The sequence below is a fragment of the Sphingorhabdus sp. genome, assembly GCF_044374345.1.
GTDB lineage: Bacteria > Pseudomonadota > Alphaproteobacteria > Sphingomonadales > Sphingomonadaceae > Sphingorhabdus_B.
In genome coordinates this window covers 1-52123 of record NZ_JBILOS010000003.1, presented here as the reverse complement: position 1 = coordinate 52123, position 52123 = coordinate 1, and the positions used below count along the sequence as shown (strand labels likewise).

General features: G+C 56.9%; 49 protein-coding genes and 1 pseudogene. 19 read left to right on the top strand and 31 right to left on the bottom strand.

The annotated features are described in order from the left end of the window. The 7 genes and pseudogenes from ACIQ5B_RS00790 to msrA all read left to right on the top strand — a co-directional run. Positions 1-119 (top strand): annotated as a pseudogene (locus ACIQ5B_RS00790) (S-(hydroxymethyl)glutathione dehydrogenase); the annotation flags it as partial. A 17-nt stretch (positions 120-136) separates the two neighbouring features. Beyond that, complete coding sequence (locus ACIQ5B_RS00785) at positions 137-517, top strand: VOC family protein (protein WP_397597347.1); 381 nt, start codon at positions 137-139, stop codon at positions 515-517. A 13-nt stretch (positions 518-530) separates the two neighbouring features. After that, a complete protein-coding gene (locus tag ACIQ5B_RS00780; protein ID WP_397597346.1) occupies positions 531-1037 on the top strand; it encodes a prolyl-tRNA synthetase associated domain-containing protein in 507 nt (168 codons plus the stop codon). Next, entirely contained in the window at positions 1034-1879 is an 846-nt protein-coding gene (gene fghA / locus ACIQ5B_RS00775) for an S-formylglutathione hydrolase (protein ID WP_397597345.1), read from the top strand. The genes ACIQ5B_RS00780 and fghA overlap by 4 nt, the downstream gene beginning before the upstream one ends. A gap of 31 nt (positions 1880-1910) precedes the next feature. Further along, positions 1911-3665, top strand: a complete 1755-nt coding sequence (gene pabB, locus ACIQ5B_RS00770; protein ID WP_397597344.1) for an aminodeoxychorismate synthase component I — start codon at positions 1911-1913, stop codon at positions 3663-3665. Between the two features lie 68 nt (positions 3666-3733). After that, on the top strand, positions 3734-4936 hold the full coding sequence (locus tag ACIQ5B_RS00765) for a pyridoxal phosphate-dependent aminotransferase (protein WP_397577321.1): 1203 nt from the start codon (positions 3734-3736) through the stop codon (positions 4934-4936). Positions 4937-5218: 282 nt separating this feature from the next. After that, complete coding sequence (msrA, locus tag ACIQ5B_RS00760) at positions 5219-5920, top strand: peptide-methionine (S)-S-oxide reductase MsrA (protein ID WP_397597343.1); 702 nt, start codon at positions 5219-5221, stop codon at positions 5918-5920. On the opposite strand, the gene ACIQ5B_RS00755 is transcribed toward msrA, so the two are convergent. The 12 genes from ACIQ5B_RS00755 to ACIQ5B_RS00700 all read right to left on the bottom strand — a co-directional run bounded on the left by ACIQ5B_RS00755 (position 5921) and on the right by ACIQ5B_RS00700 (position 19734). Next, positions 5921-6514, bottom strand: coding sequence for a trimeric intracellular cation channel family protein (locus tag ACIQ5B_RS00755; protein WP_324479153.1), 594 nt, complete (start codon positions 6512-6514; stop codon positions 5921-5923). 32 nt (positions 6515-6546) lie between these two features. Then, a complete protein-coding gene (gene lpdA, locus ACIQ5B_RS00750; RefSeq protein ID WP_397597342.1) occupies positions 6547-7956 on the bottom strand; it encodes a dihydrolipoyl dehydrogenase in 1410 nt (469 codons plus the stop codon). 11 nt (positions 7957-7967) lie between these two features. Then, positions 7968-9194 carry a 2-oxoglutarate dehydrogenase complex dihydrolipoyllysine-residue succinyltransferase gene (gene odhB / locus ACIQ5B_RS00745; protein WP_397597341.1) on the bottom strand — a complete coding sequence of 409 codons (1227 nt, stop codon included), beginning with the start codon at positions 9192-9194 and terminating at the stop codon, positions 7968-7970. 10 nt (positions 9195-9204) lie between these two features. Then, the gene (locus ACIQ5B_RS00740) at positions 9205-12036 is read right to left on the bottom strand and encodes a 2-oxoglutarate dehydrogenase E1 component (RefSeq protein ID WP_397597340.1); all 2832 of its coding nucleotides are present in this window, start codon (positions 12034-12036) and stop codon (positions 9205-9207) included. 40 nt (positions 12037-12076) lie between these two features. After that, on the bottom strand, positions 12077-12367 hold the full coding sequence (locus tag ACIQ5B_RS00735; RefSeq protein ID WP_397597339.1) for a GIY-YIG nuclease family protein: 291 nt from the start codon (positions 12365-12367) through the stop codon (positions 12077-12079). A gap of 158 nt (positions 12368-12525) precedes the next feature. Beyond that, entirely contained in the window at positions 12526-13410 is an 885-nt protein-coding gene (gene sucD, locus ACIQ5B_RS00730; protein ID WP_183942353.1) for a succinate--CoA ligase subunit alpha, read from the bottom strand. A 27-nt stretch (positions 13411-13437) separates the two neighbouring features. Continuing rightward, positions 13438-14400 (bottom strand): malate dehydrogenase, encoded by a 963-nt coding sequence (mdh, locus tag ACIQ5B_RS00725; protein ID WP_397597338.1) that lies wholly within the window; start codon positions 14398-14400, stop codon positions 13438-13440. 147 nt (positions 14401-14547) lie between these two features. Continuing rightward, positions 14548-15939: a M20/M25/M40 family metallo-hydrolase gene (locus ACIQ5B_RS00720; RefSeq protein WP_397597337.1), complete on the bottom strand. Its 1392-nt coding sequence runs from the start codon at positions 15937-15939 to the stop codon at positions 14548-14550. Between the two features lie 23 nt (positions 15940-15962). Then, positions 15963-17081, bottom strand: a complete 1119-nt coding sequence (gene zapE, locus ACIQ5B_RS00715; RefSeq protein WP_397597336.1) for a cell division protein ZapE — start codon at positions 17079-17081, stop codon at positions 15963-15965. After that, the gene (locus tag ACIQ5B_RS00710; RefSeq protein WP_397597335.1) at positions 17078-17530 is read right to left on the bottom strand and encodes a PaaI family thioesterase; all 453 of its coding nucleotides are present in this window, start codon (positions 17528-17530) and stop codon (positions 17078-17080) included. The genes zapE and ACIQ5B_RS00710 overlap by 4 nt, the downstream gene beginning before the upstream one ends. Before the next feature lie 15 nt (positions 17531-17545). After that, positions 17546-18325, bottom strand: coding sequence for a succinate dehydrogenase iron-sulfur subunit (locus ACIQ5B_RS00705; protein WP_324479136.1), 780 nt, complete (start codon positions 18323-18325; stop codon positions 17546-17548). Positions 18326-18396: 71 nt separating this feature from the next. Then, positions 18397-19734, bottom strand: a complete 1338-nt coding sequence (locus ACIQ5B_RS00700) for a hemolysin family protein (RefSeq protein ID WP_397597334.1) — start codon at positions 19732-19734, stop codon at positions 18397-18399. A 147-nt stretch (positions 19735-19881) separates the two neighbouring features. On the opposite strand from ACIQ5B_RS00700, the gene ACIQ5B_RS00695 reads away from it, so the two are divergent. After that, positions 19882-20550: an OmpA family protein gene (locus ACIQ5B_RS00695; protein WP_395629352.1), complete on the top strand. Its 669-nt coding sequence runs from the start codon at positions 19882-19884 to the stop codon at positions 20548-20550. A gap of 7 nt (positions 20551-20557) precedes the next feature. On the opposite strand, the gene ACIQ5B_RS00690 is transcribed toward ACIQ5B_RS00695, so the two are convergent. After that, positions 20558-21781, bottom strand: coding sequence for an FAD-dependent monooxygenase (locus tag ACIQ5B_RS00690; RefSeq protein ID WP_397597333.1), 1224 nt, complete (start codon positions 21779-21781; stop codon positions 20558-20560). 222 nt (positions 21782-22003) lie between these two features. Here ACIQ5B_RS00690 and ACIQ5B_RS00685 point away from each other — a divergent pair, with 222 nt between their 5' ends. From ACIQ5B_RS00685 to ribA, 4 genes are all read left to right on the top strand, one after another. Further along, complete coding sequence (locus tag ACIQ5B_RS00685) at positions 22004-24271, top strand: DNA translocase FtsK 4TM domain-containing protein (RefSeq protein ID WP_397597332.1); 2268 nt, start codon at positions 22004-22006, stop codon at positions 24269-24271. A gap of 64 nt (positions 24272-24335) precedes the next feature. Further along, positions 24336-24959: an outer membrane lipoprotein carrier protein LolA gene (locus ACIQ5B_RS00680; protein WP_397597331.1), complete on the top strand. Its 624-nt coding sequence runs from the start codon at positions 24336-24338 to the stop codon at positions 24957-24959. 286 nt (positions 24960-25245) lie between these two features. Beyond that, positions 25246-26052, top strand: a complete 807-nt coding sequence (gene xth / locus ACIQ5B_RS00675; protein ID WP_395635522.1) for an exodeoxyribonuclease III — start codon at positions 25246-25248, stop codon at positions 26050-26052. Then, positions 26049-27113 carry a GTP cyclohydrolase II gene (gene ribA, locus ACIQ5B_RS00670; protein WP_397597330.1) on the top strand — a complete coding sequence of 355 codons (1065 nt, stop codon included), beginning with the start codon at positions 26049-26051 and terminating at the stop codon, positions 27111-27113. The genes xth and ribA overlap by 4 nt, the downstream gene beginning before the upstream one ends. 56 nt (positions 27114-27169) lie before the next feature. Here ribA and ACIQ5B_RS00665 read toward each other — a convergent pair whose 3' ends face one another. From ACIQ5B_RS00665 to ACIQ5B_RS00640, 6 genes are all read right to left on the bottom strand, one after another. Next, complete coding sequence (locus ACIQ5B_RS00665; RefSeq protein WP_397597329.1) at positions 27170-29206, bottom strand: transglycosylase domain-containing protein; 2037 nt, start codon at positions 29204-29206, stop codon at positions 27170-27172. A 45-nt stretch (positions 29207-29251) separates the two neighbouring features. Further along, positions 29252-29644 (bottom strand): peptide-methionine (R)-S-oxide reductase MsrB, encoded by a 393-nt coding sequence (msrB, locus tag ACIQ5B_RS00660; protein ID WP_397597328.1) that lies wholly within the window; start codon positions 29642-29644, stop codon positions 29252-29254. Between the two features lie 102 nt (positions 29645-29746). Continuing rightward, positions 29747-30769, bottom strand: coding sequence for a DNA polymerase III subunit delta (gene holA / locus ACIQ5B_RS00655; protein ID WP_397597327.1), 1023 nt, complete (start codon positions 30767-30769; stop codon positions 29747-29749). Then, a complete protein-coding gene (gene lptE / locus ACIQ5B_RS00650; RefSeq protein ID WP_397597326.1) occupies positions 30766-31254 on the bottom strand; it encodes an LPS assembly lipoprotein LptE in 489 nt (162 codons plus the stop codon). Before lptE ends, holA begins: the two co-directional genes overlap by 4 nt. Next, positions 31251-33776: a leucine--tRNA ligase gene (gene leuS, locus ACIQ5B_RS00645; RefSeq protein WP_397597325.1), complete on the bottom strand. Its 2526-nt coding sequence runs from the start codon at positions 33774-33776 to the stop codon at positions 31251-31253. Before leuS ends, lptE begins: the two co-directional genes overlap by 4 nt. A 5-nt stretch (positions 33777-33781) precedes the next feature. After that, positions 33782-34225, bottom strand: a complete 444-nt coding sequence (locus ACIQ5B_RS00640) for a DUF3576 domain-containing protein (RefSeq protein ID WP_397597324.1) — start codon at positions 34223-34225, stop codon at positions 33782-33784. Positions 34226-34483: 258 nt separating this feature from the next. Here ACIQ5B_RS00640 and ACIQ5B_RS00635 point away from each other — a divergent pair, with 258 nt between their 5' ends. Next, the gene (locus ACIQ5B_RS00635; RefSeq protein ID WP_397597323.1) at positions 34484-35233 is read left to right on the top strand and encodes a hypothetical protein; all 750 of its coding nucleotides are present in this window, start codon (positions 34484-34486) and stop codon (positions 35231-35233) included. Here ACIQ5B_RS00635 and ACIQ5B_RS00630 read toward each other — a convergent pair. Further along, positions 35230-35742, bottom strand: coding sequence for a thiamine phosphate synthase (locus tag ACIQ5B_RS00630; protein ID WP_397597322.1), 513 nt, complete (start codon positions 35740-35742; stop codon positions 35230-35232). The genes ACIQ5B_RS00635 and ACIQ5B_RS00630 overlap by 4 nt on opposite strands. Positions 35743-35801: 59 nt before the next feature. Between ACIQ5B_RS00630 and ACIQ5B_RS00625 the strand changes: the two genes are divergently transcribed. Next, positions 35802-36488 (top strand): YggS family pyridoxal phosphate-dependent enzyme, encoded by a 687-nt coding sequence (locus tag ACIQ5B_RS00625; protein WP_397597321.1) that lies wholly within the window; start codon positions 35802-35804, stop codon positions 36486-36488. Here ACIQ5B_RS00625 and pdeM read toward each other — a convergent pair. Next, positions 36459-37154: a ligase-associated DNA damage response endonuclease PdeM gene (gene pdeM / locus ACIQ5B_RS00620; protein ID WP_397597320.1), complete on the bottom strand. Its 696-nt coding sequence runs from the start codon at positions 37152-37154 to the stop codon at positions 36459-36461. The genes ACIQ5B_RS00625 and pdeM overlap by 30 nt on opposite strands. A gap of 56 nt (positions 37155-37210) precedes the next feature. Continuing rightward, positions 37211-38176 (bottom strand): retroviral-like aspartic protease family protein, encoded by a 966-nt coding sequence (locus ACIQ5B_RS00615; RefSeq protein ID WP_397597319.1) that lies wholly within the window; start codon positions 38174-38176, stop codon positions 37211-37213. A 162-nt stretch (positions 38177-38338) separates the two neighbouring features. Here ACIQ5B_RS00615 and ACIQ5B_RS00610 point away from each other — a divergent pair, with 162 nt between their 5' ends. After that, positions 38339-40255 carry a prolyl oligopeptidase family serine peptidase gene (locus ACIQ5B_RS00610; protein WP_397597318.1) on the top strand — a complete coding sequence of 639 codons (1917 nt, stop codon included), beginning with the start codon at positions 38339-38341 and terminating at the stop codon, positions 40253-40255. 98 nt (positions 40256-40353) lie between these two features. On the opposite strand, the gene ACIQ5B_RS00605 is transcribed toward ACIQ5B_RS00610, so the two are convergent. From ACIQ5B_RS00605 to ACIQ5B_RS00590, 4 genes are read right to left on the bottom strand one after another with little or no spacing between them, the layout of a single operon-like run. Continuing rightward, positions 40354-42852, bottom strand: coding sequence for a ligase-associated DNA damage response DEXH box helicase (locus tag ACIQ5B_RS00605; protein ID WP_397597317.1), 2499 nt, complete (start codon positions 42850-42852; stop codon positions 40354-40356). Between the two features lie 6 nt (positions 42853-42858). Further along, positions 42859-44244, bottom strand: coding sequence for a phosphoglucomutase/phosphomannomutase PgmG (gene pgmG, locus ACIQ5B_RS00600; protein WP_397597316.1), 1386 nt, complete (start codon positions 44242-44244; stop codon positions 42859-42861). Positions 44245-44295: 51 nt separating this feature from the next. Then, entirely contained in the window at positions 44296-44709 is a 414-nt protein-coding gene (locus ACIQ5B_RS00595) for a hypothetical protein (protein ID WP_397597315.1), read from the bottom strand. After that, the gene (locus tag ACIQ5B_RS00590; RefSeq protein ID WP_397597314.1) at positions 44709-45491 is read right to left on the bottom strand and encodes a division plane positioning ATPase MipZ; all 783 of its coding nucleotides are present in this window, start codon (positions 45489-45491) and stop codon (positions 44709-44711) included. Before ACIQ5B_RS00590 ends, ACIQ5B_RS00595 begins: the two co-directional genes overlap by 1 nt. 112 nt (positions 45492-45603) lie before the next feature. Between ACIQ5B_RS00590 and panC the strand changes: the two genes are divergently transcribed. The 3 genes from panC to ACIQ5B_RS00575 all read left to right on the top strand — a co-directional run bounded on the left by panC (position 45604) and on the right by ACIQ5B_RS00575 (position 48009). Further along, positions 45604-46443 (top strand): pantoate--beta-alanine ligase, encoded by an 840-nt coding sequence (gene panC, locus ACIQ5B_RS00585; RefSeq protein ID WP_397597313.1) that lies wholly within the window; start codon positions 45604-45606, stop codon positions 46441-46443. 110 nt (positions 46444-46553) lie between these two features. Beyond that, complete coding sequence (locus tag ACIQ5B_RS00580) at positions 46554-46853, top strand: hypothetical protein (protein WP_397597312.1); 300 nt, start codon at positions 46554-46556, stop codon at positions 46851-46853. 172 nt (positions 46854-47025) lie between these two features. After that, on the top strand, positions 47026-48009 hold the full coding sequence (locus tag ACIQ5B_RS00575; RefSeq protein WP_397597311.1) for an NAD-dependent epimerase/dehydratase family protein: 984 nt from the start codon (positions 47026-47028) through the stop codon (positions 48007-48009). Here the strand turns inward: ACIQ5B_RS00575 and ACIQ5B_RS00570 are convergent. The 5 genes from ACIQ5B_RS00570 to rplU form a co-directional block, all read right to left on the bottom strand. Further along, positions 48006-48638 (bottom strand): TetR/AcrR family transcriptional regulator, encoded by a 633-nt coding sequence (locus ACIQ5B_RS00570; protein ID WP_397597310.1) that lies wholly within the window; start codon positions 48636-48638, stop codon positions 48006-48008. The genes ACIQ5B_RS00575 and ACIQ5B_RS00570 overlap by 4 nt on opposite strands. Before the next feature lie 160 nt (positions 48639-48798). Further along, on the bottom strand, positions 48799-49818 hold the full coding sequence (locus ACIQ5B_RS00565) for a mannose-1-phosphate guanylyltransferase (protein ID WP_397597309.1): 1020 nt from the start codon (positions 49816-49818) through the stop codon (positions 48799-48801). A 104-nt stretch (positions 49819-49922) separates the two neighbouring features. Next, positions 49923-50516: a GNAT family N-acetyltransferase gene (locus ACIQ5B_RS00560; protein WP_397597308.1), complete on the bottom strand. Its 594-nt coding sequence runs from the start codon at positions 50514-50516 to the stop codon at positions 49923-49925. 196 nt (positions 50517-50712) lie between these two features. Continuing rightward, positions 50713-50982, bottom strand: coding sequence for a 50S ribosomal protein L27 (gene rpmA, locus ACIQ5B_RS00555; protein WP_395634797.1), 270 nt, complete (start codon positions 50980-50982; stop codon positions 50713-50715). 31 nt (positions 50983-51013) lie between these two features. After that, positions 51014-51409 carry a 50S ribosomal protein L21 gene (gene rplU / locus ACIQ5B_RS00550; RefSeq protein ID WP_183942320.1) on the bottom strand — a complete coding sequence of 132 codons (396 nt, stop codon included), beginning with the start codon at positions 51407-51409 and terminating at the stop codon, positions 51014-51016. 206 nt (positions 51410-51615) lie between these two features. On the opposite strand from rplU, the gene ACIQ5B_RS00545 reads away from it, so the two are divergent. Further along, on the top strand, positions 51616-52122 hold the full coding sequence (locus ACIQ5B_RS00545) for a hypothetical protein (RefSeq protein WP_397597307.1): 507 nt from the start codon (positions 51616-51618) through the stop codon (positions 52120-52122). Position 52123 lies beyond the last annotated feature (1 nt).

Genomic DNA, 52123 nt, shown 5'->3' with positions numbered 1-52123 from the left:
TGACCGGCAAGATCGAAATCGACCCGATGATTACGCATGTCATGGGGCTTGAGGAAATCAACAAGGCATTTGAATTGATGCATGCGGGGACAAGCATCCGCAGCGTCGTGGTGTTTTAAAATAGGGAGAAGTAATAATGTATAGTCATATGATGGTGGGCAGCAATGATATTGCCCGTTCGAAAAAATTCTACGACGCGACCTTCGTTGCAATGGGCGGAAAACCCGGCGTGCAGGACCCCAAGGGTCGTTTGATCTATATGCACAATGGTTCGCTATTCCTTGTCACGCCGCCGATTGACGGCAACCCGGCCACGCACGGCAATGGCAGCACCATCGGTTTTGCGATGACCCCTGAGTTGGCAGATGCATGGCATAAGGCGGGCGTCGAAAATGGCGGCGAAGCGATTGAAGATGCACCCGGTATTCGCGAAGGCAATGGCATGAAAATGTATCTTGCCTATCTGCGTGATCCGGATGGTAACAAGCTGTGCGCCTTGCACCGTGTTACTGACTGATAGTGTTACCATCATGAACGATGCCGAAGCGCAGTTGTATAAAGATTTGGCGGCGCTCGGCATTGCTTATGAAAAGCACGAACATGCGCCGGTATTCACGGTGGCGGAGAGCGAAGCGCATAATCGCGAAATTGCAGGTGCGCATACCAAGAATCTGTTTTTGAAAGACAAAAACGGCGCATATTTTCTGGTCACTGTCCCTGCTGAAGCCCGCGTTGATTTAAAGGCGTTGCCATCGGCCATCGGTTGCGGCCGGATCAGCTTTGGTAAAGCCGAAGATATGGAACGGCTGCTCGGTATTACGCCGGGATCCGTCACCGCTTTGGCGGCCATCAATGATAAAGATTGTGCTGTCCAATTCGTGCTTGATGCTGCGTTGGCGCAAGCTGACATTATCAATTGCCACCCGCTGCGAAACAGCGCGACTGTAAGCATTGCGACCAGCGATCTTATCCGCGCGCAAACCTATTGGCAGCACCCACCCCAGATTATTTCCGTCCCGACATTGGAGCCCGCATGACTTTCGAAACCGTCTCTGAAAACACCGCCTTTGGTGGCGTGCAGGGTGTTTATAAGCACCATTCATCAGCCACCGGCACCGACATGACTTTTTCAGTCTATGTCCCGCCGCATGAAGAGGGGCAAGTTTTGCCAGTGGTGTGGTTTTTGTCGGGCCTGACCTGCACCCATGCAAATGTGACTGAGAAGGGCGAATTCCGCCGCGCATGTGCAGAGCTGGGTTTGATTTTCGTGGCGCCGGACACCAGCCCGCGTGGTGAAGACGTTCCCGACGATGCCGATGCCGCATATGACTTTGGTTTGGGTGCCGGATTTTACGTAAATGCGACCGCCTCGCCCTTTGATACGCATTACCGGATGCAAGATTATATCGAGCGTGAATTGCCTGATATCATCGCCGTGCATTTCCCTGCGGATATGCAGCGGCAAGCCATTATGGGGCATTCCATGGGCGGGCATGGCGCACTGACGATCAGTCTGCGTAACCCGGGCAAGTATAAGTCGACATCAGCGTTTTCGCCGATTGTTTCGCCGTTAAATTGTCCTTGGGGTGAAAAGGCTTTGGGTGGCTATCTTGGCGATGACCGTGCGCAATGGCGCGCCTATGACAGCGTTGCGTTGTTGGCAGATGGCGCACGCTTGCCTGACCTGTTGGTCGACCAAGGCCTGGCGGACAATTTCCTCGAGACACAGCTCAAGACGCACCTGCTCGTCGAACAATGTGCCGCGGTTGGTCAGCGTGCCGAAATTCGCATGCAGCCGGGCTATGATCACAGCTATTATTTCATCTCGACCTTCATGGCCGAACATCTCGCTTGGCATGCGGAACGGCTAAACGGCTAAAGCCTTGGGCATTGCCGATTCTGCTGCGCATATGAAGATCCCGACAGATCGCCCTTATGTGCTGCTCGACGATGCCCGCATGCACGGCGCGTCGCCGGCACGGCTATATACCGACCCGGTTGAAATATGGACCGCCAACAGCTTTGATGAAGTCGACGCTGTGCTTGGTGCCCTGCGTGATGCGCAGCGGTGCGGGCTTCATGCCGCGGGGTTCTTGGGCTATGAATGTGGGCAGCATTTCCTCCCCAATCTTGGGCAAGAACGCAGCGGACCACTGGCGTGGTTCGGCTTGTTTCCCAGCTACAGCACAATCTCGGCTGACGTCGTGCCGTCATATCTGCCCGATCCGGCGGGGGCATGGGTGTCGGAATTGCGCCCCGCGATTTCGCGTGCAGAATATGGCGATGCCTTTGCGGCGGTTCAGGATTTTATCCATGCCGGAGACATTTATCAGGCCAATCTGACCTTTCCGCTTTCTGCGGATTACGCGGGCGACCCGCTGGCCTTATATGCGGCGCTGCGCAGCCGCGCGAAGGCGGGCTATGGCGGTGTCATCTACACGGGGGATGCGCATTATCTGTCCTTTTCACCCGAGCTGTTTTTCGCACTTAAAGACCAGCGCGTGACGACAAAACCGATGAAGGGCACAGCACAAAGGCAAGCCGACCCGCAACGGGATAGCGATGTTGCGGAGCTCTTGCGCACCGACCCGAAACAACGGGCGGAAAATTTGATGATCGTCGATCTCCTCCGCAATGATCTATCCCGTGTGTGTGCCGCGGGCACTGTCGCCGTGCCTGAATTGTTTCATGTCGAAAGCTATCCCACGGTTCACCAGATGACCTCGACCGTTACCGGTGTGCTGAACGAGGGTGTGGATGCAGTTGACGTCATAACGGCGTTATTCCCATGCGGGTCGATTACCGGTGCGCCGAAAATCCGCGCAATGCAGGTCGTCGAAGACGTGGAGACCGCGCCACGCGGAATATATTGCGGCTCCATCGGTCGCATTGATGCCAATGGCGATGCCGCCTTCAACGTTGCCATTCGCACTTTTACCTTGTGCGATTCCACAAAGACGCTTTCACTTGGGCTAGGATCAGGCGTCGTTGCCGATTCCAACGAAGCAGATGAATGGGCAGAATGTTTGGCCAAGGGGGATTTTGCCAAGGTGGATGATACCGGATTTGATCTGATCGAAACCATGCGTTTTGAACCGATGGCCGGAATCCTTCGGCTGGAATTGCATCTGGAGCGCATGAAGGCCAGCGCAATGTTGTTCGGATTTGAATTTGACCGGCACGCATTGCGCAACCGGCTGCACGCCAGCATTTTCCATCTCGATCAGCTTTCGAAAATCCGGCTGATGGTTTCGCGGCATGGTGCCGTCGCGATTGAGATCAGCCCGCTGCAGGATGTGACCGACTGGCGCGTTGCGGTTGTGCCGCTTCCTGTCGCCGCAGAAGATTTCCGGCTTCGGCACAAGATGAGCGATCGGGCTTTTTACGACAACGCGCGAAAAGCGCGGACCGATTGTGACGAAGTTATCTTCGTTGGCACCGATGGCCGCTTAACCGAAGGTAGCATCACGGCCTTGTTTGTTGAACGGGATGGCGTTCTGCTGACGCCGCGGCTTGAGACCGGGCTGTTGCCGTCTGTGCTTCGCCGCGCGCTTATCGACGCTGGCGAAGCCCAAGAGGCGGATTTGATAACCGACGATTTGGCGGGTGGTTTTTTTGTCGGGAACAGCGCACGTGGATTAATAAGAGCGCATAGGGTTGCGTAACTTTTAGCGAGGCTTTAGGGGCAAAAGCGCAACTTCTGTTCAATTTTTGCCCGAAAGTTTTGATGATGATTGACCGTCTGTCGGCCGCGCTCGGCCGGATTGCCCCTTCAGCGACGCTTGCCATGTCCGGACGTGTGATTGACCTTAAATCACAGGGCATCGATGTCATTGGACTGTCGGCGGGTGAACCCGATTTTGATACGCCAGAATTCGTCAAAGACGCCGCCATTCAGGCCATTCGTGACGGCATGACGAAATATACTGCCGTGGACGGTATCGCGCCGCTCAAGCAGGCGATCATTGCAAAATTCAAGCGCGACAATGGCATTGAATATACGCCAAAGCAGATCACGGTAAACTCCGGTGGCAAGCACACATTGTTTAACGCGCTGGTCGCAACAATTGATACGGGCGATGAAGTCATCATCCCTGCGCCTTATTGGGTCAGCTATCCCGATATCGTTCAATTCGCCGGCGGAACGCCCGTGATCGTTATGGCGACTGCGGCGCAAAATTATAAAATCACGCCAGAGCAACTGGAGGCCGCAATTACGCCGAAGACGCGCTGGTTGATCCTGAATTCGCCGTCCAACCCAACCGGCGCAGCTTATGATGCGGATGAGTTAAAAGAATTGGGTGCAGTGCTGCTGCGCCACCCGCACGTCATGCTGCTGTCTGACGATATGTACGAACATATTTGGTATGCGCAGGCGCCCTTTGCGACGATGCTTCAGGTGTGCCCCGAACTCTATGATCGCACCCTCACCATGAACGGTGCGTCGAAGGCCTATGCCATGACCGGTTGGCGCATCGGCTATGCTGGTGGCCCGGCATGGTTGATTAAGGCGATGGCGGATTTGCAGTCGCAATCGACGAGCAATCCCTGCTCCATTTCACAATATGCCGTGTTGGCCGCGCTTAATGGACCACAGGATTTCTTGCGTGAACGCAATATCGCTTTCCGCGAACGCCGCGACCTTGTCGTCGCGATGCTGAACGACGCACCGGGGCTTAGCTGCCCAACGCCAGAGGGCGCATTTTATGTCTATCCCGACGCAACTGGCGTGATGGGCAAGACAACGCCCAAGGGCAAGAAGATTGAAACCGATGCGGACCTCATCGATTATTTCCTTGATGATTACCGCGTGGCTGCGGTGCATGGCGGGGCATTCGGTCTGTCGCCAGGCTTCCGGATTTCTTATGCAACATCGTCGGATATCCTCAAGGAAGCATGCACGCGTATCCAAGCAGCCTGCGCCGCACTCACATGACCGCAATATGTGCATCACGCTGAACGGCGTTCATGCACGTTTAATGTGTTTTCTGGTGAAACCATTTTAAGCCGACGCACATAGCTGTTTCGGCGCCAATCTGGGCACTATGTCAGAGATAAAATATGGACCGTCTTTATAACTTCGTGCGTTCGGATCTTTTCCTCAGTCTGGCCGGCGGATTTGCGCTAGGTTTGGCTGGGCTGGCCATCATCAAACCGGCTAGCGCAAATGATCAAAACGCAGAAGCCACGCGGTCTGTGTCCGTTGGAGGTCCATCATATGAAGCGGCTGCCCCGAACCCCTAAATGCGTTATCCGCGCGGTACATGTCGCGCTGCTGTTTGGTTTGGTGACAGGATGCGGTTCCGACTTTGGATCCGCTGTCGGCACTGCGCATGCCGAAGAGGGCATTCGGATTGCCGCGCCCTTTACGAAAACTATTGAACCAAAGGGCATACAGACGGCCGTTTTTGCCGGTGGTTGCTTCTGGGGTGTGGAGGCTGTGTTTGAACGCGTAAAAGGCGTGACGCGCGTGGAGTCGGGCTATTCCGGCGGGACGCGATCAACGGCTGACTATGATCTCGTCAGTTCGGGCGTCACGCGGCATGCCGAATCTGTTCGGATTCATTATAACCCTGCGGTGGTGAGCTATGGCGAGCTGCTGCACATATTCTTCTCGGTGGCGCATGATCCGACTCAATTGAACCGCCAGGGTCCGGACCGAGGCAAGCAATATCGATCCGCGATATTTCCCGCCAACGCAGCACAGCAAAAGATGGCGCGTGCTTATATGGCGCAATTGGACAAGGCTGGATATTGGAAGAAACCCATTGTGACGACGCTGGAGCCGATCAGTTTCTTTCCTGCCGAAAGCTATCATCAGGACTTTATGGCGAAGAACCCAAGGCACCCATATATCGTGCAATGGGACAAACCAAAAATTGCGAATTTGACGAGGCTTTTCCCGAGCCGCGTTAGGTAACTAACCCCGATAGGCGGGGATTGCCCAGCCTTTCCAAATCGCCATCGCCCGCAATGCAAAACCGGCGGTCGCGCTGAAAATCGCGGCGGGCAGAACGGGTATGCCGACAAATAATGATAGGCCAAAAAGGCCTGACGCCAGTGCCGCAGCTGTCACATAGATTTCGGGTTTAAGCAGGATTGACGGCTCACCCGCCAACACATCGCGAATGATGCCGCCAACGCAGGCGGTGATGACGCCCATCATCATGGCCGGTAACAATGGAACGCCAAGCGTAAGTGATTTCCACGTGCCGAACACCGCGTAAATGGCAATGCCCACCGCATCAAACCAGTCCAGCGCACGCGGTTTCCAAAGATGTTGCGGCGTTACCCACACCAGCCCCGCAGTCACAAGACAGGTCGCTGCAAAACGCCAATCCTGCACCCAGAAAACGGGTGCACCAATAAGCAGGTCGCGAACGGTGCCACCACCCGCGCCGGTAACCAGCGCAAAGAAGGAGAACGTCACGAGCGTCTGTTTGCGTTGCGCCGCGGCCAGAGCGCCCGATGCCGCAAATACAGCGATCCCAAATAGGTCCAACCATGAAATCATGGCCGGGGCTATTTGGGCCGCTTGGGTAATCATCACATGTGGATCGGTTTGCCGGTCACGGCCATGGCCGCTTCCTTTAAGGCTTCGGCATGGGTCGGGTGGGCATGGCAGGTGTATGCGATGTCTTCCGACGTTGCACCGAATTCTATAGCTACGGCTGCTTCGGCGATCATGCTTCCGGCGATGGATGCGATGATATGCACGCCAAGCACGCGGTCGGTTTTTGCATCGGCAATGACTTTGACGAAACCGTCCGTGGTGCGATTTGTTTTCGCACGGCTGTTTGCCATCATCGGGAATTTGCCAACCTTGATCTCGCTACCCGAAGCCGAAGCATGTTCCTTCGCCTCTTCCTCGGTCATGCCAACGCTGGCGATTTCAGGGTAGGTGTAGACCACACCCGGAATGACGTCATGGTTGACGATGCCCGTTAGGCCGGCGACAAATTCAGCCGCGGCAATGCCTTCGTCTTCCGCCTTATGCGCCAGCATCGGACCGGGGCAAACGTCGCCAATCGCGTAGATGCCGGGAACATTGGTCTGGAAATCATGTCCGATTTCAATCTGTCCGCGCGCATTGACCGCGAGACCCGCTTTTTCCAGTCCGAGGCCATCGGTGTTCGGACGGCGGCCAATCGCCACAAGTACGCAATCCGCTTCAATCGTCTCGCTGGCACCGCCTGCCGATGGTTCAACCGTCAGCGTGGCCACGCCGCCCTTTACCGTTGCGCCGGTAACCTTGGTACCCATGCGCAGGTTGAAGCCCTGTTTCTTGAAGATCTTGGCTGCTTCCTTGCGGACTTCGCCGTCCATGCCGGGCAGGATTTGGTCAAGATATTCGACCACAGTCACTTGCGCGCCAAGACGTAACCACACGCTTCCAAGCTCAAGTCCAATGACACCGCCGCCGATGACGACCATGTGCTTTGGCACCTTTGGCAATGCCAGCGCGCCTGTGGAATCGACGATAACCTTTTGGTCTATTTCGACACCGGGCAATGGCGTTACCGATGATCCTGTTGCGACCATGATGTTTTTCGCGGTGTAATTTTTGCCTGCCACATCAATGCTGTTGGCTGACGTGAACGCGGCGCGGCCCTTGAGCCAATCGACCTTGTTCTTTTTAAACAGAAACTCGATGCCGCCGGTCAATTCGGACACAGCCTTCGCTTTTTCGGCGTGCATTTGGTCGAGGTTGAGCGAGACGCCCTTAAAATCGATACCAAATTTCGCCAGCGAACCCGATTGTGCCTCATGGTACATTTCGGACGCATGCAGCAAAGCTTTCGACGGAATGCAGCCGACGTTGAGGCATGTGCCACCCAATGTCTCACGGCTTTCGACGCAGGCTGTTTTCAGGCCGAGTTGTGCGGCGCGGATGGCGGCAACATAACCGCCCGGACCTGCACCGATAACGATCAGGTCATAATCATGTTCTGCCATTGCTCAGCTCCTTAAAGGTCGATCAACAACCGGGTCGGGTCTTCAATCGCCTCTTTGACGATTTTCAGGAAAGTCACTGCCTCACGGCCGTCGATGAGGCGGTGGTCATAGCTTAGCGCCAAATACATCATCGGGCGAACAACAACCTGTCCGTCGCGAACCACGGGGCGGTCTTCGATCCGGTGAAGACCAAGCACAGCGGACTGTGGCGGGTTGATAATCGGGGTCGACATCAGGCTGCCGAACACGCCGCCGTTGGAAATGGTGAATGTTCCGCCCGACATATCTTCCATGGTGAGCGCACCGGCCTTGGCCTTTGCACCAAAATCACCAATCGCCTTTTCAATCTGGGCAAAGCTCATGGCGTCGGCGTTGCGCACGACGGGTACGACGAGGCCATTTGGCGCGCTAACCGCGACCGAGACGTCGAGATAATTGTGATAGACGATTTCGTCGCCATCAATCTGCGCATTAACGGCAGGAACGTCACGCGCTGCCAAAGCAACAGCCTTGGTAAAGAAGCCCATGAAGCCGAGGCGCACGCCATGCTTCTTTTCAAACAGGTCTTTGTAGGTCGCGCGCGCTTCAATTACGGCGGACATATCGACATCGTTAAAGGTCGTGAGCAGCGCCGCTGTGTCTTGTGCAGATTTCAAACGCTTTGCGATCGTCTGGCGCAGGCGCGTCATCTTCACGCGCTCTTCCTGACGCGCACCTGTTGGCGCAGACGCAGCTGGCGTTGCCGTTGATGCCGAAGTGGCTGCAGGTGCAGGCGCACCCTTTGCCGCCGCAATAACATCTTCCTTGGTCAGGCGGCCGTCCTTGCCGGTGCCTTTGATCTTGCTTGGGTCAATGCCGAGCTCAAGCACCAAGCGGCGGACCGCAGGCGACAAAGGCAGATCACTATTTTCCGAAGCAGCGACCGGCGCAGGCGCAGCGGTGCTCGTAACGGCGGGGGCTACAGCGGCAGCGGCTGCAGCAGGTGCTGCGGCAGCGCCGGTGCCAGCATCGATTGAAGCAATGACAGCGCCGACATTAACGGTCGCGCCTTCCTCAACGGCATAGGCACCCATGATACCGGCGACAGGCGACGGCACTTCGACCGCGACCTTGTCGGTTTCAAGGCTGGCTATCGGTTCATCGACCGCAACCGGCTCACCGGGTTTTTTCAGCCATTGGCCAAGGGTCGCTTCAGTAATGGACTCGCCCAATACGGGGACTTTAACTTCAGTGCTCATAATTCAATCCTCAGGAGGATGGAGGGGTAACCGGCTTGGCTCCCCCGGTGCGTTGACGGCGGATTTCTTCGCGGACATTGTGGCCCAATGCGTCTGCAACCAATGCGGCCTGTTCGGCTTGGTGGCGCTTGGCAAGACCCGTGGCTGTCGCGGCTGCGGCTTTGCGTCCGGCATAACGTGCGCGTGCTGGGCCGACATTGGCTTCTGCCAGGCATTCTTCCAAATAGGGGTCGACGAAGCTCCAGCTGCCGGCATTGCGCGGCTCTTCCTGGGCCCAAACGACCTCTTCCAAATTGGTCATACGCTTCAACCGGACAATCAATGGTTCGGCGGGGAAGGGATATAGCTGCTCGATGCGGACAATGGCGGTGTTCTTGTCGCCCGATGCATCGCGCGCTTCCATCAGGTCATAGGCAACCTTGCCCGAACATAGGACCAGTCGTTTGACATCCTTGTCCGCAGGCGCGTTGATATCCGACAGGATCCGCATGAAATGGCTTTCGCCTTGGAAATCCTCTGCCTTGGAAACCGCAAGCTTGTGCCGCAACAATGATTTTGGCGTCATGACGATAAGCGGCTTGCGGAACGGCCGTGCCATCTGCCTGCGCAGCAAATGGAAATAATTTGCAGGCGTGGTGCAGTTTGCGACCTGAATATTATCTTCGGCGCACAATTGCAGGAAGCGCTCAAGCCGCGCGGAGCTGTGTTCCGGACCTTGTCCTTCATAGCCATGCGGCAACAGCATCACGAGGCCATTGGCGCGCAACCATTTCGCTTCACCGGAGGCAATAAACTGGTCGATCATGGTTTGCGCACCATTCACGAAGTCGCCAAATTGCGCTTCCCAAAGCACCAATGTCTTTGGTTCGGCACCGGCATAGCCATATTCAAAACCCAGCACGCCGAATTCCGACAAAGGACTGTCGAGAATTTCAAAGCGGCCATGTGGCAATGTTGCCAGCGGGATATATTTTTCCTCTGTCGTCTGGTCGACCCAGACACCGTGGCGTTGGCTGAACGTACCGCGACCCGAATCTTGGCCCGATAAGCGCACGCCATAGCCTTCGGTAAGCAAAGATCCGAAAGCGAGCGCTTCGCCTGTTGCCCAGTCAAAGTTCTCACCGGTGCTGAACATGGCTTTTTTGGCATCGAGCACACGATTGAGCGTCGGGTGAATATTATGCCCTTCGGGCACAGTGGTCAGCGTGCGGCCCAGGCTATCGAACAGCTTTTTGGACACGCTGGTTTGCACATTCCGGCGCGCGGTTTCTGGGTCGGCTGGCTTGGACAGGCCAGACCAGCGTCCACCAAACCAGTCAGCGGCATTGGCTTTATAATCGGCGGCGCTGGCAAATTCCTGCTCGAGCGTCTGCACATAGCGCATGGCGTGCTCGTCCGCCCAATTCGCATCGATAACACCCTCGGCCTCAAGCCGCTTGGCGTACAAGCTGCTGACGGCGGGGTGGCCCTTGATGACTTTGTACATCAATGGCTGCGTGAAACCGGGTTCGTCGCCTTCATTGTGGCCAAAGCGGCGATAGCACCACATGTCGATGACGATGTCGCGGTGGAATGTCTGGCGGAATTCAATCGCAATTTTACAGGCGAAGGTCACCGCTTCGGGATCATCCCCATTGACGTGGAATATTGGCGCCTGAACGCCCTTGGCTACGTCGGATGGATAAGGCGAAGACCGCGCATATTGCGGGCTGGTTGTGAAACCAACCTGGTTGTTCACGATAAAGTGCAGGCAACCGCCGGTGTTGTACCCACGAATACCGGAAAAGCCGAGGCACTCCCAAACGATGCCCTGACCAGCAAAGGCGGCGTCACCATGCAACAGCACGGGCAGCACTTGTTCATGCTTGCCAAGGTCATCACGTGCGGTTTGGTTCGCGCGTACCTTGCCAAGCACCACTGGGTTCACCGCTTCAAGGTGCGAAGGGTTTGGCACAAGGCTCATATGCACCTTGATGCCGTCAAATTCGCGGTCAGTGCTGGTGCCGAGGTGATATTTCACATCGCCCGAACCGCCAACATCATCAGGGTTCGCGCTTCCGCCCGAAAATTCGTGGAAGATGATGCGGTATGGCTTTGCCATCACATTGGCCAAAACGTTGAGACGGCCGCGATGCGGCATGCCGTAAACGATTTCGCGCACGCCGAGCTGGCCACCATATTTGATGACGGCTTCGAGTGCGGGAATCATCGATTCGCCGCCATCAAGGCCGAACCGCTTCGTACCTACATATTTGCGACCAAGGAATTTTTCGTACTGCTCCGCCTCGATGACTTTACCGAGGATGGCTTTTTTGCCTTCGGGCGTAAATTGGATGGCGGCATCTTTGCCCTCCATCCGTTCTTGCAGGAACCGGCGCTCTTCGACGTCGGAAATGTGCATATATTCGAGGCCAACTGGACCACAATAATTGGCGCGCAGCGTATCGACGAGCTCACGAACCGTGGTCCATTCGAGGCCAAGCGTGCCGCCGACATAGACCCGCTTGTCGAGGTCTGCGCCAGTAAAGCCATGATATTCGGGGGTAAGGTCAGCGGGAATGTCCTGCTTGGAAAGTCCAAGCGGATCAAGGTTCGCTGCCAGATGTCCGCGCACACGATAGGTGCGCACCAGCATCATTGCGCGAATGGAATCGCTCGCAGCGGCAACAGCGTCGGCTTCTGCCATGGGCTTGCCAGCAGCCTTTGCCGCGGCCTTGACTTCGACAGCCATCTGCGTCGGATCAAGCGAAGCCGTCAGGTCATCGGTGATGGACAAAGGCCAGTTCGAACGTGCCCAGCTTGGACCTTGCTCAGTTTCAAAATCTTGGTTTTCTAAGCCCATAAAATACCTCGTGTGCCCAAGCGAACGCCGGGGTCCAACATCAAACTAATGTCTCGTACAGATCCGCCCAGTTGGGGTTCATCTGTTCGATCTCACGCAGCTTCCAAAGCCGCTTCCAACTTTTCATCTGCACTTCGCGCCGCCGCGCATCATGCAGATTTTCGAACCGCTGATACCAAACGAGAAGTTTGCACCCATATTGTTTGGTAAAGCCGTCAATCAAACCATTGCGATGCTGAAAGCACCGCTGCTGCAAGTTACTTGTCACTCCAAGATAGATCGTGCCGTTTCGTTTGTTGGCCATGATGTAAACATAACCCGGCTGATCCATCTTTTAGTTGACCAATGTGTTCCCCAGCGAAGGCTGGGGTCCAGAACCAAGACAATCGACGTTCCATTCACGGCTGGACCCCGGCCTGCGCCGGGGAACACAAAATTGTGTGTTCCAGCGACGGCTGGATTCCAACGCGTTTATGAAACGCCCAAACCTCAACCCTTCAGCACTTCGACCAATGTCTTGCCGAGCAATGATGGTGACGGCGATACGCGGATGCCGGCGGCTTCCATTGCTGCGATCTTGCTTTCTGCGTCACCCTTGCCGCCCGATACGATGGCGCCAGCATGGCCCATACGGCGTCCGGGAGGTGCGGTGCGTCCGGCGATGAAACCAGCCATTGGCTTTTTGCGGCCCTTCTTGGCTTCGTCGATCAGGAACTGTGCAGCTTCTTCTTCTGCGCTGCCGCCGATTTCACCGATCATGATGATGGACTTGGTCGCATCATCGGCAAGGAACAGTTCAAGGCAATCGATGAAGTTGGTGCCGTTGACGGGGTCACCGCCAATGCCAACCGCAGTGGTCTGGCCAAGGCCTTCAGCTGTGGTCTGGAACACGGCTTCATAGGTGAGCGTGCCAGAACGTGAAACCACGCCGACCGAACCTGCGGAGAAGATGCTGCCGGGCATGATGCCGATTTTGCATTCATTGGGTGTCAGAACGCCAGGGCAGTTTGGACCAATCAGGCGCGATTTCGAACCCGACAATGCGCGCTTCACCTTGACCATGTCGAGCACAGGAATGCCCTCAGTTATGCAAACGATCAACGGGATTTCCGCGTCAATGGCTTCAAGGATTGAATCAGCCGCAAAGGGTGGCGGCACATACACAACCGACGCATCCGCGCCCGTTGTTTGCTTGGCCTCAAGCACCGTGTCAAACATTGGCAGGCCGATATGCGTTGTTCCGCCCTTGCCGGGGGTAACCCCGCCAACCATCTGCGTGCCATAAGCAAGCGCCTGCTCGGTATGGAATGTGCCGGTGGCACCCGTCATACCTTGCGTGATGACCTTGGTGTTTTTGTTGATAAGGATGCTCACATACGTCTCCTAAATTCTGGGGTTCGCTTAGTTCAGCGAGGAATCAATTGCCTTACATGCGACAAGCAGTTCTTTGACCGCATCGACGCTAACCGCGAGGTTGCCCTTGGCTTCGTCATCAAGGGCGATTTCGACGACCTTTTCAACGCCGCCTGCGCCAATGACGACAGGTACACCGACATATAGATTGTCGACGCCATATTGGCCGGTCAGATGCACCGCGGCTGGAAGAACGCGCTTTTGGTCGTTCAAATAAGCTTCGGCCATCGCGATACCGCTTGTTGCCGGCGCGTAGAACGCAGAGCCCGTTTTAAGCAGACCAACGATTTCACCACCGCCGCTGCGCGTGCGCTGCACGATTGCGTCAATGCGCTCCTGAGTCGAAAAGCCCATTTTGATAAGGTCTGGAACCGGAATGCCCGATACGGTCGAATATTGAATGACGGGCACCATCGTGTCGCCATGACCGCCAAGCACGAAGCTTGTGACGTCTTTTACCGACACATTGAATTCGTCCGCAAGGAAGTGGCTGAAACGGGCCGAGTCGAGAACGCCTGCCATGCCGACAACCATGTGGTGCGGCAGGCCGGAGAATTCGCGCAGCGCCCAGACCATCGCGTCGAGCGGGTTGGTGATGCAGATGACGAATGCGTTTGGCGCGTTCGCGGCAATGCCTTCGCCTACGGCCTTCATGACCTTTAGGTTGATGCCAAGCAAATCATCGCGGCTCATGCCGGGCTTGCGCGCAACACCGGCGGTGACGATGATCACGTCGGCGCCAGCAATGTCGGCATAATCATTGGTGCCCGTAATCTTGGCATCGAAGCCTTCGACGGGACCGCATTGCGACAGGTCAAGCGCCTTGCCCTGGGGAATACCTTCAACAACGTCGAACAAGACGATGTCGCCGAGGCCTTTCAATGCTGCGAGGTGAGCAAGCGTGCCGCCGATATTACCGGCGCCAATAAGCGCAATTTTTTTGCGAGCCATACAAAACTGTCCTTCCCTTAGGGCTTTTTAGCGGAATTGCGGCGTCGTTACGCCGAATCGCTGTGGATAACAACCCAATAAAGGCCCAAAGTTAAGGCTTTTTATGATAACAGTTCGCAATAGCGATAGCGGGCGAAGAGCACGCTGTCAGTTACCAGCCACCCGCCGCAACATTTCCATCCAGATGGGCACTTGGCCATGAAATCCTTCGGCCCAGACGCGTTCATCCAGGCCATGCGCGCCCTCTTTCTGTCCGACGATGCTCCAAAGGCCACCAAATCCATAAACGGGAATGCCAGCGGCACGTAAAAACGCGCCGTCGGTAGCGCCTGCCGACTGGAATGGCAGAACGGGCGCGTTGGGAAAGCGGGTTGCGACAGCAGCCCGATAGGCTTGGACTATGTCATCGCGCATCGGTGATGGTGCGGTTTCGGGTGTTTGCGATCCTTCGGCGGCCGATACCGTGACATCCGGTCCTGAAAGGGCTTGCAATTGCTGGCGGACATCCTCTGTTTTAACGCCGGGAAAAATGCGGCAGTTCACATTGGCTTCGGCCTTTTGGGGCAAGGCATTTGGTGCGTGACCACCAGACAACATCGTTGCAACACAGCGCGTGCGCGTGCTTCCGGGGTCCATCGCTTCCAATAGATCGGCGGTTTCGCGATCTTGGGGATCGGCAAGATATCTGCGCAATAGCTCGCCAAATTGGCCACTATCGCCTTTTGCCAGCATCTCGAAGCTGGCGCGTGTGGCATCGTTAATCATGGCTGGAAAGCGATGCCGCTCCACTGCGGTGAGCGCATTGGCCAGCGCATAAATCGCATTGTCGGGACGCGGCACGCTGCTGTGCCCGCCACGGTTCACCGCGGTCAGCCGGAAATCGGCGTAGGTTTTCTCCGCAATCTGAATGCCGAAGCCTTCAACGCGGCCATCAGGGAAAACCGACCCGCCGCCAGCATCGCCATTGAGCGCATATTCGGCGTCAATAAGGTCGCGCCATTCGGTTGCCGCGCGCCGCGCACCGTTGCCGATCGTCTCTTCATCGCCGGTAAACAGCACAATGATATCGCGCGTCGGTTCAAACTTTTCTGCGCGCAAATATTGCAGGGCAAGGACGATACCGGTCAAGGCCGCCTTATTGTCGTTTGACCCGCGACCCAGATAATAGCCGCCTTCTTCCCGAAACTTAAATGGCGGATATTTCCAATCGCTTGCTTTGGCGGCGACGACATCCATGTGCGCCATCAGCAAAATCGGCTTTTTGCCCGACGGCTTTGCTGCGGGCCAACGGACAATCATTGTCTGGGTATTGTCATGATCCTTGATGATCACGTTGGTGATGCCAGCCTTTCGGAACTCGGCTGCCAATAATGTGGTCAGCTTTTTGAATTCGGCAGGCTGCCCCTCAACGGTGGGAATTTCGACGATCTTTGCAAAGAGCGCACGTTCCGATGCTATTTTCGATGCAGCTGTTTGCGCATGTGCAGCGGTCGTCAGGGCCAAAATGCCTGCCAATAAAAACGTGCTCCGTCCGATCATCTTTTCTCTCCCTTTATGCAATGCTAGCGCGCGCCGTGGCCTTCCGCCAGATAATCTTCCGACTGCATTTCCATCAGCCGCGATACGGTACGGTCAAATTCAAAACGCCCGTCGCCCATTGGGTAAAGCTGGTCAGGGCCGGCATCTGCGCTCGCCAAAAACTTTACGCGATATTCGTACAACGCATCGATCAGCGTCACAAATCGCGCCGCTTCATTGCGGTTGTGCGGCCCAAGCACGGGAATGCCCACCATCAAAACGGTGTGGAACCGTCGCGCAATAGCCAGATAGTCAGAGGCACCGCGCGCCTCCGCGCAAAGACGCTTGAACGAGAAAACGGCAACGCCCTTCAGCGCCTTTGGCACATGCAGTGTCCGACCGCCGCCCACGTCGAGTTCTAACGAGGGGACATGTGCGCGGTCCTCGGGCGGGTAATCCGTCATCCGGAAAAATGTTTCCGATAATGCCGCCGTCGCCTCGGCACCATTGGGTACGAGCCAGGTTTTGGCATTGCCCAGACGGTCGCGCCGATAGTCTGTCGGGCCATCGAGCGCAAAAATATCAAGCCTGTCTTTGATCAACGCGATGAACGGTAAAAACAGCTGGCGGTTGAGGCCATCCTTATACAGGTCATCGGGTCGTCGGTTCGATGTTGTGACAACCGTGACGCCTGCGGCAATCAATCCTGTGAACAGCCGAGACATGATCGCTGCATCGGCCATGTTGTTGACGACCATTTCGTCAAAACAGAGCAGCCGGGCTTCATCCGCAAGTGCCGCGACCACGGGCGGAATAGGATCGCCTTTCTCTTTTTCGCGCTCAACCTTTAGCCGCGCGTGGATATCCAGCATGAATTCATGGAAATGGGCACGACGTTTCCGCTGTATCTGCACGCTGTCAAAAAACAGGTCCATGAGCATGGATTTTCCGCGCCCAACACCGCCCCATAAATATAGCCCGCGCGCGGGGTCCGGCTTGCGTCCCAAGAAACGCCACATTGTGCTTCCGCGGGGCGGCACGGCCTCAAGCTCTGTTTGCACTTTCGCCAGCGCCAAAACGGCCTTGGCTTGATCAGCATCAGGCTTCAATTCGCCTGCACTGACAAGGGCTGCGTGCCGATCCGTGACCGAGGCGGGCATCATTTCTGACTGGGTTTTCGGATCGTCCCTGAAAACGCGGCGACGCGGGACTCGCCTTGCGAGACAACGCCGCGCATGAACAGCAGGCGACCCGTTTCTTTTAAAAGTTCGACCTCAGCCTCAAGTGCTTCGCCGATTACTCCAGCGCCAATGAACTGCACCGATAGGTCAAGCGTAACGGCAGCGCCCGCCTCAATCAGGCCAAACATCCGCGATGCGCCAAACATGGCCACGTCAATAAAACCCAGCGTGACGCCGCCATGCACCGCGTCGCGCAAGTTGCTGTGCCGGTGTTCGGGAAACATGCGAAGGCGTGCTTTATGATGCCCTTCGCTGCGCACCAGCATTTTACCGAGGACCGTGCCATTATAGCGCGTGGCATCGGTCATCTGCCAGTTTAGCCAACCAGGATTGTCCGGATCCGGACTGCTATCAAAAGCGGGTGTGTCCAACTGCCGTCCCGTAAATTAAAGGTGGCGTTCGGCAACCATCTTCTTGGTTTCCGCAATGGCCTTTGCAGGGTTCAGACCCTTGGGGCATGCATTCGCGCAGTTCATGATCGTGTGGCAGCGATACAGACGGAATGGATCTTCCAACTCATCCAAACGCTCACCGGTCATTTCGTCACGGCTATCAGCCAACCAACGATAGGCCTGAAGCAAGATGGCTGGGCCCAAAAACTTGTCGCTGTTCCACCAATAAGACGGGCAGCTTGTCGAGCAGCATGCGCACAAGATGCACTCATACAGACCATCGAGCTTTGCGCGGTCTTCCGGCGACTGAAGGCGCTCTTTGCCCGATGGTTCAGGCGTAACCGTTTGCAGCCATGGCTTGATCGACGCATATTGCGCATAAAAATGGGTGAAGTCAGGAACCAGGTCCTTGATAACTTCCATATGCGGCAGCGGCGTCAGTGTGACTTCGCTTTTGCAATCTTCAATTGCCGTGGTGCACGCGAGGCCATTTTTGCCGTCGATGTTCATCGAGCATGAACCACAAATGCCTTCGCGGCATGAACGGCGGAATGTCAGCGACGAATCCTGCTCGCCCTTCATCTTGATCAATGCGTCGAGGACCATTGGGCCGCAGGTTTCGGTATCGACTTCAAAAGTGTCGTAACGCGGGTTTTCGCCACTGTCGGGATCGTAACGATACACCTTGAATTTCTTGACTTTCCCGTCGGTTTTCGCGGCGTGAACAGTGCCCTTTTGGACCTTGCTGTTCTTTGGGAGGAAGAAATCGGCCATATCAATATCCTGCTGTCGTCGTGACGTGTAATTCCATATCTGCCGAACGCCCTAACCAAGCGTTTGTGCAATCACAAGCCCTCAACTGCGTCTGTTCGGGTTGCTTTTTCTGCAAGTCGGACGCGCAGCTTGTCGATTTTGCGGCCATCCATATCCACAACTTCAAAATGCCAACCTTGGTCGCGGAAGGATTCGCCCTCTACGGGCAAGTGCCGCAAGATATGCAGGACATGGCCCGCAGCGGTCGCATAATCGCGGTCTTCAGGCAAATCAATCGATAGCGCGTCTGCCATTGCGTCGGCGGACATGGCGCCCGAGACGAGCATCGATCCATCGTCCAATGTGATGATGTTCGGCGCGCTGCCTTGCGCCTGATCCGATGCAAACTCGCCCGCAATCGCCGCCAAAAGGTCGTTGGGCGTGACGATTCCTTCAAAATGGCCATATTCATCATGGACCAGCAGCATCGGCACATCGGACGAACGCAGGATTTCAAGTGCATCCATGGCGTCAAGTTGATCGGGGATGATTTCGGCGCGACGCATCAAGCTGCGGATATCCAGACTTTCGCCGCGAATCTGGGCAGCAACAATATCGCGTGATTGGACAACACCGATGATATCGTCACCATCTTCGCCGGTGACGGGTAGCCGCGTGTGCAGCGAATTTAACAGCGAATCGCGGACATCATCTTCAGATGCGTCGGCTGCAATACGGTCGACATCCGTACGTGGCGTCATGACCTCACGCACTGGACGGTCAGCCAGCCGTACAACGCCTGCAATGACCTTATGTTCATGCTCTTCAATGATGCCTGCATGGGTGGCTTCGGCGAACACCATACGCAGTTCCTCGGCGCTCAGTGCGTCACGGGTGTCGCGGCGAAGCCCGAGTGCACGGAATATGGTCGCGCTGGATTTATCAAGGGTCCAGACAATCGGTGCGGTCACGCGTGCCAGCATCTCCATTGGGCCCGCCATGGTGACGGCGATTCTTTCGGGCGCAATGAGCGCAAATTGCTTGGGGACCAGTTCGCCGACCACCAAGGATGCGTAAGTCGTGATGCTGATGACAAGCCCGAAACCCAAAGTTTCCGACCATTCCTTGTCTATGCCCAAAAGTGCGATGCGTTCGGCCACTGGCCCGCCCAGCGTCGATCCAGAATAAGCACCCGCGATAATACCAATGAGCGTGATGCCGATTTGCACGGTGGATAAAAACTTGCCCGGGTCTCGTCCCAACCGAAGGGCGGCCGCTGCGCCGCGCTTTCCGTCTTCCGCCATGGCCTTTAGTTTCGCTGTGCGCGCCGAAACGATGGCGAGTTCAGACATGGCAAACACGCCGTTCAGGGCAATGAGAGCCAATATCGTTGCGGCATCAAACCACGGGAAAGGATGAAGAGGTTCCATAGGGACCTGCTTCCCATAGTGCCAACGCCAGCGCTTTGGCAACAAAATGCCGCAAAATCTGTTATAATCAACGGATGCAACCCAGCCAATGATAATCGCAGGTTCATCATGGGTGTCGCTTATGGGGCATCCAAGCTGAAAGGGAAAATGATGAAGAAGAATCAATTGATAACGCTGTCGCTTATGGCCGCTATGCTGCCGCTATCGGCATGTGTGACCGATCCGGAAACGGGCCAGCGCACGATTTCGAAGACTGCGCTTGGTGGCGTTGGCGGCGCATTGGGTGGATATTTGCTTGGCGACCTTATTGGCGGCCGCAGCGATCGCACGGAAAAGATTGTCGGCGCGGGTATTGGCGCTTTGGCCGGTGCGGGTGTTGGCTATTATATGGACGAACAAGAAAGAAAGCTGCGTCAGCAAACTGCGGGCACGGGCATCAACGTTATTCGCGATGGCGACAATCTTGTTCTCGATATGCCTTCCGAAGTGACCTTTGGCCTCGATAGCGCGAATATCGATGCGGGTTTCCGCAATACGCTGGATCAGGTTGCATCGACGCTGACGCAATATGAAAAAACCTATGTTGACGTCATGGGCCATACCGATTCCACAGGGTCGGATGCCTATAACCAGTCGTTATCGGAACGCCGTGCGTCGGCTGTTGCAAGCTATCTAACCTCGCGCGGCGTTCAGTCCGCGCGTCTTGCAACGCGTGGCTATGGTGAGAGCCAGCCAAAGGCGAGCAATCTGGATGAGGCAGGTCGCGCGGCGAACCGTCGTGTCGAAATCCGTCTTGTGCCCGTGACCCAAGGATAATGCGAATTTAGACGGCAACACCCTGAAGCAATTTGGGCAGCGCGCCGCTTTCGCCCCGCGCCTCGGCCATGAAAAATGCCTTGGCCGGGGCAGCGCGTTGCACCATGGCCATTCCGAAACGCCGGACCGCCGACGCGGCTTTCCCGGGAATAGAAAAAAGGCGGTTCAAGCCATCGGTCGATACCGCGATCAGCAACGTATCAATGCTGCGCCACCGGCTATAGCGATCGAGCAACTGCGCATCGCCAAAATCAAGACCAAGCCGCATCCCGTCGACCAATACTTCGGTTAACGCCGCAACGTCGCGCAGCCCAAGGTTGAGCCCCTGACCCGCGATCGGGTGAATGCCATGTGCGCTGTCGCCGATGAGCACCAGCCGTTCCGCCGTGATGTTGGCTGCATGGTGGAACCCAAGTTTGTACGACGATAAAGGCGCGGCGATCTCAACTGCACCCAATATTCCGCCCATCGCCTTTTCCAGCTCCGCCGCATATCCACGCGGCGACAATTTCATATATCCCGGCGCATCTGCGGCATCGACCGACCAGACGATCGCTGAACGATGCCGCCCGTCGTCCGCATCCAACATGGGCAAGACGGCAAATGGGCCTGACGGATAAAAAATCTCATAGGCAATGTTGTTGTGGGAATGTTCGTGGAAGATCGCACCGACCATGGCGCTATGGTCATATTGCCAGTGCGCAATATTGATTCCCATTTCCTCGCGAGTCTGGCTTTGCCGACCTTCCGCGACAATCATCAGATCAGCGGTCAAAACTTTGCCGTCGTCGAGATGCACGGAGGCGCGACCTGAATCCTGTGATTTGTGGGTGATGTTGGCGGGCATGTGCAACTGGATCGCGTCGCTTTCGAGCGCCGCATTGTACAACACGCTGCGCAAGAAGCGGCTTTCAAACATTTGGCCCAAGAAGCCGTCATCTTCGGCTGGTGCGAAATCCAGTGATCCGGGCTTTAAGCTATCGCTCACCCAAATCTTTTCAATCGGGCAGCCTTTTCCGGCCAATGCGTCGCCCAGTCCAATGGCTTCGAACAGTTTATAGCTAGAGCTCGATATGGCAAAGGTGCGGCCGTCAAAGCCGGCTTGCAGCATGCTCGCCTGATCGGCGCGGTCAATGACATGGCTGGTGATGCCATGTGCAGCCAATGCCAATGCTTGCGTAAGCCCGATGAGCCCGCCGCCGATAATGATGACGTCTGCTTTGTGATTCATATTGCCCCTATGCCGCAACAGATGGGCGGACTCAAAGGAGGATTTTGACCGTAGCCCATCCACGTTGGCAGCAATCTTCAACCTGTAATACTTGACGGCGAGTCCAGCGACAGCGAAAAGGGGGCGTTCGGCCGTTGGCGGCCACCCATATATGGCATTATAATCATGGCCTCGCGCATTTCTAAATTTACGTCAAAAACGAACATGGCCAATTGGCGGAATATGATGCGCGCGTCGCTGATCCGCAGCAGCACCTTGTTTGGCGCGGCTGTGCTTGGCCTGTTTGCGGTATTTTATGGCTTTGCGGTGCTTAGCTATTCGGCCGGCGATGCGGCGTTCAATAGCGCGGCTGCAGATGTGCAGCACAACTGGATGGGCCAAAGCGGCGCCTATGTGTCCGACATCATGCTGTTTCTATTTGGCGTTCCTGCCATTTTCCTGTTCCCGCTGATGCTGGTGTTCGCACGACGCTTGTGGCGCGCAGTCCCGCAGCCGCAGTGGAAACGGCAGCTTACATTATGCCTGTGCGGCATGCTGCTGATCGGGTTTGGCATGGCCTATTGGCAGCACGGCAGCGACATCGGCTTGCCCGCTGGATGGGGCGGCGCGATTAATTTGCTGTTGGCAAATGCCGCCGTCGCACTTGTTGGTCAAATTCAGGGGGTGCTCGGCACTATATTGCGGGTTCTGCTGATTTTGGGCAGCTTAAGTGGCGGGGTAGCGTTGGTTATTCGCGCGCTTGAGCTTGAGCGCCCGCTGTTCCGCATCCCTTCATTGGCCATGCCTAAATTTTCAGGGCTGAAAAACGATCTGGGTGCCTTTGACGCAGACGATTCGGATGTTGCCCAAATTATCGAGCCCAAGCCGCCGCGTAAGGCTGTCGAGCCTGAACTACGCAAGCCCCCCGTGATCGAAGACCGCACGCTGGCGCCGAAAAAAGCGGCGTTCTCAACCGGTGCGCGGCAGGGCGATTTCTTTGGCAGCTTTGTTTTGCCGTCGCTTGATCTGCTTGATCCGCCGTCTGCCATTTCGGTGCCAAAGCTCGACAAAACTGCGCTCGAAGCAAATGCGCGCTTGCTGGAATCGGTGTTGGATGACTTTCACGTTAAGGGACAGATTGTTGCGGTGCGTCCGGGACCCGTGGTCACGATGTATGAGTTGGAGCCTGCAGCGGGTATCAAATCCAGCCGCGTTATCCAGCTGGCAGAAGATATTGCGCGCAACATGTCCGCCTTGTCCGCGCGTGTTTCGACGATACCGGGCCGCACCGTCATGGGTATTGAGCTGCCCAACGCCCATCGCGAAGCCGTGGTGTTTCAGGAAATGGTCGGATCAGACGCCTTTGCCGATCAAAAGGGCGCTTTGCCGATAATTTTGGGTAAGAATATCTCCGGCGATCCCGTCATCGCCGATCTCGCCCCGATGCCGCATTTGTTGGTCGCAGGGACAACCGGTTCAGGTAAATCGGTCGGCCTAAACTGTATGATATTGTCGTTGCTCTATCGTTTGACGCCGGACCAGTGCCGTATGATCATGATCGATCCCAAGATGCTTGAATTGAGCAGCTATGACGATATTCCGCATCTGTTGTCCCCCGTCGTCACCGAGCCTGCCAAAGCCATTCGCGCGCTCAAATGGGCGGTTGAGCAGATGGAAGAACGCTACCGGATGATGTCATCGCTGGGCGTGCGCAACCTTGCAAACTTCAACGAAAAAGTCCGCGGGGCAAAGGCAAAGGGTGCGCCATTGGGCCGTAAGGTGCAAATTGGCTATGACCCGATGACCGGCCAGCCGCAATATGAGGAAGAAAGCTTGGCCTATGAGCCAATGCCGCAGATCGTCATCATCGTGGACGAGCTCGCCGACCTGATGATGACCGCTGGTAAGGAAGTCGAATTCCTCATTCAACGCCTTGCGCAAAAGGCACGTGCTGCAGGTATTCACCTCATCATGGCGACGCAGCGGCCATCGGTTGATGTTATCACCGGCGTTATCAAGGCGAACTTGCCGACGCGTATTTCTTTCCATGTGACCTCGAAAATCGATAGCCGTACGATTTTGGGTGAACAGGGTGCCGAACAGCTGCTGGGCAAGGGCGACATGCTCTATATGGCGGGCGGTCGCGGGCTGACGCGTATTCACGGTCCGTTTGTTTCCGATGATGAAGTCCGCCGCGTGGCCGACCATTGGCGCGGCCAGGGGCAGCCCGAATATATTCAGGCGGTGACCGAAGAACCCGAAGACGGCGGTTTCGACTTTGGCGGAATGGGCGGCGATGACAATGAAGAAGACGCGCAATATCGCAAGGCGTGCCAGATCGTGTTTGAAAGCCAAAAGGCATCGACGAGCTGGATTCAGCGTCAGCTGCGGATTGGTTATAACAGCGCAGCTCGGTTGATTGATCGTATGGAAGAAGACGGCTTCATCACCGCGCCGAACCACATTGGCCGCCGCGAAGTGCTGCGTGACCGGACCGGCGAGCCGCTGTAGACGTTAAGACGGCGTTCAAGGCGGTTGCCCTAGCCGCGATTGAACCCCTCCCAAGGAAACCAGAATGACCTTTCGAAATTACGTCTTAATGCTCGCGCCCGTTGCCTTGATCGCGGTCGCGCCGTCGAATGCGCAATCGCAGGCGGATCGCATGGCGCGCGTGACCCAGCATATGAAGACGGTGGGCACAATGACGGCCAACTTCACCCAGACGGATCGCAACGGCGGGGCTGTAACGGGCAAGCTTTTGCTCAAGCGTCCCGGCCATGTGCGTTTTGAATATCAAAAAGATGTGCCGTTGTTGATCGTTGCCGATGGACGCGCGCTGACCATGGTCGATTATGAAGTCAAACAAGTGCAGCGCTGGCCAATCCGTAACAGCCCGCTCGCCGCGTTGCTTGACCCGGGCAAGGATTTGGCGCGCTTTGGCAAACTGGTCCCGACATCAACCGATGATGTCATCAGCGTCGAAGTTCGCGACCCGAAGCGCCCTGAATATGGCACCATTACAATGATATTCGTCAACAAGCCCGGCGCGCCGGGTGGATTGACGCTGAACGGATGGGTTGCGCTTGATTCCAAAAACAATCGCACAAGCATCCGGCTCAGCAACGTTACCTATAATGGCGCCATCGCCGACAGCGCATTTTCATGGAAAGACCCACGGCCCGTCCGACGGAAATCTTAAAATCGGTCGACGAACCGATGCTGATGACCGACAAGCTGCCGAGCTGAACGGTTTCGTTCATCTCAACGACAGGAAAGTCATCCTATAATTTGATGGTCAGCGATTGAGAGTTCGTGTGGTTTTCCCCCTGTTGCCCACGACATTAAATCGTCGCTGATACCCGCGTGACGAACGCAAGCTTAGCCCTCATCCCAAATGCCCCCGGGATGAGGGCTTTGCTTTTTTGGCATGGATTTCGCTTCACCGACTTGCCCCTGCCGCTTCTGGCATATAGGGCCATATTCTTATGTCTCAGACCATCCGTATCGCCTCGTGGAATATCAATTCGGTTCGCGCCCGCATCGACATTGTCGAACGCTATCTGAAAGAAGAAGCGCCCGACGTCCTGTGCCTGCAGGAAACCAAAGTCATCGACAGCCTTTTCCCCGAAGGATTGTTTCGGCAGCTTGGCTATCGCCACATGGTTTTGAATGGCCAGCCGATGCATCACGGTGTCGCGATTGTCAGCAAGCTGCCTTTAATCAACCGCCGCGTTGAAGATTGGCAGGCGAATGGCGAAGCGCGGCATGTGGGTGCGGAGCTGAATGTCGACGCCGCAAAGGGTGTGCGGATCGACAATGTCTATATTCCGGCTGGCGGCGAAGTTCCCGACAGCGAAGTGAATTCGAAATTCGGACAAAAGCTTGGGTTCCTCTCGCGCATGACCGAGTGGTCGCGTGCGGTCACCAGCCCGACCATATTGACGGGTGATTTCAACGTTGCGCCGCTTGAGCATGATGTTTGGAGCCATAAGCAGCTCGTCAATGTCGTCAGCCACACAAAAATTGAATGCGAACATTTGGCCGCGATTAAGGAAGCCGCGGACTGGGTCGATGTCGCGCGGCATTTTGTCGAACCGTCGAAGAAGCTGTACACATGGTGGAGCTACCGCGCGCAGGATTGGGAGACATCGGATCGTGGCCGCCGGCTTGACCATATGTGGGTGACCCCTGACTTGAAGGAGAAGGCCAAGTCGCATGTGGTGCATAAGCATGTGCGCGGATGGGGTAAGCCATCTGACCATGCGCCCATCGTTACGGAATTTGCCTTTTGAACGGTGCCCCCGCAATTGAGGGCGATGCCCGCCGTGCGGCGCTGGCCATTGACGCGCTGCGTCGTGGCTGGGCCATCAATGTCGAACATCTCGGCCAAGCCCTTTGCCTTTTGCCGATTGAGACCGCGCGCGACGTTGCAGGTGCGCAGGCCATCCTGCTTTCCGCGAGCCGGGCGGCGACATTGAAACTCATGAACCAGCGCGCCGCGGCCGATACCGCTTTGCCGGTGATGATAAAGGCGCCAGCGGACCTTGATATCAACCTGGCATTGGCGGTGGCGGATCCAACGCTCGATTTGCGTTACCCGATGAAGGGCCCGTTTGAAGCATTGGCGCTCGCCGATGGACCTGCTGCAGCAGCAGCCATTGAGCTTGCGCGGCTTGCTGGACTGCTCCCCGCTTTTTTGGTGTTGCCGGATTCGGAACGTGCGTCCGCGACTGTATCCCCGCAGGATGTCGCTGCGTTTGACGATAGCGGGGCGTTGCACATTGCGGCGCGCGCACGGTTGCCGGTTGCTGCAAATGTCGATGCTGAAATTGTCGCATTTCGAACGGACGTGGACGCGTCAGACCATGTCGCTTTGCTCATCGGCAAACGCGATGGCACGCCGCCTGTTGTCCGGTTGCATAGCGAGTGCCTGACGGGTGATGTCTTGGGCAGCCTGAAGTGCGATTGTGGCCCGCAATTGCACGAGGCGTTACACCAAATCTCCGACGCCAATTGGGGCATACTTTTATACTTGCGTCAGGAAGGCCGTGGCATCGGCCTGATCAACAAGCTGCGTGCCTATGCGCTTCAGGATCAGGGATTTGATACCGTCGATGCCAATACTCGATTGGGCTTTGCCATTGATGCGCGCGATTTTTCGGTCGCGGCCCGTATGCTGGAACTGCTTGGCATATCCAACGTCCGGTTGCTCACGAACAATCCTGAAAAGGTTGAAGGCCTGAGGTCCGCAGGCATATCTGTCGAAGAGCGACTGCCGCTAAAAATCGCGGCGAACCCGCATAATGCGCATTATCTTGAAACGAAAAAGAGCCGCACGGGTCACGCGCTTTAGCTGCACGCCGCAAATTGCAGCCAGTTTCTGATGTCCGGACCCTCGAGGACCGAACCTTATTGCGGTTCGCGAACGCCCGCTTCGTCGCGCGACGATCTGGGTTCCCGGCGCCCGATAGCGCGCTCGATAAATGCGTCATCCAAAGGTTCCGGGTCAGTCGCCGGCATTGCGCCGGGATCGCCAAAAGCAGGGTCGCCCTCAATCGGCATACCGTTTTCGTCGAACAGCATTCCCTCTTCCCCTTCGCCAAGCAGGAAATCTTCGCCTTCCAATTGTTCGGGGAAGGTTACTTCGGTCGCAAAATTTTCCACGGGTCGGCCGGATACTGCAACCCGCATATAGGCGGCCCAAGCTTGCGCTGGCGCTCGGCCGCCTTCCAAGCCGCCGATCGAACGCGCATCATCGCGGCCCATCCAGACGCCGGTTGTCAAACCACTTGAAAAGCCAAGGAACCAGCCGTCCTTGTTGCTGCTCGTGGTGCCGGTCTTTCCCGCGACAGGACGGCCGATATTGGCGGCCCGGCCTGTGCCGGTTGCAACCGCCGTCTGCATGAGGTCCGTCATGGCACCTGCGACCCAATCCTCCACCAATTGCACGGATCGGGCAGGCTTTGCCGAATATAAAATCTCGCCATCAATGGCGGTGACTTTGGAGATGCCATAAGGCGTAATGCTGCGGCCATTGGAGCCCACGGACGCAAAAGCCTGCGTCATGTCGATAACGCGGGTTTCCGATGTCCCCAGCACCATCGACGGCTGCGTGTTGATGGGTGTCGTTATGCCAAAACGGCGTGCCATGTTGGCAATGCTGCTGGTGCCAACCTCTTGCCCCAATTGTGCGGCAACAGTGTTTTTCGAATAAGCAAATGCCGTCCGCAGTGAAATTTCACCGGCATACTGGCCGTTGCTGTTTTTGGGTTGCCAGCCTTCGATTTCAACGGGTTTATCCTCAACCATGTCTTCGGGACGGAGGCCGGCTTCCAACGCGGCCAGGTAGACGAACAATTTCCAAGCTGAACCTGGTTGCCGGACTGCTGTTACAGCGCGGTTATAATTGCTGGTCACATAATCGGTGCCGCCAACCATAGCTTTAACTGCGCCATCGCGGTCAATGGACACCAGCGCACCTTGCGCACCGCGCGGTACGTTGGCCGCTATCGCTGCCGTTGCCGCGCGTTGCATTTTCAGGTCAAGCGTGGTCCACACATCAATGGGTTTTTCGGTTTCGTCAATCAGGCCGTCCAATTGTGGCAAAACCCAATCGGTGAAATAACGCACGCTGTCTTGCGGTTGCTGTTTCGCCATTTTCACGTCCGCCGGCTTTACTTGTGTAGCCTCGGCAGCGGAAATCATTCCGGCATCCTGCATGACTCCGACCACCACCGTGGCGCGGTCAATCGCAGCCTGTGCATCTGCTGTTGGTGAATAATGCGATGGCGCCTTTACAAGGCCCGCAATGATGGCGGCTTCGGCGAGGCTCAGATTTTCCGCACCATGATCGAAGAATTTGCGGCTCGCCGCATCAACGCCATAAGCACCGCCGCCGAAATAGACTTTGTTTAGATATAATTCGAGTATCTGGTCCTTCGAGAATTTCGTTTCCATCGCCAGCGCAAGAATGACCTCGCGGATTTTGCGTCCGAATTCCTTGTTGCTGTTCAGGTAAATGTTGCGGGCCAGCTGCTGCGTGATTGTTGAGCCACCTTGGGTCCAGCGTCCGTCAATTGCACGCACGTAAAGCGACCGCGTGATCCCAATAGGGTCTACACCCGGATGGATATAAAAGCGCCGGTCTTCCACTGCGACCATTGCGTCCTTCATTTCAGATGGCAGCTGATCAATGTCCAGCCATCGGCCGAAACTTGGTCCAAGCGATTGGATAACGGTGCCATCGGCAGCACGTACGCGGATCATCTGGCCGTTGGGCGATGCCTTTAAATCTTCAAAGCTGTCGATTTCGCCGCGGGCAATGGCGACAAAAATGCCCAACACCATGACGCCGAGCAGTGCCGCGATAACGCCGGCTTTGATGATACGTAAAATCCACGTTCCCATTGGGCGACGTTCTTTCGAAATTTTGCGCGGGCGTGCCATTGTGCAGGGTGTTAATCGGTCGCGGACTCGCCGACAAGCGTGTTCTTATTCGGGGTCGAATGTCAGCGCTGCGCTGTTGATGCAGTAACGCAGTCCGGTTGGCCCCGGACCATCGGGGAACACATGTCCCAAATGCCCTTCACATGCCGCACATCGCACCTCGGTACGGACCATGCCGTGCGAAACATCGATATGCTCATCAATGGCTTCACCGTCTGCGGGCGCGGTAAAGCTTGGCCAACCCGAACCGCTGTCAAATTTGGTGTCAGATGCAAACAACGTCGTGCCGCATCCGGCGCAGCGAAACGCGCCTTCGCGTTTTTCATCGGTCAATTTGCCCGCAAAGGCCCGCTCTGTTCCCGCCTCCCGCAGGACATGATATTGGATGGGGTCCAATTCTGCGCGCCATTGGGCGTCGGATTTGATAATTTTTTCCATGAAACGGCCTTTCGTTGCTGCGGATGTGGGCCTGTTTGCCATCGGGTTCAAGAGGCCGGCTTAACAGATATTTTCCCACCCATTACCCAGCAATATCAGTAATCAGCCGCGGCGCGATGCGGCACGCGCAATGCGGACAAGCTCTTCTTCCAAGATCGTATCAGCCAGTCCATCGCGGACATGCATAAGCTTGGATTCCACCTCAAGCAGATGGCTGTTCAACCCCGCAAGCCGCACCGATGGCCAGCGCGCAAGTTGTTGTGCGTAGCTGTCGGCGTCTTTCCAGAATATTGACCGGGTCGCTTTGACAACGGCGCCGGGGTTCGAACCATTGTCGACCTTTGCGCGCATAGCCGCGAGCAACGTTACCCGCCGCTGCATCGCGCGGATGATGCGGATGGCATCTACCCCCATGTCACGCGCGGCGACAAGTTCACGCCCCGTCCCGCGCAAATCGCCGCCCATGACCTGATGGATCAGGCCATTGATATTTTCCTCGCCCGTTTCCGCGGACAAGGCCTCGAATATGGGGACTTCAACCGTCGCGGGACGTTGCGGCGATGAATCATAATATAAGGACAGCTTTTCGATTTCAGCCTGCGCCAGTTTCCGGTCCTGACCCGTGTAGCGCGCGATCCGCGCGGCCAGTGGTCGGTCAATCTTCAGCCCCATCGTGGCTGCGTACGCCATCACCGCGGCTGCGGCATCGCCTTCCTCGGGCATGTAACATATATGCACCATCGCGCGGGGGTGGCCTTCGACAAGCTTCCGTAACTTGCTGGCCTTGGTCAGATTGCCGGCGGTCGCGATGACCGGATTGGCGTCGCCTTCAAGGGCGAGCAGATTTTCGACGGCAGCAACGCCTTCTTCGCGCCGGAAGTTCAGCCGGATGTGCCGCTTGTCGCCGAATAGCGAAAGCGCCGACGCCTCGTCCGCCAGAAGCGCGGGGTCATTGCGAATACGGTCGCTGTCGATATCGATCCGTTCCGAACCCGTCAGCGCGGCGGACATTTGCGATGCGATGTCGGCCGCCGCCGATTCATCCTGTCCGAAAATGAAAAACAGCCGAATCTCGGGACGTGTGCCAATGGCACTTATAAAGCTGCGTTCTTTGGCGTTGCTCATTCGCCGCGGGCGTAGATCGAAAGCCGGGTGACAATCTGATCCGCAACCTTCTGCGTCAGATTTTCCAGCGCGCTGTTTTCGCCAGCGATGGTGGCATATTCCGAACCGGCGACATCGATGCCCGCGTCAGATCCCGCGGTTGCATCAAGCACCGTTTCACCGGTAGCGACGGAGATCAGTTGATAGCGTGCGCGCAATGTGCGCCGTTCACGCGTGACCGTATCGTCGGCACGCACGCCAAAGCCTTCAATCCGGTCATCAAGTGTGACGACCAAGCGGAATTGGGCCACGTTGCTGTCTTGAGCGCCAAGGCGGTCGGTTAAGGCATTGCGCATCAACCAACCACTTTTGCCTTCGATTGTCGCGACCGATACGGAACCCAGCGTTGTTGCCACCGCGCCTTTTGATCCACCGCTGTATAAAGGCTGCAACCCGCATGCGGACAGCATCAAGGTAAGCAAGATAGGGGCGATGAAACGGTTCATAGGACGATGTTGACCAACCTATCGGGCACGACGATGATTTTCCGGATATCGGCACCGTCAATCGCATGCTGAACCTTTTGGCTGGCAAGCGCAAGCGCCTCCACTTCGGCCTGGGGCAGTCCCTTTGCAACGGTCAGCGTATCACGCAGCTTGCCCTTCACCTGAATGGCGATGGTCACTTCGTCTTCGACCAGCAGGTCAGGGTTGACCTGCGGCCAAGGTGCGTCGGCGATAAGGCCACCGCCTGATGCTGCGCCAAGCTGCGTCCATGCTTCTTCGGCCAAATGCGGAACCATTGGCGCAGACAATGTGACGATCGTACGGATCGCGGTATCGCGGCTTGCCGAAGGCGCTGCCTTTTCAATGGCATTGGCAAGGTCGTAGATTTTTGCGACCGCTTTGTTGAACGCGAGCGCTTCAATGTCCGCACCGACGCCGGCAATGATCTGGTGCGTTTTGCGGTCCAGCGCCTTGTCGACACCTTCGGCGCCGCTGACCTGACTTGTCAGACGCCACAGGCGCTGCACAAAGCGCCAGCAACCCTCAATCCCCGCTTCGGACCATTCCAGATCGCGTTCGGGCGGGCTGTCGGACAGCATGAACCAGCGCACGGCATCGGCGCCATATTGGTCGACAATATCGTCGGGATCGACGACATTCTTTTTGGATTTCGACATCTTTTCGATGCGACCTGCGACCGCAGGGGCACCGCTGTCGATGATGGTCCAGATGTCACCTTCACGACGCACCTGATCAGGGCTCAGCCATATTCCATTGGCATCCTGATAGGTTTGGTGCGTCACCATGCCTTGCGTAAACAGCGAGGCAAACGGCTCTTTCACGTCGATCATGCCGATATGGCTGAGCGCACGCGTCCAGAAACGGGCGTATAGCAAATGCAAAATCGCGTGCTCGACACCGCCAATATATTGGTCAACCGGCAGCCATTTTTCCGCCGCCGCACGGTCAAAGGGCTTGTCATGCGGTTGGCTTGCAAAGCGGATGAAGTACCAGCTGGAATCGACGAAAGTGTCGAGCGTATCGGTTTCGCGGCGCGCCTCTTGATGGCATTTGGGGCAGTCGACCTTGCTCCAGGTCGGGTGACGATCCAGCGGGTTACCGGGGATGTCAAAGCTGACGTCTTCGGGCAATTTTACAGGCAGCTGGTTATCCGGCACGGGGACTGCGCCACATGCCTGACAATGGATGATCGGGATTGGCGTGCCCCAATAACGCTGGCGCGAAACGCCCCAGTCGCGGAGGCGATATTGCGTTTGGCCTTGGCCCCAGCCTTCTTTCTCGGCCTTTGCGATCACATCCGCTTTCGCCTGATCAACGGTCATACCGTTCATCCAGTGCGAATTCACGATGACGCCGGGGTTGGTGTAGGCGACATTTCCTTCAAAATGGCTGTCGGTCACATCCCCATCGGCCACGACGCGGGTAACGGGCAAATGATATTTGCGCGCGAAATCAAGGTCGCGTTGGTCATGTGCCGGGCAGCCAAAGACCGCACCCGTGCCGTAATCCATCAAGACGAAATTGGCGACATAAACGGGCAAATGCCAGCTTGGATCCAGCGGGTGCTCGACGGTAAGCCCTGTATTGAAGCCAAGCTTTTCAGCGGTTTCAATGTCAGCCGCTGTCGTTCCGCCTTTGCGGCATTCCGCAATAAAGTCCTGCAAATCAGGCGCGTTGGCCGCCAGCTTTTGCGCGACCGGATGGTCGGCGGCAATGGCAATGAAGCTCGCGCCGAACATGGTGTCGGGACGCGTTGTAAATACATCAATGCCGTCGTCACCGCCCGGAAAGCGGAACCGGCATTTCAGGCCCTGCGATTTGCCAATCCAGTTTTCCTGCATCAACCGCACCTTGTCGGGCCACTGGTCAAGCGACCCAAGGCCAACGAGCAATTCTTCGGCAAAGTCGGTAATTTTCAAAAACCACTGGCTCAGCTTGCGGCGCTCAACAGGCGCACCCGATCGCCAGCCTTTGCCGTCGATCACTTGCTCATTGGCGAGCACTGTCATGTCGACAGGGTCCCAGTTCACGGCGGACTCTTTGCGGTAGACGAGCCCGGCGGCATACAGCTTCAGGAACAAGGCCTGTTCATGGCCGTAATATTCAGGTTCACATGTTGCGAGTTCGCGGGTCCAGTCAATCGCAAAGCCAAGCCGTTTCAGCTGCGCTTTCATGTTCGCAATATTGTCGCGCGTCCAGCTGCCGGGGTGGACCTTTTTCTCCATCGCCGCATTTTCCGCAGGCATGCCAAAGGCGTCCCAACCCATGGGGTGCAGCACTTCATGTCCGGTCATGCGCTTATACCGCGCTAACACGTCACCCATGGTGTAGTTGCGCACATGGCCAATATGGATGCGGCCCGATGGATAGGGAAACATTTCCAGGACATAGGCGCGTGGCTTTGTCGAGTTATCGTCCGCAACAAAGCTGCTGCGTTCTTCCCAAATCTTTTGCCACCGCGCGTCGGCGACGTGCGGGTTAAAACGCTCAACATTCGTCATAACAATTATCCGGTGATGGAAGACCGGCGAAGGTCACGTGCCTTGGTAAGAATGACCGCCTCAAGCTTTTGAACGGTTGCGGCACGCAGCGGCGCTGCGACCCACTGGTCATTTTGCAAAACTTCGCGGCTGCCGGCGACGCGCAAGGCGTCGGCGCGCAAATCCTGATCAAGGATCGAAATGGTCAGCTTAACGCGCTCGCCGGGGCTTTGCGGGTTCACATACCAGTCGGTGACAATGACGCCGCCCGACGAGTCGGTTTGCAGCAAAGGCATGAAGGACAAGGCATCAAGCGACGCGCGCCAAAGATAGCTGTTTACGCCGATTGTGGTGACCTGGCTGGCCGCGAGATCCGCCTTGGGACGCTCCCTCCCGCCACAGCCGGACAGCAGCCCCAAGCTTAACAGGCTGCCGGTCGCAATAATGAGTGCCAAGCGGGTGGTGCGCATAAAATGTCCTTGAACTATGAATATCTGAAACCTCTATAGCGGCTTGCTGTCCGGAGCAAGCTTTCTGGCTGCTGAACGGCGCGCAATTAATGCTGCGCTCATCTTCGGCCAGCTATGTGCCAGCTAAGTGATTGTGGACATCATGCAACATTCGGACAAAAATCACGTTATTCGAAGGATAAATGGGATAGGCCCCTTTTGAATCGCCAAAAGCATGCGTATACCCACTAAAGACAGGAGAGTAGGTAAGCGAATATCATGGACGTAAAGCGGGCATATAAGCGGAAATACGCGACGATTGCGGCAGCATTGCTAGCAATGGGTTCGCTCGCGGCGTCGCCCCTTGTTGTTCCTGCTTTTGCTGCAAAGGCTTTTTCGCAAGAGCCATCGGCTGGACCAAGCTGGATTTCCATGTTCACGCCTGCGGGTGGTGACAGCATTTTGGCACAGAAATTTTCTGCGGCACGCATTGAACCCAATGCGCGTTTTCCATTTACGCCCGCAAACGCGGGTGCCAGCCGCACAATCACCGTCGCTGCGCGCGCAAATTCCCGTTTGACCGCTGGTGCCGTTTCTATCCGCAATGCGCTGGCATCCAGCGAAGTCGGTGCAGGCAAGGGTCTTCGCCTTTCGGCGGTGGACTATCGTTTGACAGCATCAAAGGGCTGGCAAGGCTTTGCATTGCCTGCCGCACAACGTTACGCAGCCAAGACACCTTTGAGCGAACTTGGAAAAAGCAGCTTCTCGCTGGATGAAACCGCACGCAAGCCAAGCAAGTTCAGCACCAATATCAAATTGGACCAGAGCCGCGAATTGGCACCGCCAGCACGCGGCAGCGCAGCGTCGGGCGATTACAGGCTTGATGTGGGCGGGAGCTTCTCCATCAGCCGTAAAATCGACGTGACCGCAGGTGTTCGTTACGCCAGCGAAAATGACCGCGTCATTCCGTTGGCTGACAACCGCAAGGACAGCGAAGCTGTCTATGTCGGAACCAAAATCCGCTTCTAAGCGGTCCTTTTCTTAAAAGCATCAATCGCCGCCCAACCGTGGATCAACCGCGGCGAAAGCATCTGTGCGTTTCGGCGGTTCATTCCGCCAAGGGCGATGATGCGGCTGGATGACACCAGCTTTGCGAGCCGGTTAAATGCTAATGGCCCCAGCGGTCGCGCGCCGGGGTGACTGTTTGTTGCGAAAATAGGCGATAGGAACAACAGTTCTGGGCGCGCTGCCTGTACGCCCGCAATTTCACGTGCATCATGGACGGGCGCACTGTGCAGCAATCGCGACGCACGAGGGCTTCTTTGGTGAAACCCATCGGCGCGCCAACGCATCGCCGTCCGCTCGTCCCCCGCCAGCAGCAGGATATGCCCGCGCCGCCGACACATGCGCATGACCTGCCCGAACAGAAATTTTCGCGCCGCCGCGTCCAAATGATAATGTCGGAAGATGACGCCCGATCGTGCGGGAAGCCGTTGAATGGCGGGCAACAGATCATCCCCCAGACGTTCGTCGGTCATCAGCCAGATCTTCGGCAGGGGGTGGCTTCGCGGCATAGTTCTGCCTATAGCGTCGCGCTATGCAGGAAGCGACACCAGAAACAACCGCCGGTCCTTTGGCCGCAATCCGTGAACGCATGGCGGCCGCCGCCAAGATGGCCCGGCGTGCGCCCGAAGACATCCATCTGATTGCGGTGTCGAAAACCCGCGTCGCAGAGGATATTGAACCGCTGATTCACGAAGGCCAAATGCGCTTCGGTGAAAACCGCGTTCAGGAAGCGGCGACCAAATGGCCCGCGTTGAAGCAGCGCCACCCCGGCGTGCAATTGCATCTGATCGGGCAGCTTCAATCCAATAAGGCGGACGAAGCGGTCGCCTTGTTCGATATGATCCATTCGGTTGACCGGCTCTCGCTGGTGACGGCGCTTGGCAAGGCGATGGAAAAACAGGGGCGTCATATCCCCTGCTTCATTCAAGTGAACATCGGCGCTGAAGAGCAAAAGGGTGGCTGCGCGGTTTCGGAATTGCCCGCATTGATTGCGGCGGCAAAAGACAGCGGCGTTCCATTGGCGGGGCTGATGTGCATACCGCCAGCATCGATTGAGGCCGCGCCATTTTTTGCGTTGCTGGCCGAGCTCGCAGCCCGCCACGATTTGCCGCAACTGAGCATGGGCATGTCCGAAGATTTCGACACCGCGATCATGATGGGCGCGACCTATGTCCGCGTTGGCACAGCCTTATTTGGCGCGCGCAGCAGCCCCGTTTAAGGCAAAGCGCGCATAGCCCGCCTTGGTCGAGACCAAGGCTTCAACCGTCTCGTCACCCGCCACGTCGCAGGCGCGCATAATTGCGCTGTCCTGCACATCCAGTCCGCCGGTGAGCGCGCCAAATGCAGGCATGATGATTTTGCGCGCAGTTTTGACAAAGCACCGCCGCGCGACCATGCGCCCACGCAAGACCTGACGGAATTTCGGGTGGAAATGTCCCGATATTTCGGGATTGGGATCGCCGCGTTGCGCTTCGTGCCGAAATGTGATGCCTGACAGGCATATTTCGTCGTACGTTTTGCCGCCCCAAATGCCCGAAACCGCGCGGTCATGGTTCCCTGTGATCCAGAGCCATTCGGTATCGCAGGTCAAGTCGACCAACAATGCCGCCGCTGATTCCGCCAGACGGGCTTCCCCGTCATCGTCGTGGAAGTTATCGCCCAAAGATATGATTTTGGTTGGCCTATATTTGGTGCAGAGCGCCGCAATGTCCTCAAGCGTTGCAATGCTGTCATAAGGCGGCAGCATCTGGCCATTTAAGGCATACGCGCTCGCTTTTTCCAAATGCAGATCGGACACAAGCAATGCATTTTGGGCAGGCCAATATAAAGCGGCCTCATCGGCAACCTCAAATGACTGACCCCCAAATTCAAAAGCATGCGACATCGCCTGCGGCTATGCGGATTGTCCGTCAATGGCGCAAGCCGTTGTGGGCCACGATCCTATAAAGCGAGGGCCACACGCGTTCGTGGCTCAAGCGAAACGCCCTTTGGTGGATCGAAACCCACGCGCCGGTTGCTGAAATCAATCAGCACGCGGTCAAACAGTTTCAGCGCGTCCATGCCGAGCAAGATCGCTGGCCGATCCTGAAGGTTAAGCGCCGTGAACGCATAATTGTCGGCGAAGGTCATCGGCATATCTTTAATGATCAGCCCGCCGACCTCAATTTCGCGAATTTGGGTATAGTCACCGTTCAGGATCGTCCCTGTTACACTGCGCATCTTCACCGGAATAAAGTCAAAGGCGCGGTGCCGTCGGCGCAGCTTATCGCGAAGGGCGACATTGGCCATGCTGCTTTGCGCGCCGGTATCCAGAATGATGTCGACTTTAATGCCATCAATCCGCGCGCTCGATAATATCATCCGGCCCGCTTTGCGCCGCGCCTGCACGACGATCATGCCATTTTCGAGCTTTGTCTTGCCGCGCGTTTTGCGCGACGGCAGCACATCCATTGTCTGCTGTACGAAATCGAGATGCACCCGATTATCCTCCAGACTGTCGATACCCAACAGCCCATATGCGCCGAGGTTCGCACGTTCGAGGCCCGGAGCTTCCACATCCTGCAGGTTAACCGACGCGGTGGAAATGCTGTCGATGAAGAAGCTGTTGACCTGATATCGTCCCGATATCGTCGCGAGCGTGAGCGTGGGGCCTGCCTCCAGAGACAGTTTGCGCGCGAGGTCATTGGCAATGACGGTCCGTTCTGCGCCGGTATCGACGATGAAGGGGACGGCGTCGCTGCCGTTCACACGCACCTGCACCGTCATCCTATTGCTACGGTCAATGCCGAACTGTTCGGTGATGGCGGCAACATCCGAACCCGCATCAGGCGTAAGCTGAGGTGGCTCCTGCGCCATTGCCGTTGTGCTTAAAAATAGGCCGATGAATCCAAGCGCGCTGCGTTGCATTTCAAATCTCCAATGCCGCCACAATACGCCTCTTTGCCCACACCGACAAGATATGGCCCGTCGAACCGAATCCGCCTTTTGTCGAAGCGGGAACAAAGTCGTTTGTTGCGGCGGCAGCTTTGCGATAGCCTCCGTTCCATGAAATGAGACAAGGGGATAAATATGAAGAAACTTCTTTTGCTTGCTGCGCTGACTTTGCCCATGGCGCCTGCCTTTGCCGATGCGCCGAAACCCGACGCGCTGGTCGCCGATGGCGTCCCTCCCGTGCCGGATGAGCTGCCCGTGCAGACCCGGCCCTATATGGAATTTCGTACGGCAAGCTTCTCCGGTTGGCATCCGACCGACAAATCCATGCTGATCGCGACCCGTTTCGGCAATACCGCGCAGTTGCACCGCGTCGCCGGGCCGATGATGGCCCGTAAGCAAATTAGCTTTGAAGCAGAGCCTGTTGGCGGCGGCAGCTGGGCCCCGAAAACCGGCGACATATTGCTGACGCAGAAAGATATTGGCGGCAATGAATTCTACCAAATCTATGCGCTGAAGGACGGCAAGCTCACGCTGCTGACCGACGGCAAAAGCCGCAACAGCATAAACGCATGGAGCGATGATGGAGAGTTGGTCGCCTATACGTCGACGCGGCGCAACGGCACCGACAATGACATCTATGTGATGAACCCGCGCGACCCATCGACAAGCCGTATGGTTGCCGAAGTCAAAGGCGGCGGTTGGAACGTCGGCGCGTTTTCGCCCAACAAGAAAAGCACGGTCGTTGCGCAATATCTGTCGGTCACCAACGTCGACATGTCGCTCCTCGATCTGGCGACGGGCAAGATGACCCCCATTGGCGATCATACGAAGGATATCGCCATTGGCGGTGCGTCTTTCGCACCCGATGGTTCACTGTGGGTTACATCTGACGAAGGTTCGGATTTTCAGCGGCTGGGCACCATCGACATCGCCACCGGAAAATTCACGCCGCGCGGTCCTGCAGAGAAATGGGATGTCGACAGCTTCGACATTTCACCGGACGGCAGTTTTATCGTCTATGAAACCAACGAGGCGGGGATAAGCAAACTGAAATTGCTTGACCCCAAAACCAACAAGGTCCGCGTTGTCGACGGCTTACCCGCAGGCATCATCGGCGGAATCGAAGTTTCGGAATGGGGCGAAATCGGGGTGACCTTCACCTCGGCCCGCAGCGCGGCTGACGCGTACAGCATTGATCCAAAAACGTTGAAGGTGACCCGCTGGACCGAAAGTGAGACGGGCGGTCTGGATGTGTCGAAGAATGTCGAGCCGGAATTGCTGACGGTCAAAAGCTTTGACGGATTGCCCGTGTCCGGATTCCTCTATCGCCCCGATCCGGTGAAGTTCCCCGGCAAGCGGCCGATGATCATGAATGTGCATGGCGGTCCTGAAGGGCAATCGCGCCCCGGCTTCCAAGGGCGCAGCAACTATCTACTGAACGAAATGGGTGTCGCCATCTTCTACCCCAATGTCCGCGGCTCAACCGGATATGGGAAAAAATTTGTCGGCCTCGACAATGGCCCGTTCAAACGTGAGGACTCGGTCAAAGACATGGGCGCGTTTCTGGGTGCGCTCGCCAAAGACCCATCGCTTGACGCCAGCCGCTTTGGCCTCGCTGGCGGATCTTACGGGGGCTATATGTGCTATGCCGCCGCTGTGCAGTTTAAGGATAAATTGCGCGCGACGAACTGCATCGTCGCCATTTCCAACTTCGTCACATTTTTGGAAAACACCCAAAGCTATCGCCGCGATTTGCGCCGCGTCGAATATGGCGACGAACGCGATCCGGTTCAGCGGGCAAAGCTGCTTGAGATATCACCACTGACCCGCGTGGCGGAAATCACCAAGCCGATGTTTGTTGTCACCGGTGGGAACGACCCGCGCGTTCCAGCATCCGAGGCAGATCAAATCGTCAAAGCCATCCGCGACAAGGGCGGCGTTGCTTGGCATTTGTTGGGCAAAAATGAAGGCCATGGCTTCGCGAAGAAGGAAAATGTCGACTATCAATTCTGGTCGACATTGATGTTCTGGAAACAGAATTTGCTGAACTAAAAAGGGGCTGCGGCTCTAAATCACCGTAGCCCTGAGCTTCGTCGAAGGGCGCCTGTCCGCTGGTTACCCTTCGACAGGCTCAGGGCTACGGTTTCATTTCACGGCGTCATCGCAATACCGGCGAGGCTTTCGGCCTCCATTAACAGCGCGTCATCAACCGACCCCTGCGCCACACTCTCGCGGCCAATCATCACCAGCAACGGCACGGCGAGCGGGCTGACGCGTTCAAGGTCGACATGCAGCATCGTGTCGGCCGCGCGGTCCAACAAGTCACCAAGCCGTCCAACGTCGGTCAACCGCGTTCGGGCGTCGGCCCACGCCGCCTCCAGCAGCAGATGGTCGGGCTCATATTTGCGCAGCACATCGTAGATAAGGTCGGTGGAAAAAGTGACCTGCTTGCCGGTCTTGCGTTTGCCGGGATGTTGCCGTTCGACAAGGCCACTGATCACCGCGACCTCGCGAAAGGCGCGCTTCAATAAATAGCTCGATTCCACCCACTCGGTGAATTCATCCGCCAAAATGTCGGAGGAGAATAGCGGACGTGGGTCCGTGATCGGCTTCAGGCTCCAGACCCCCAAGGCATAATCGCTGGCGACAAAGCCCATGGGCATAAGGCCACGACTTTCCATGCGGCGGGTGATGAGCATGCCGAGCGACTGGTGTGCGTTCCAGCCTTCGAATGGATAGGTCACCATATAATGCCGTTTGTCGTGCGGGAATGTCTCGACGAGAAGCTGGCCGGGCTTTGGCATTTGGCTGCGATAGGCCTGCATCTCCAGCCACTCGCGCACTTCGTCGGGAAAGCGCGCCCAGCCTGCGCGATCGGTCAACATCTGCCGCACCCTGTCCGCCAGATGTGTGGTGAGCGGCAGGCGCGCACCCATATAGCTTGGGATATTGGTCGCAGGCTTCGTCGCGGCGCGGACAATGAGGTCGAGGTCCTTGATGGATTCCACTTCAAGCGCCATGCCGGCAAAGGTGAACGTGTTCCCCGGGCTCAGCGTCGAGGCGAAGGATTCTTCCACCTTGCCCAATTTGCGGCCATTGCGGAAACGGATTTCGAGCATCGGCGCATCGACAATGATGCCGGCATTAAACCGGTGCTGCGCGGCAAATTGCGGGTGCGACAGCCGCCACCTGCCGTCGGGGTCTTTGACCAGTTTCTTGAACCGGTCATAGGCGCGCAACGCATAGCCACCTGTCGCGACAAAGGCGATGACGCGGGCAAAGGTTGCGGCATCCATCGCGGAGTAAGGAAGGGCAGATTGCACCTCCGCCAACAACTGTTCCTCGTCAAACGGACCCGCGCAGGCAATGCCCATGACATGCTGCGCCAAGACGTCATAGCTTCCGGCGCGGAAGGTCTCGCCATCGCGCACCCCTTCTGCCACCGCGTCATAGGCGGCCTGTGCCTCCAGATATTCAAAGCGGTTGCCGGGCACGAGGATGGCCTTGGATGGCTCGTCCATCCGGTGGTTCGACCGGCCAATCCGTTGCAGCAGCCGCGAGCTTCCCTTGGGCGCACCCATTTGAATGACGCAATCGACATCGCCCCAGTCGACACCCAGATCGAGCGAGGCCGTGCACACCAATGCGCGCAGCTTGCCGTCGGCCATTGCGCCTTCGACCTTGCGCCGCGCCTCAATCGACAGCGATCCGTGGTGGATGCCGATGGCATATTTGGGCTCATTCGCGTCCCACAATTTCTGGAAAATGAACTCGGCGAGGAAGCGCGTGTTGCAAAATATCAGCGTGATTTTGTTGCGGCCAATTTCCTCGATCAACTGCGGTATCGCATGCTGACCGCTGTGCCCCGCCCACGGCACGCGGCCTTCGGGGAGTAGGATGTTTAGGTCTGGCTGTGCCGCCGCCTCGCCTTCGACCAAGCGCACTTGGTCGATGTCGCCGTGGGGCGCGAGCCAGGCGCGATAGTCATCGGGGTCGGCGACGGTGGCGGAGAGGGCAACGCGTTGCAGATCGGGTGCGAGGGTTTGCAGGCGTGCAAGCGACAGGCTGAGCAAGTCGCCGCGCTTGCCATTGGCGAAGGCATGCACTTCATCGATGATGACGCGCTTGAGCGTCGAGAACATATGCACGCTGTCTTCGTGGCTGAGCAGCAGCGACAATGATTCGGGCGTAGTCAGCAATATATGCGGCGGCTTTACCCGCTGCCGCGCCTTGCGGTCCGACGGCGTATCGCCCGTGCGTGCCTCGACGCGGATGGGTAGGCCCATCTCCTCGATGGGCATCAGTAAATTGCGCCGGACGTCGACCGCAAGCGCCTTGAGCGGGGAGATGTAGAGCGTGTGCAGGCCGCTGACTGGCGTTAACGTGTTTCCCAGCGCAGGCTGGGATCCAGTCCCCACTGAAGAGCCGTTTGATAATGTCTGGACCCCGGCCTGCGCCGGGGAACGCATGTCTTCAACTAATTCGGCCAATGTCGGCAAAAATCCAGCCAGCGTCTTGCCCGCACCCGTCGCGGCGACGAGCAACGCATGCCGCCCTTCGACAGCGGCCTCCAGCATCTCCAACTGATGCCGCCGCGGCGTCCATTCGCGTGCGGCGAACCAGTCGAGGATGATGGAAGGTAATGTCACCAGAGCTTAATGCCCTGCTTGCTCTCCGCGTTCCAGTCCCGATGCCGCCAATTGTGCATCAATCTGCGCCATCAATCGGTCGAGGCCTTCTTCGCTTGACGCTTCGGCACGCGCGACCAATACATCCTGCGTGTTGGATGCGCGCAGCAACCACCAGCCATCGGGCGTGTTCACGCGCGCGCCGTCGGTGTTGTTGACGTCGGCGCCGTCTGCCGAAAGCCGCGCGAGAACTTCGTCGATCACCGCGAACTTACGCGTCTCATCGACCTGAAAACGCATTTCGGGGGTGTTGATCATGACCGGCATATCGCCGCGCAGTTCAGTGACGCTTTTGCCGAGTTTGGCCGACGCCGCCATTAAACGCACCGCCGCGTAAATCGCGTCGTCAAAGCCATAATATTTATGCTTGAAGAAGATGTGCCCGCTCATTTCGCCCGCCAAGGGCGATCCGGTTTCCTTCATTTTGGATTTAATCAGGCTGTGGCCGGTTTTCCACATCAGTGGCTGCCCACCAAGTTGCTCCACGCGGTCAAATAGCGCCTGCGATGCCTTCACATCGGCGATAATCGTAGCGCCCGGGACATCGCCCAGCACGTCTTCGGCGAAGATTTGCAGCAATTGGTCGCCCCAGATAACGCGCCCTTCGCCGTCAATGGCGCCGATGCGGTCGCCATCGCCGTCAAAAGCCACTCCGAAATCGAGCTGCTTTTCCGCGACAAGCTTTTGCAGATCGACCAGATTTACGGGGTCGGTGGGATCGGGATGATGATTGGGAAACTGGCCATCCACATCCACAAACAAAAGATGGTGCTCACCGGGTAACATCTTAACCAGCTTTTCAATTGCCGGTCCCGCCGCCCCGTTGCCTGCGTCCCACCCGATGCGAAATGCCTTTCGCGGCGCCGCTTCGGCAACGCGGGCGACATATTGGTCAAGGATATCCAAATGCTCGGAAGTACCCTCACCGTCGGACCACTCCCCTGCCGCCGCCATGCTGCCCAGCTTTTGGATATCCGCGCCGAAAAACGGTTTCCCCATGAGGACCATTTTGAAGCCATTATAATTGGCTGGATTATGACTGCCGGTTATTTCAATGCCGCCGTCTACATTGTCCAGAACGGCTTCGGCATAATATAGCATGGGCGTTGGACTCATGCCGATACGCACAACGTCCACACCGCTGTCGTTCAATCCCTTCACCAGCGCTTCTTCGAGCATGGGCGAGCTGACGCGGCCATCATAACCTACCGCGGCCTTTTTACCGCCGGCACGGACCAGGCAGGTGCCGAAGCCACGACCAATGGCGTAGGCGTCATCCGCACCAAGCGTTTCACCAATAATCCCGCGAATGTCATATTCACGCAGAGATGTCGGGTGGAAATTATGTGCCATGGAGCGCCTGTTTTTGGGAGATAATCTTATAATTATGCTATAGCTTACTAATTACAGTCTTTTCTTGTTCAAGTCATCCAACAAAAGATCACGCGCCTTGTTCAGCGCGGCGGCCTGTGCATCGCTGCCGCCTGCATCAGGATGGTTTTGCGCAATCAAGGTGCGATGCCGCTCGCGAATGCGTTCCGCAGTATCGAACCGTGAAACGCCCAGCAGAACACGGGCCGCATCAAGCGCTGCCGCGTCATTGTCTTTCACGCCCTTCCTAAACAGCCGCCACGTCATCCCGCGATACCACGCCGCGGCAATCGCAATTGCGCCGAGCCCGAGCAGTAGGCTCCCGCGCGCGGCCAAAAAGGCGCCGCCAATCCCCAGCAATATCGGCGGGATCTGTTGCGATTGCAGCTTTTTCTTCCACAGCGCCCAACCCAGCGCCGCGATAATCAGGAGCCCAAAAAAAGCCATTAAACGAGCAGGGAACCCTGCAGATCGGGAAGTGCGAGACCTGTGACAAGTTCGCGCAATTCCTGACGTGCGGCGATATGCGCCGTCGCAAGCTGCCCCAAATGGCCCTTGTCGATCAGCGTCAGTCCCGACGGGAAAAGCTCACGATAAATGACGCGCTCGTTCAAGCCCGGCACCGACCGGAAACCCACACGCTTCGACAATTCGGCAATCGCATTGGTCATGCGCTGCTGGTTGCGCGCCTCCATATTGTGCAGCCGGTTGCGCACAACTATCCAGTCGATCGTAACACCGTCGGTCTTGGCCCGCTCCTTGCGCGCCTCCCAGATGAGCTCGGCATAGAAGCTCAATTTGCGCACTTTGAAATTTTCAGCATCGACTTGGCCGATGAGGTCAAAGTCTACAAAGCTGTCATTGATCGGCGTCACCAGGGTATTTGCGCGTGTGGCGACGAGGCGGGCATATTTGTCATCGCGGCCGGGCGTGTCAAAGATCAGAAAATCATTCTCGGCGCCCAGTCGTTCGACTTGCCGGTCAAGTGTCGCCTGCGAATCATGCTCAAAAACTTCAAACACGGGCATGGGCAGGCTGATGCGACGCCGCGCAATCGTGTCGCGCCGGTTCTCAAGGTAACGAAATAATGTCCGCTGGCGTGAATCAAGGTCAATACAGGCCACCCGCGCGCCGCGCGCTGCCAGGGCAATGGCGACATGCACCGCCGTCGTCGACTTACCCGTTCCGCCCTTTTCATTAGCGAAAACAATGTGATGTGCCTTGGCCATATTCCCCCGGATCTGTCCTAAATATCTTGCGCCCGACATTTGCCTTGAAATGTCGCCACGCCGTCCCGCATAGGCGGGTTCACTTAAAGCCATTAAACAAGGCCGCCGACACGTGCAAATCATCAATCAACTTGCTTCATTACGGCACAATGTGTCCCTCTTGCGAAAAGAGGGCGCGCGCATTGCGCTCGTCCCGACCATGGGGGCATTACATGACGGGCATATGGCATTGGTCGACAATGCGCGGCGCCATGCCGACGCGGTGGTGGTGTCTATATTTGTAAACCCGACCCAATTCGGCGCGAATGAAGACCTCGACGCCTATCCGCGTACGTTCGAACGTGATTCAGAACTGTTGCGTGCCTCGGGTGTGGACATCTTATGGGCACCCACCGCAGCGACTGTCTATCCGCAGGGCTTTGTGACAAAGGTGCATGTCGATGGCCCAAGCCGCGGATATTGCGGCGGTGCACGCCCCGGGCATTTTGACGGTGTCGCGCTTGTTGTCGCCAAATTGTTCAATCAGGTTCAGCCCGATATCGCGCTCTTTGGCGAAAAGGATTTTCAGCAACTCGCGGTCATTCGCCAAATGGTCCGCGATCTCGATTTCGATCTGGAGATATTGGGTGTGCCGATCGTGCGTGACGCAGACGGCCTCGCACTATCGTCGCGCAACGCATATCTGACGCCCGAACAAAGGGCGGCGGCATTGGCCTTGCCAAGGGCATTGGAAGACGCCGCGCGCGATATTCGTGGCGGCAAAGCCGTGGCCGACACGCTTGCCGCCGCGACTGCAAACATATTGGCGGGCGGTTTTGATGCGGTGGACTATTTCGCGCTCGCCGACGCGGTGACACTTGAGGAACTGAACGCCGTTGACGGCCGAGAGGCGCGGTTGTTGGTGGCGGCCAAGATCGGCAAGACGCGCCTGCTGGATAACTGTCCGCTATAGGCGCACATTTTACCTTCCAATCCGAATGCGGTTTTCACGTTTTGCGTTAACCATTTGTTATCCATGTTTGATGAAATTGACCGCACATAGTGGATGTGGGGACAGTAATCATGGGTAACAGTTTCAAAAGCGCGAATTTCTTGATGGAAAGCCGCTGGGCCGATGCGGCACGCGGCGACGCGGACGCATTATATGACTTGGGCATGGCCTATTCGACCGGAAGCGGCGGAGTCGAAGTGGACTTGATTGAGGCGCACAAATGGTTCAATCTCGCGGCGTTGAATGGCAGTGAAGAGGCAACGATGTGCCGCGCGGATATCTCCGACGAGATGACTGCGCGCGAAATCGCAGAGGCACAGCGCCAGGCACGTGCATGGCTACAGGCAGCGGAGCAACGCCGCGCCGCCTGACTTGCGCGACTGACAAGAACTATATTTCAAGCCATTATTCTCTAAGCGACATCGTTGACGTCACCAATGTTGCTTCCACACCGTTCGGTGTTAAGGCGTTCGGCATGGGGCGAAAAGCTGTGTGCTTTTTATGCCCGCTCATTTGCGTTGATGCATAAGGACGTTTTTTGAAATGCCTGCACCGATACTCGTAACAGGCGCAGCCGGCTTCATTGGCCATGCCGTGGCGCATCGGTTGCTGGCGCGCGGTGAGCGCGTCATTGGCGTCGACATCGTCAATGACTATTACGACCCCGCACTGAAGGAAGCGCGCCTCGCGACTTTTGCTGGCATCAATAGCTTCGCATTTGAACGCATCGACATTGCCGACGCCGCAAAAATGGCGGCGCTCGTCCGCGACAATGATATCGTGCGCGTGGTCCATTTGGCGGCGCAGGCGGGCGTGCGGTACAGTATTGAAAATCCCTTCGCATATGAACGTTCAAATCTGGCGGGCCATCTCTCGGTGATGGAGGCGTGTCGCCAAGCGGAGGGTTTCGAGCATCTGGTCTATGCCTCCTCCAGCTCAGTCTACGGCGACAAGCCGATGGGTGGCGAGGGGTTCAAGGAAGATGAGCCAGCCATCGATCCCGTGTCACTTTACGCGGCGACCAAGCGCGCGTGCGAACTAATGAGCCAGTCCTGCGCCAGCCTATACGGCTTTCCCCAAACGGGTTTGCGGTTCTTTACGGTTTATGGCCCGTGGGGACGCCCCGACATGGCCTATTTCAGCTTCACGCAGAAAATCCTCAAAGGCGAGGCCATTGAAGTCTATGGCGACGGGAAAATGGCGCGTGATTTCACCTATATTGATGATATCGTCGACGGAGTCATCGGCGCGCTCGACAACCCGCCCGCGCGCGGCGAACACCGCGTGCTCAACATTGGTGATAGCCATCCGGTTGGCCTGATGGACATGATCGAAACGCTTGAAAAAGCCATTGGGCATAAAGCCATCAAAATCATGCGGCCCATGCAGCCGGGCGATGTGACCGCCACCTATGCCGATGTGTCAAAGCTGCATGCGCTGACGGGCTATAAGCCCAAAGTGATGTTGGCCGAAGGTCTCGAAAAATTTGCCGCATGGTACCGCGAATATTACCGCGTCACGCCCTAGCCCTTAATCTGGGACTGCCATTCATCGAAAGAAGCCGCCAATTTGCGGCCGGCAATTTGCCGACCCGTCTCCCGCGGCAGGCCGAGCGACGCCGACATCGGGCCGCCCAATAATGCGTCGCCCAACGCCATCAGCACCATCTCAAGCGTGAGTTCATGCAGCGAGGTGTCGTCCTGTCCATCCTCGCTGATTTCATCGACCAGTCTATGGATCGCCTCGATAATCGGGTCGAGCGCATCTTCATTGCCCGACAATAGCATCCACGACGCAAGCGCGCCCGCACCCTCCCGATCGAACTGGTCAAATATTAAGTCAGCCAGCTCGTGCGGCGTCACCACTCCGCCGCGCATTTGGACAACCGCTGCACCGATTTTGCTGCAGATTCTGTCGCCCATATAGCCGGCAAGTTCGCGCTGAAGCCCGGAGGCTGAGCCGAAATGATGCAGCAAATTGGCATGCGTGCGGCCAATGCGCCCCGCGACGGCCTTAAGAGTAACGGCCTGCGGACCCGATTCAAGCAACAGGTCACGCGCGGCCTCAAGCGCCGCCAAGCGGCTGGCCTCGGGGCTTAATCGGCGCGGCATGCCGGGATCATTCAGTTGTACAATTTTTGAAGCCTGTGTGGTCATGGATGCCTGTGTGTCAGTTTGATTGACGACGTTAGGACAATTGCGATGCTTGTCCAATAGCATTGAATAGGTCCTGACCCTAACGTCCCGCAGTAACTATAAATTCAGGCGTTGCATATATTTCACCTTCGCGCACAAGGCGAGGCACGCCCCGCAACCTTCAGTCCTTTGCAAAATCCCGAACTTTCTGGCTTGCCCCGCGTGGCAGGATCATCACTTCACTGCCATTTGCGATGATCAGTAAATCATCAACGCCGTGCACCGAAACGCGAATGCCGTTGGCGTGGATGAGGTTACCATGGCTGTTGTCTATGCGAACGGCGCCCGATGATACATTTCCGTTCACATCTTTGCTGCCGATTTCATGCAACGCATCCCAGCTGCCGACGTCGGACCAACCCATGCCAACGGGCGCGACTGCAACCTTGGCTGCCTTTTCCATAATGGCATAATCGATGCTATCGGCCGGACAGGCGGCAAAGCTTTCATGGTCGGGGCGTAATTCATTGCCGCTGCGTTCAGCCTTGGACATGGCGAGGCGGGTGGCCGCGCCCATCCCGGGCGCAAATTCTGCAACGGCGTCCAAATAAGTTTCGGCACGAAACAGGAATATGCCGCTATTCCAAACATGGTCGCCGCCGTCGATCATCGCCATAGCGGTGGCGGCGTCGGGCTTTTCCACAAAGCGTTTCACTTCATGGACATTGCTTTCAATCTGCGATCCCATTTGGATATAGCCATATCCTGTCTCCGGACCCGTCGGATTGATACCATATGTGGCCATCCATCCATCTTGTACCTTGGGCAAAAGGGCGTCCGTCGCCGCGTGAAACGCAGCCTCATCCTTAATGACATGGTCGCTTGGCATTACCAGCATGATGGTGTCGGGCGCATCTCCCGCAAGAGCCGCCAACGCAATTGCGGGCGCAGTGTTCCGCGCGCAAGGTTCAAGTAAAATGATTGCGTCGGCAACGCCGATTTCAGCCAGCTGCTCGGTAACCATTTCAGCATGCGCGGCGTTCGCTACGATGGTGGGTGCGGCAAACTGCTTCCTGTCCATCACGCGCAAGACTGTCAGTTGGAACATTGTGCGCGCACCCGTCAATGCCAGAAACTGCTTGGGCATTTGCGGCGTGGACATTGGCCACAGCCGAGTTCCACCGCCACCAGATAAAATCACAGGAGTTATGCGCACAACCGATCCTCCAATGGCAAAGCTACGTAGCGCCTCGATGTCGCCGAAGCCCCACATTCCGTCAAATATAAAAATGCATTTCTATCGGCTCACGCCGCCTGCAGGCGATCCATATATTCGCGTATGCCGAGGGGGCGTGCGCTTCGCATATCTCCATCGTCGGTGACAGCGTCCTCAAGCGATCGTTCATACAGCGCGCATGTTGTGGCAATGCCGCGGCCATTGCTGTGGCGTAGTGCCGTCTTGCCGGTGCTTTGAAAACCAAGCTTGCGCAAAACATTGCCCGACGCGGGGTTGTCGGTGAAGTGGCTCGCGACCAATTTCTTGTGGCCGATGGCCTTTGCTATCTCAACGACGGCACGGCTGGCCTCGGTGGCGAAGCCCAATCCCCAATATGGCCGGCCAATCCAATAGCCGAGTTCAGCGTCATTGTTGAACTTGCCAATGCCGCACGCACCAATCAGGCGCGGCGCGCCATTGGTGCGCAGCATCATCAAAAAGGAAGGGAAGTGCACGTCATGCTCCTGCGTTGCGAAGCGGACGGCATCCTCGGTAGTGTAGGGCCACGGCGCGCGGGCGAGATTGCGGACAATGCCTTCATCGGCGATAGCCTGATGAAGTTCGGCGGCATCTTCGGGCCAGCTGGGCCTTAATAACAATCTTTCGGTTCTCGCGAACATCATTTCTCTCCGGTTCTGTGCCGCCCTTTGCATGATAAAGCGACAGCGGTGTTACAGTTCCTCCGCAGGAGGATGAGAACAGGGAGAATAGACAAAAAGAAAGGGAGACCGGTTGACCCGTCTCCCTGTTCAAAGGTGGAAACCACCTGATGCGATTTCCGGGTCATCCGTCTGGACAACCCGGTATCGATTGTCCTGTTTATTCGGCCGCCGCAGCCGCCATGTCGACCGACACATATTTGCGGCCAAGTTTGCCAGCGTGGAAACGCACACGGCCCGCGACGAGCGCGAACAAAGTGTGGTCCTTGCCAAGGCCAACGCCTGCGCCAGGATATACCTTGGTGCCGCGCTGACGGACGATAATGTTGCCACCGATGACGCTTTCGCCACCGAATTTCTTAACGCCCAGGCGACGGCCGGCTGAATCGCGACCGTTGCGTGACGAACCACCTGCTTTTTTATGTGCCATGGTCTAAACTCCTAAGTCAGAGCGTTGCCGCTCAAGCTTCCTTTGAGGCTGCAGCCTTTTTGGGCGCAGCGGCTTTCTTTGGCGCGGCTTCGGCCTTTTCGGCTTTCGGCGCAGCAGCCTTCTTCTCTTCCTTGCCGACGGCGAGGATGCGCAGCAGCGTCAAAGACTGACGATGGCCCTGCTTACGACGATAATTGTGGCGACGACGCTTTTTGAAAACGATCACCTTTTCGCCGCGCTCTTGCGCAATGATTTCGGCAGAAACGGTCAGGCCGTTTACGTCCTGCACTGTGTCGCCGTCACCGGCCAACAGAACGTCACCAAGCGAGATCTTGTCACCCGCTTCACCAGACAGTTTTTCAACTGCGATTTTGTCTCCGGCGGCTACGCGATACTGCTTGCCGCCTGTGCGCACGATTGCGAACATGGCTATAACTCATCCGTTTCTACAGCTTAGCGCCCTTTTGAAGCGCGGTTGCTCAAACGCGTTACTCCAAAAGACGAATCTTGGGAGGTCACGCAAGAAGGGGCGCAGCTAGTCCAAGGATTTCATCCTGTCAACGCCTTTTGCCCGCCAGTAAGCGCTATTGCGCGGCCCTTGCATGGGCGTGGCCGCAGGTTTAGACACCCCATATGTCGATTATCAAGCCAATGCTTCGCCTGATGCCCCTCATTCTGCTCGCATCATGCGGCAGTATCGACGGTCAGTTTCCCTCGCTTGAGCGGCGCGCGTACGAGAACAATGACGCCATAACCGCGCCCATAACACCGCCATCAGCGCCGGTTTCCATGCCCGTGGAGCTCAAGGCGCAGGTCGATGCGTTGCTTGCGCGGCATCAGGTCGCGCACGCGGCCTATCTCGAACGCCTTGATGCTGTCCGCTCTGTGGCCGCACGTGCAGCGGGAAGCGCCCCCGGCACTGAAGGCTGGGTTAATGTGCATGTTATATTGTCGCGGCTCGATAAAATACGTGATGATTCGGTCGCGGTCGTGCGCGCGTTCGATGGTTTGATTGCGGATGCCAATGCGGGTGATTCGGGGCTGGCGGCACTGCTGACCGATGCGCAAAAACCGGTGGTTGATGATGTCGCTGCGCAAAATGATGAAATCCGCCGGCTTTCCCGCCTGATCGGGGAATAGC

Coding starts and splice junctions, on each gene's coding strand:
- ACIQ5B_RS00630 (WP_397597322.1), bottom strand. CDS start 35,742: ATGACCGACGAACGTCTGGGGGATGATCTGTTGCCCGCCATTCAACGG.
- ACIQ5B_RS00610 (WP_397597318.1), top strand. CDS start 38,339: ATGAAGAAACTTCTTTTGCTTGCTGCGCTGACTTTGCCCATGGCGCCT.
- ACIQ5B_RS00595 (WP_397597315.1), bottom strand. CDS start 44,709: ATGGCTTTTTTTGGGCTCCTGATTATCGCGGCGCTGGGTTGGGCGCTG.
- ACIQ5B_RS00755 (WP_324479153.1), bottom strand. CDS start 6,514: ATGATTTCATGGTTGGACCTATTTGGGATCGCTGTATTTGCGGCATCG.
- ACIQ5B_RS00545 (WP_397597307.1), top strand. CDS start 51,616: ATGTCGATTATCAAGCCAATGCTTCGCCTGATGCCCCTCATTCTGCTC.
- ACIQ5B_RS00570 (WP_397597310.1), bottom strand. CDS start 48,638: ATGACCACACAGGCTTCAAAAATTGTACAACTGAATGATCCCGGCATG.
- rpmA (WP_395634797.1), bottom strand. CDS start 50,982: ATGGCACATAAAAAAGCAGGTGGTTCGTCACGCAACGGTCGCGATTCA.
- ACIQ5B_RS00615 (WP_397597319.1), bottom strand. CDS start 38,176: ATGCAACGCAGCGCGCTTGGATTCATCGGCCTATTTTTAAGCACAACG.
- lptE (WP_397597326.1), bottom strand. CDS start 31,254: ATGAACCGTTTCATCGCCCCTATCTTGCTTACCTTGATGCTGTCCGCA.
- msrA (WP_397597343.1), top strand. CDS start 5,219: ATGAAGCGGCTGCCCCGAACCCCTAAATGCGTTATCCGCGCGGTACAT.
- msrB (WP_397597328.1), bottom strand. CDS start 29,644: ATGGAAAAAATTATCAAATCCGACGCCCAATGGCGCGCAGAATTGGAC.
- ACIQ5B_RS00580 (WP_397597312.1), top strand. CDS start 46,554: ATGGGTAACAGTTTCAAAAGCGCGAATTTCTTGATGGAAAGCCGCTGG.
- ACIQ5B_RS00695 (WP_395629352.1), top strand. CDS start 19,882: ATGATGAAGAAGAATCAATTGATAACGCTGTCGCTTATGGCCGCTATG.
- ACIQ5B_RS00780 (WP_397597346.1), top strand. CDS start 531: ATGAACGATGCCGAAGCGCAGTTGTATAAAGATTTGGCGGCGCTCGGC.
- fghA (WP_397597345.1), top strand. CDS start 1,034: ATGACTTTCGAAACCGTCTCTGAAAACACCGCCTTTGGTGGCGTGCAG.
- rplU (WP_183942320.1), bottom strand. CDS start 51,409: ATGTTCGCAATCGTGCGCACAGGCGGCAAGCAGTATCGCGTAGCCGCC.
- ACIQ5B_RS00740 (WP_397597340.1), bottom strand. CDS start 12,036: ATGGGCTTAGAAAACCAAGATTTTGAAACTGAGCAAGGTCCAAGCTGG.
- pabB (WP_397597344.1), top strand. CDS start 1,911: ATGAAGATCCCGACAGATCGCCCTTATGTGCTGCTCGACGATGCCCGC.
- ACIQ5B_RS00785 (WP_397597347.1), top strand. CDS start 137: ATGTATAGTCATATGATGGTGGGCAGCAATGATATTGCCCGTTCGAAA.
- ACIQ5B_RS00720 (WP_397597337.1), bottom strand. CDS start 15,939: ATGATCGGACGGAGCACGTTTTTATTGGCAGGCATTTTGGCCCTGACG.
- ACIQ5B_RS00590 (WP_397597314.1), bottom strand. CDS start 45,491: ATGGCCAAGGCACATCACATTGTTTTCGCTAATGAAAAGGGCGGAACG.
- odhB (WP_397597341.1), bottom strand. CDS start 9,194: ATGAGCACTGAAGTTAAAGTCCCCGTATTGGGCGAGTCCATTACTGAA.
- ACIQ5B_RS00680 (WP_397597331.1), top strand. CDS start 24,336: ATGACCTTTCGAAATTACGTCTTAATGCTCGCGCCCGTTGCCTTGATC.
- ACIQ5B_RS00665 (WP_397597329.1), bottom strand. CDS start 29,206: ATGGCACGCCCGCGCAAAATTTCGAAAGAACGTCGCCCAATGGGAACG.
- zapE (WP_397597336.1), bottom strand. CDS start 17,081: ATGATGCCCGCCTCGGTCACGGATCGGCACGCAGCCCTTGTCAGTGCA.
- ACIQ5B_RS00560 (WP_397597308.1), bottom strand. CDS start 50,516: ATGATGTTCGCGAGAACCGAAAGATTGTTATTAAGGCCCAGCTGGCCC.
- mdh (WP_397597338.1), bottom strand. CDS start 14,400: ATGGCTCGCAAAAAAATTGCGCTTATTGGCGCCGGTAATATCGGCGGC.
- pgmG (WP_397597316.1), bottom strand. CDS start 44,244: ATGGCACATAATTTCCACCCGACATCTCTGCGTGAATATGACATTCGC.
- ACIQ5B_RS00690 (WP_397597333.1), bottom strand. CDS start 21,781: ATGAATCACAAAGCAGACGTCATCATTATCGGCGGCGGGCTCATCGGG.
- pdeM (WP_397597320.1), bottom strand. CDS start 37,154: ATGTCGCATGCTTTTGAATTTGGGGGTCAGTCATTTGAGGTTGCCGAT.
- ACIQ5B_RS00700 (WP_397597334.1), bottom strand. CDS start 19,734: ATGGAACCTCTTCATCCTTTCCCGTGGTTTGATGCCGCAACGATATTG.
- ACIQ5B_RS00575 (WP_397597311.1), top strand. CDS start 47,026: ATGCCTGCACCGATACTCGTAACAGGCGCAGCCGGCTTCATTGGCCAT.
- leuS (WP_397597325.1), bottom strand. CDS start 33,776: ATGACGAATGTTGAGCGTTTTAACCCGCACGTCGCCGACGCGCGGTGG.
- xth (WP_395635522.1), top strand. CDS start 25,246: ATGTCTCAGACCATCCGTATCGCCTCGTGGAATATCAATTCGGTTCGC.
- ACIQ5B_RS00635 (WP_397597323.1), top strand. CDS start 34,484: ATGGACGTAAAGCGGGCATATAAGCGGAAATACGCGACGATTGCGGCA.
- ACIQ5B_RS00640 (WP_397597324.1), bottom strand. CDS start 34,225: ATGCGCACCACCCGCTTGGCACTCATTATTGCGACCGGCAGCCTGTTA.
- ACIQ5B_RS00685 (WP_397597332.1), top strand. CDS start 22,004: ATGATGCGCGCGTCGCTGATCCGCAGCAGCACCTTGTTTGGCGCGGCT.
- ACIQ5B_RS00705 (WP_324479136.1), bottom strand. CDS start 18,325: ATGGCCGATTTCTTCCTCCCAAAGAACAGCAAGGTCCAAAAGGGCACT.
- lpdA (WP_397597342.1), bottom strand. CDS start 7,956: ATGGCAGAACATGATTATGACCTGATCGTTATCGGTGCAGGTCCGGGC.
- ACIQ5B_RS00735 (WP_397597339.1), bottom strand. CDS start 12,367: ATGGATCAGCCGGGTTATGTTTACATCATGGCCAACAAACGAAACGGC.
- ACIQ5B_RS00625 (WP_397597321.1), top strand. CDS start 35,802: ATGCAGGAAGCGACACCAGAAACAACCGCCGGTCCTTTGGCCGCAATC.
- holA (WP_397597327.1), bottom strand. CDS start 30,769: ATGAGCAACGCCAAAGAACGCAGCTTTATAAGTGCCATTGGCACACGT.